Genomic DNA, 57197 nt, shown 5'->3' on the forward strand with positions numbered 1-57197 from the left:
GCTGCAGGGGATCCAGCGGTGAGCGGTAGCATTTAGCCAGGGCAATGCTCATCCGGAACCTGAAGACACTTAAGTGAGCTGCTGAAGACTCCGGATTGATTCGCCGGCGGTAGCTAGCAGCATCCAGGAGAGCGTAAGCTGCTGCTGGATTGGATCCATGTGTGGTCTTTGAAAAGGGATATGACTTTCTAAAAATAAAAAAGAGGGTTTGTAATTAGTGGATACTTCGATTAGTTCCGGATATTAGTTCCCATAGATTATCTATAGTGAAAATTTATAAAATCCCTTATTGGTAAAGGGTTCTCTATAGAATTCACTGGGAACTAATATGGGGAACTGATGCGGGGAACTAATACGGGAACTAATATTTTTTTATCAATTGATAGTATCTTTTAACTCTGCTGGATGATTTTCAAGATAATTTTGTACTTGTTCTTCATCCCATGCCAGTGTATATCCCATCCTTGGACTAGAAGGAGGAGACAAAAATCCCTCAGCAACTAACTCTTTCATATGCAGTAATATCGTTTCTTTCCGAATTTCAAATATAGAACTAAGATCAGTCGAACTTAATATCCCTGTTCTGCAAATATGATCTTTAATCCCTTCTCTTAATTTTTTTTCTTTGTATACTTCATCTTGCTGACCTGAAATCCATTGACGCATATTTTTGGTAGAATTATATTTTTCGATCAATCCTTGTTCCTGCATTCTAGTTAATATGTTTGCTGCACTCATATATCCTATCCTGAGTTTCTTTTGCAAAATCGCGACGTTAATTCCATTGTTCTCTCTAGCAATTGAAATAGCCTTTTCATATATTTCATCTGGATTATGCTGTCCTTCTGGATTATGCTGTCCTTCTGTATCGTCTGTTTTATCAATATTTTTAGATAGATCAATATTATTTGAGTTGTCCAAAAACTCCTCTTGAACTTTCGCTAATTCTACCAAATCCCCTAATATTTCATTATCTGATGTATCACCAAGATTAGGTTCCGTAAAAATAGATTCGTTACTAGTTACTGTCTTTCTCCAAAATTCCCCTAGTTGCTCAATGAACATAGTGGACTCATCATCGTTTGTACTAATCGCTGCGCTTTGGAATCTCTGTGGACTTCCGCCATTAACAACACATACTCCGTCTCCATTACCAAGTAGTGACGGTCCACCAGTATCCATAACCGTTCTATAATCAACACCGCTTTGTAAACGGAAGGCGACTCTTGAGGGTAAATTAGCTTTAATAATACCTGTCACAACATCAACGCTAGGTCTTTGCGTACCCATAATTATATGTATCCCAGCAGCACGCCCCATCTGTAACCCCCGTTGTATTGGTTCCTCAACTTCTGCACCTAAAAGAAGTACTAAATCTGCATATTCATCTATTCCAATGATAATATAAGGCAGCCTTTCTTTTTTTGGATATTTTTTATGGTAATGCGATATATTTCTAACACCTAGCTGCGAAAACAAATCATATCTACGTTCCATTTCTACAATGGTTTGTTGTATTGCCGTTGCAGCACGCCGCATATCTGTAATCACAGGCGTTAGGAGATGTGGAAAACCTGAATACACCGAAAATTCAACTTTCTTAGGATCGATAAGAATTAATCTTAATCTCTTGGGACTTAATATTGTCAATAAAGAAGACAATATGACATTAAAAAAAACGGATTTACCGGAACCTGTAGTACCAGCAACTAGTAAGTGTGGTAGTTTTGCCAAGTCTACAAGTAATGCCTCTCCTTTCATTTTCCTACCATAAACTACAGGTAGTTCAGCATTTTCAGAATAACGTATTAAATCTTGTGCAACATCGCGTAAATATACAAATGCTCTGTCTTCATCTCTATGAGGTATTATGAAAGCAGCCGCACTTTGATAATCAGATGTTGTGACCTCAAAACTTTGATGTTGTCCTAAATGATTAGCTATATCATCTTTCTTCTTCATTAGCTGGGAAAGTTGGATTTTAGGCGGTAAGCGAAACGAAATTATTTGCAGAGCCGGTCCTGACTCTATACTTAAAATTTCTATATTCCCCTCAAAATTGAAACCCACCAATTCAAGCGCATTAGAAATCTTCTCACTCGCATATTCTCTGGTAAAGACTTTAGAATTGATGGGACGAGGATTTCGAGGTAACATGTCAAATTGCGGTGGAAAAACCTCACTAAAAGGGATTTCCCTCAAATCAGAGACAGAGGCTGCTATTTGCCCCTCAGCAGCCTCAATAAATATAGTATCATTTGTAGATTTACTGTTAGCTTGATCGCTACCCTGTGAATACTTCTCTTTGCTTTTAAGTACATAATTAAGTATTTGTTTTCTTTTCCTCCAACCTATCCTTGCAACATACGGTAGACCGACAAATAGAATCCAACTCTTTAATGTATAAGATAGGACTTTTTCACTTAACTCATGTAGTGAGGGAGAAAAATCAAATATATAAATCAGACCACATGCCCCAGCTGTTAGCGCTGCTATACGTGTGAAAAACTGTGCGAACGATTCTTTTTGATTAACATCTTTATTGTCCATTTGATTAATCACCTGCTTTCATATGCTTAAAAAATCCTAACAATCCATTTGCAAGATCATTTGCATTTTCTTTTACAATAGGCCACCATTGGTCTGCCTGAACAACTACAAGATCATAAACATCACTAATGTTACGAACCAGCATTATTAGAAGAAATACACCTATTGCTTTCCACAATAAAGAAGGTACCTTAAATTTGTCTCCATATTTATAAAGTCCCCAAAAAACAATACCAATTATTAATACTAACGTCATACAATCATCCTCCTAATTCTGATAGCAAATTGTGAAATTTACGTACACCTATCCACCATCCTCTATGTTCAGCATAATATCCTCGGGGATTATCCATTGCAGACAGCCACTCAATAAAATCTCTTCCATTGGGTCTATCCTGGGACAATTTAATTATTGTTTGAGCTGCAATAGTTGCTGACTGTTCTGTAGTTAGAGTAGCTCCCTTTCCCTTGCACCAACAGCCAAACACATTCCAAGGATTTTTCACAATCTCTGAAGCATGATTATTACTCTCAGGGACGAATGATTGCTCCTGACCGGTAATTGCAAGGAGTAGATATGGATCGACATTCTTTAATTTGGCGGCACGATCAATCATGTTTAGAGTTTCTACGTACCCAAGTGCTGACTTACGCTTCTTTAGATAATCCAATAAAACGGGTATATTTAAAGGTTTATACGAATATTCACCTGGATCCAGCGATGTTCCAGGCGGTTGTACGTAATCAAGAGGGTTCACAGGTTTTCCCGACGATTCAATTTGAAAATGCAAATGTGGTCCCGTTGATCTCCCAACTATTCCCTTGCCTATTCTTGCTATTAGTTGTCCTTTGCTTACGACATCTCCAGTATTCACATACATCAATGCTTCCAAATGACCATATTTCGATACAAGATTATTACCATGATCGATATAAATCACTTGACCGTAGCCGCTAGCCGCACCAGCCAACGTTACAACCCCTGAAGCCATTGCATAAATTGGCTGTAACTCTGTTTTTTCTGCTCCATTAGCAATATCGATCCCTTTATGATACTCAATCCCTCCTAAATCACGGTTTCCAAACGATGAGGAGACACGCGAAATAGACGGCACAGGCCATATATAGGCTGTACCGTCCGTATCTAATTGATTCGGTGCATATAAAGCTGAGTCTGTTGTGGAAGAACTATAAGATAGAGAACCAGGAGTAGAGAATAAGAAAAACGGAAGCAAAACAAATCCGATCACTAGAATCACCAGAGCGATTAATATAATGAGCCCCCAAATATATGGTGCTAGAGATGAAGTAGTTAATAAGATAATCATTCGACGAGTTTTTTTGATCTTATTAATTGTTTCCTGAGTTTTAGCTATCGCATCTGACATAGGCTTATATTGCTTCTTTTAGACCGCGAGTTTTGTAAAGAACGTGCTCATCTTCCGGAACATGCATAAACAACTCGTCATATTTCTTGTGATACTCTAAGACATAGCAATTCGTATCTTCATTTTCTCTAATCCTATCCTGTACTTCTTCTGGTACATCAGAGTGCTGAGATAACATCCGTACAGCAGAATGTTCCATATAGAAATACACCTTAACATTAGTGTTTTCCCACATACCAACACCTTCAGCTGTATCAAGAATAATAGCTGGAGTATTAGCCCCTAGTATCATCATTCCATTCCACTTACGTATGGCTGTATACCAATCAAATACAGCTTGTTTTAATTCTCTATTTTTTAATTGCCTTTGTCCCTCATCAACTAGAACCGCGCTGAAATATGCCCCTTCGAATCGAAGTTTTTGGATATTAGAATTTACCACATCAAAAGCCATGGACATTTTTAATTGTGCTAACTTAGCTTTTTCATCCTTCTCGTTCCCTTCAGTTTCTCCACTTCCTACCTTATAGACTACTAAAGGAGCATTCTGAAATGTTAAAGGTTCTTCAGACTCGAATACTCCATCATAAATTCCAATAAAATAGATTTTGATTTTGTCATATAATGATTTAGCATCATCATTCGTTTTTGAATCTTCCTGTACATCTCTAAAAAACGCATGAATAGTTGGTCGCTCACCAGAATATGGTCCGTCCCAAGTTTCTGGTTTATTTTTCTCTATACCAGCATTTTGGAATACTCGCCTAACAGCCTCACCAGCCTCGAATAGTTCTGTTTTCGTTAAACCATCAGCTAGCATAGAACAAGTACGAATACCAGTATCAATTGCTCTTTGATATCTTGAACGATTATACCTTACGCATTCTTCATCGATTTCTGGTATAGAGGGCATAATTGCTAGTGGTTCAAAGTATCTGCCAACATCAGCAGTATGATCAATGTATACTCCCCCGACTTCTTCGCATAAATCCCTCCACTCGCCGTCAAGATCGAACACAAATACATGTACACCTTCTTCTAACAAAGAGACAACTAGTGCTTTCAAAAAATAACTTTTCCCCTGTCCCGTTTTCCCCAAAACCATCAAATTTTGAGCTCTAGGGTCATTAGGGTCACACAAGTTAATAAAACAAAAACCACCGTCCTCTGTGCGCCGACCAAAGTATAACCCTTGACCATCACTAAAAGATCCACTAGTAAATAGGTATGTTCTTGCTGCAACTGAATCAGTAATAACGCGCCCATAGTGATGCTTATTAAAGAATTCACCGGAGGGTGATTCTTTATCTGACACAGGACTGGTTTGAATTAAAGCTTCTAGTTGTTCACTAAAAAGATTATCAAGTCTTCCATCTAGGTCATCGATCCAATCTCTCATATTTGATTCAGCTGCGTCCAGTTGATAAGTTGTTTCCGCAGACATGGTAAGGAAAGTACTGACCTCAACCAGCTTACTTTTCCCCTGTTGTATCGATTCCTGCAGAGATACTAAGGCATCTCTTGCGTCTATCTCAGATTGACGACCTGGATCTGTAATGGTCATTTCTGAAACGCTTTTTTCAAGTCGTTTATATTTATTTTTCATTGCCCAATTCCATTTAACATCTGATTTGATGTAGCGAATTGTTTTACGAAGAGTTGCCCCTTCTTTGGTGACTAACTCATCTAATTGATCAAGGTACCCTGCTACTATCTCAAGAGGGTATGACTCAATCATTACGACTCTTACAAAATGACCAGTTTTTGAATCTTTACCTTCCATAGTTTTAACTAACTTAGTGTTTTTCTCATCACCAGAGTTCACTAGAGTATGTTTTTTTTCCTTTGACCACTTCTTAATCAAACGTCCACTATATGTTAATAGCTGTTTATCAACCTTGCTTTTTAGAGAAACCTTTTTAAGTGATAGCTTCTTTTCCTTCTGTTCTATCATTCTTCTACACTCCTTTCACTATGCACAAAAAAAGGACGCGCTTGCGGATCAATAGCAAGCGGTCGCCCTTGGAATAACATTTGATTTGCATTTTGAAAAAAAGGAATCTTCTTATCAATTTCTTTTTTGAAATGTTCTTTAACTAGTGCTGACATTTTTAAATCCATGTCCACATCCACTTGATTTAACCAAACCTCTCCCTTCCAATTGCTGACCTCCGTTTCCCAACGCATCCAATGGTGATAATCGGTGTCAATTATAGCTATAGTGTCATATTGGTTAGTTAAGTAACTCCGCCCTGGATAATTCCATGGTAGATCTATAACTACTGCTCCAACCCTTAACCTGGAATTTATTAAATTCTGAACTTCTTCAATCTCAGGAAATTCAAGTGGTGTAAAAATACTTAATCCTGAAACTTGGCGAGAACTCCAAGACTTCCACTTGGCGTACTCTCCATCAATTTGTAGTGGGTTTATTAGAGTTAAAGTACCAAAATGAGGCGAGAGATCAATTAGCGAAACAGTTCGCTCGTTGTCACTATTAGCAACAGCGATATTCGCAGCCACAAATGATTTTCCTGATGAGGTAGGAGATGTAAAGATATTCACTCCTACCAATTCTTTTGTGATTTTTCCGTTTTCTACAACAATTTCTTCTTCCTCAATCTCAATTGTGGACTCTACCTTAGAGCTCTTTTTTGGAAACATATAGATCAGTTTTTTTAATTTTGGAAAATGTAAATCTTTCAAATCCAATAATTTATGCTTAATGAAATCAAGATATTTGATTATTCTAATCATTATGGTCAAATTAGTTACCGGAACAACAATGTCTTCACTTTCTACAGAGTCCGCTTTAGATTCGTTATTTTCCCCCACAGCATTGTCCTCCATTGTTACTGCAGCCTCATTATTAACACTCAAAATTTCCGGATCCTCCCCATGTTCTGGCTGAAAAATAAAATCATCTTCATTTTTCCTGAGATCTATATCATTTGTTGGTATAACTGCATCTTCCCTTTGTCCTTCGATAGCCAATACAACGGATTCAATTAAGGATTTTTGAGAATTAGAAGGTTCATCGTTTGTTTCTTCCTCTTCTTCTTCCTCTTCCCATGTACCTTGTGAGGCTTTCCATTCTTCCCAAACCGTTCGATCCCAGTGACGACTTGTAAGCTCAGGAATTGAAAATCCAGATATTATTGTACACTCATGACCACTTTGTATAAGCCCGTTAAGTACCCTATCTTTCCTTTGACGCAATTCGGCAATCAATCTATGCCTTTTTAACTCTGCTTTAGACAAACCCTTAGGTTCATCCTCTCTTTGGCGAATCGTGAGGTCGAATTCACTGATAGACAAACGTATAGTGTATTCACTTCTTTTTGCAGAACCAGACTTCGCTAATTCTTCAAACAGCTGAAGCCTCTTTACTTTTCTCCGCTCAATACCTTCAGATACACTTCTTTTTTCCTTTTTCACATTCCATATCTCATGCCTGAAATCAGGAATTTGTTCTTCTGTAATATCACATTCAAACCCTTCCCTCACCAATGATCTTAGAAAAGTTTCAAATCCACCGATTCTTTGCTTTTTTTGAGAAAAGACAGCTGTTTCCCATGGCGGTGATTGGACGTTTAGCATAATGTGAATTGTTTTTCCACTTCTATAAAACCATCCATCTTCTGTAACCCCCAATAAAGAATCCATACTATCTCCAGATCCTTCTTTTGGGTGCTTGATATAATGTGTCAAACGTTTAAAACGATAGGACCATTTTAGGATCCTTGACATCAGAATGGTAACAAAAACTGTAATTAGCCATAGCAGCTTTATGATAAAGGATATGGGTAATAGGAATACCGTGGTACCCATTAAAAATGTAACCCCAATGACCCAACCTATGTCACTCACTGAAAGTCCCATAAATTGAATGTCTTCTCGTATATCAGCAAACATACTAGCGCGGAGCAATTCGTTTTCTCGCTCTTGATAAGATTTTTCGGTCACCTTTACACCCCCAATTTAACTTTTATGCTTGTTTATCATTTCAGCTTGGAAGTTCTCAAAACTCCCCATGTCCATTCCCGGTATGGGTGCTTGACCATAACTTACAGGTTCTCCGTCAACAATCACTTTGATGTTCCCTTCTCTGGTCCTCCAGTATGGTGTTCTTCCATCCCTAAATTCTTCTAATGCCGATTTGAATGCCGCCTCCAGATCTTTCTTTACGATTACATAGGTATCTTTTGAATTAATTTGCAAACCAGCAAGTAGATCTTTATTTTTGCTTTTTAATTTAATATGTTCTTCAAGTGCCGGCATAAAACGATTGCCTTTTGGTAAATCCAATCTAACTAGATCCACTGGTTTGGCTAGTAATTGCTTAAATACTTCTTCAGCTTCAGTTACATGTTCTTCCGGAATCCAAAGGGCACCATTATCCAAACGAATTTTAGAAACCCACGGCATTTTGTCTACTTGTTGATTCAGCTGCTTATATGCTTCTTTTGCAACATCTGCTGAAAGAGCAGCTTTTCGGTAAGTCGGTAACAGGTTTTTTACTTTTTTAAGCTCTGATTTTGATGCTTCTGAACCATCAACATGCGTTTTTAGAGTCTCGGTATCAATAAACAGACCATTTTTATAATATCCTCGCTGTACATCAGAGGTTGTAAATAACATTTCTCCATTGATTCTTTCCTTTATTTCCCCTGTATCCCCTTTAAGAGTAAGCTTACCTTCCCTTGCATTCCAATTAATTCGTTCACCATATTTGGGTTTGATTTCTTTAATCAATCTGGACATATCTGCTCTCTCACTGTTCTTTATATTTATAACTTCAGCGTGTTCAAACTTGTCTTTTTGCAGCGTTTTAGCAACTGTTTGATTACTTTCAATAATACGATCATCTTCAAGTTCCAAATGACCACTATCAACAGATACCATAGTCCCTGTTGAGACTAAAGCTTCCGGTTCAGTATATTTCACTCCTTGGATCGACTCTGATATTCCACCTGTTAATTTTGAAGCAACCCGATTTCTACGGGTACCTTTTTGTTGAGTCTGCATTCTTTTTCCCACTTCAGCCATACGACTGCTTTTTTGCTTCAAAGAAAGCGAACCTTTTTGTAAAGAATCCGCCCCTAATCGTTTACCGACACTGTTCATTGCTGCACTTGTTCTTTCCCCCATTTTCCCGAATTTTTCAATCGTGGCTCCCCCATTTAAAGTCATTGGTTGTTTAATAGCTCTGAAAAGTGGTCGTACCCAAAACACGAATATTAATATTACTGTGACCAAAATGCTTAAGATCATAAAGACTAAAGGCGACACTCCTATTTCGCTTGAAAATCCAGCCCCCTCACCATAATCTGTCTGAAGACGAACAAATATCCCATACTGGATAGCTGATATAAGCCCTACCAATAAGGTGCGAATATATATATTTATGAATCCAATCAGCGTTTCAATTTTTCCGGAATATGCAGTGTATGAAATCCAAATTGCAACGAAAATAGCCATCATCATTAATACTAGAACCTTCAAAACAGATATAAAGAAAAGAGGTACTACTACTATGGTGACAAACATCAGCAATGTGAATATTCCACCCTCTGTTGCAACAACAATCTCACCTAAGGTTTTACTGGCATATATAGCGTCCGTAATTCCATCAGCCCCAAGAATTAGGGACTTTAAGATTTGATCACCTTTTAATCCTTCATATAAAATATCAGTTGTACCTATAATTCCAGAAAGAAACTTTTGTGTAATCCAATTCATTAAAACATTCAAGAAGTTTAAAACCGTTAAACTCAATAAGCATGCTACGAAGCTTACTATAAAAGCTTGAAGCATCTTCTTAAGATCCTTTTTCCCATGTATAACATTCCAGGCTAAAACTAGTGATCCAGCCAATATTGCAGCCAAACCTATAATTGAAAATATTGACCAACCAGAATAGACAAGTGATATCTCAGCTACTCGCGGTGAGAATAAATAACTCTTAGCAAAAGCACCATATAAAGGACTCATCATCTCATCAACCCATGAAACAATTAGACCTTCTATAGCATCGTGAATTAACTTTCCAGACATTAAATCCTTGAACGTTTGGTTCATTTGTTGAAAGTCTTCCATTAAGGCAGATACCCATTCAGGCATATACCATGGATTATCCTCTTTAATAGGCTCACTTACCCCAGGTCCAGGTGTTACAGATGGATTAGGAGTAACAACAGGTGTAGCTACCGGTGCATTCGGTGGATAATTGGGAACAGGCGCAACAGCAGCCGCGAGAACAACATTAGACGAAACAAAGTTTAAAGTTAAAACTATCACAAGCATATAAAGTATTGATTTTATTTTCATTTAACATTCCACCCCATAATCTGCAGAAAGTTAGTTAATTTTTCGAATACAAGGAGCAAAGTGCCTGACATAAAGAGAAAAATAATGAATAATGAAATGATCATCCTTTTCCAAAATTTAACATCATTTATGCTAGCCTTTGCTTTCCGTACATTAATCAAGAATATAATAATTTTTATAATCCAATAGACAAACGCAGCGGTACATATTATTGTAGCTGCTCCACCTACCAACAATAGAAACCAGTCTAATGCTGTAACATCAGATTGTTTAATAGTGTATATTTTTTTCATCTGATCAATATAATCCTTATCCAATTCACCACCGCCTACGATTCAAGATAAATAAAAGGCAGATCCCCTCTCGGGAATCTGCCTTTTTTAAAGTTATTTAGCAGGAGTACTTATCTCGTTTGTACCTATATCCTGTTTGCTTGTCCAATCGTATACGTTTTCTAATACATTCAAGAAAGCGCCTGAGGTGAACAAGAACACTATTAGAAGTGTAATCGCAAGTTCTATCCAAAACTTCTTGTCACCCAAGCTTGCTTTAGCTCTTCTTACTTTAATTAAATACTTAACAACATCCACAATACACCATACTAGCAATGCAATTATAGCAAGAGTAAGGGGAATCATGATGATATAGAATAGAAAACCCAAACCATCTAATACTTTCCAGTTGAATTTCAACATACTTTTCATTTTTGTTACTGGGTTTTCATCGTCCGCATACGCTACAACTGGTAAAAGAAACACAGTTAAAAAGAGAAGTATTGAAAAAGCTTTACTTCTTTTCATAAAAAAAACCTCCCCATTATTCATTTTTAAATAAATATTCTTTGTACCTTATGATATATTGTTAGCTTGTCCATAGTGGCAGCACCCCGCATATCTCCAACCATCTGGAGTTTTTATTAGAGTTAGATAAAGATAATGTCCCTCAACAATGCCTTGAGGCTCACCAATTTGGATTAGATCCCCTGTTAATATAGATGGAGATACATTGGTGAAATGATTTACCATCTCCTCATCCACTAAATCATTTACATTTAAGTATTCTCTTAAATTACCTGTCCAATTTTTGTATGTTTTCAATTTTATCTCCTCCTTTATTGTAAAAAATTGAGTGTCTTAAAAAAGGTTACGTTAGGTAATGGCTGATTTGTAAGTATGAACACCCATACAATTAGACTAGAGCACCAGCAAATACGAGATATCCAGCGTTCAACTGTCCCGCCATTTGAAAAAAGATGTAGACCAATTTTAAGCTTTGGAATTATTAACGAGTGAATACCGTCACTGCCAAAACAATCTCCAACTAAATGCGCCCACCAACCGGTTAAAAAACCGATTGCCAAAATTTGAACGGTGTCAGATTGTTGGAATGAAAATGAAATAATACCTAGACTCATCACAATTGCATACTCTGGTGTATGAATTATCCCTCTATGTTTGACTACAGGTAACATCAGAAATCCCAATCCAGCAAAGGCAGTTATCCAATGCAAACCATACAAACTATACATAGCTAACAGAGTTATACCGACTCCACTTAAAACAATATTTCTCATATTGGCCAACATAAAAAATATCAAACTTCCCACAAGACATATCAGCGCATTTTTAGCAGCTGGTAGAACGCTTAAACGCCAGTCCCCTTCATATAATTGCAACGCCAAAAAGATTACCCCAACAACAAGCATTAATACTGAAACAAGTCTAAAGAACCGCCTTTTTTGTACAGAAAATTGAATATGTTGACTTGCGGTACTTGTTTTGTGATCTAGATCTGGTGCAAGTCCTCCTGTAATTGCAGCACCAACACTTAGTATAAGAAGAGGTCCAATATATTCGTGTGATGGGTTCCAGAGTTTGCTATGCAACGCTGTATAGAAGCTTAATGATCCTGCTATCGCAGCGAGAGCAACATGCCCTTTTTTATTCATATTTATCACCTCCCCCCATGTTTATTAGAGACGAAAAAAACGATCTCCCGATATTTGGAGATCGCTTTGACTATCAACTATTATCTTTGGATCATCCGGTCTCCCTAAATAGTATCCTTGTGCAAACCGCACGCCAATTTTCATTAGTTTCAATAATTGATTTTTTGTTTCAACTCCTTCTGCCACAAGCTCAATACCCAATTCAGAACACATATCAAGAATGTATTTAACAATAATTTCTATTCGGGGATTTGTATCCACTTGTTCGATTAATGTTAGATCCAATTTTAGCCATGTGGGCTTGAACCAATCTAAAATTAGTCGATTAATATTTGAAAAACCAACCCCGAAATCATCTATAGCAAATCTAAATCCACGATTAGCAAGATCCATTAATGAATCGCGTACCGGATTAGTGATTTCCGTTACCTCAGATACCTCAATAATTACTTTATTGGGATCTATGTCAGCTAATATAATCCCGCCATGTTCAAAAGTTTCAGAACGAATATTAATAAATAATTTCTGATCTGGCTTCAATAATGGAATTCCTTTATTGATAGACTCACAGATTGCCCATTTATCAAACTCCACTCTATTACCAGCATAATAATCAAATATTTCAGATGCTGTTTCTCCAGAAACACCACACACTGTAGATTCAAAACCTATATTTCGATCTATGATAATATCTCTAATTGGTTGAAAAAGAACCTTCTTTAACATATCCTCCCTCCTTAAATCACATATTAAAAAAAGCCGAACTTCTTCTTGTATTTTTTTCCGGATATAACCGATCCCAATATACCCTCTAACACCTGATCGCTATCTTGTTGTGTTTTATAAACATCAGAATGCGGTGGAATTGAGAACACCAGCCGATCTTTCAAACAATCAGCCGTCTCTTCTCGACTACTTTCACTTGCAAGAGGCAATACAATTTTCCATCGATCTTGGCGTGTGGTTGAATGCCTTTGACAAAACTGCAGCAGTTCAACCATTCGCCATTCGGCACCAGAGGCACAAAGAATTGGAACCTTTGCTTGATTAAATAGTTTGAATGTGGCATCTGAATTTAGGCTACCTAAATCCATAACAAAAAAACGAAAGTTTTCAGTAGCAGCCTCTGCTAATTCTGATGGTATCCCTGAGAAATAGGTTACATCATTAATTTCAAAACGCGATTTATTATTCACCTCACCCCGTTGAATATATTCTAAATACCTAAAACATGGTCTTGTTCCTCCTTCCCACAAAGCCACCTTTGTTTTAAAATTCTTCGCTAGAAAATTTGCTACAAGCAAAGCAGTATGTGTTGATCCAGCACCTTCATAGATTCCTCCCACAGCAATAACAATTGTCTCCTCACTGACATCATTCATTACAAATCGATTGTTAGGAATAGGAATTAACACTTCTTCTTTCGCAATGCCCATAATTGGCGAAACCTGAAGCTCAGATAATTTATCCTGCCAATCCAGCATAGTCCATACAGACGTTGCACCTTGAGAACTCCAATATCTCGTTTTCTGTGCGGAATCTTCTGTACAAACCACAATTATTGGACAAAAAGCATCTTCAGCTGAAATTAAAGAGACTGCTTCGCTTGCCATAGACTCTTCAACTAGTAAATAATCAGGGCTTAATACTACTGTCAGTTCCTTTAACTCGTCCAAAGATTCACATTTGCGAATTTTTAGACTCGGAGAGTTTAATCTAGTAGGGTTTAAACCATACAACAAAACATTCAATTTCAGAGCACCTCCTAAATAAAATAAATACAAAAAGGGTCACCTAATTTGCTAGGTGACCCCTCTATCCATCTCTAATAGCTTAACACAGTTTTTATATTTCAACGTACTCAAAAAGTATGATAGAAGTATGATCTACAAATTTTATCTCTAATTGTTGTTCAGTTAGCTCCCTGTGCCTTGAATGGCTGAGTATTAGTGGGTTTCATTGGTGTCACACTACTCCTTATTGCCTGATAGGGTTTCAGGGATTACTATATCCGTTAAGTAATGCTCAATGCCTCTTGCTGTAGCCTCGACTTGACCAGGTGTTGTTTCATAATTTTCAGTGATATACTCCACTAAAAAGCGATAAAGTTTACTGTTTGACATGTTTACTTCCTCCTTAATTACTGTAAATGTAATAGTTCAAACGAACCAATCGATGGCGCCTAGCTTCTTAAGCAACCAGGCTGTAAAAATTTCGTTTGATTTATGCTAGATTTTTCCTTTCACTTCCGGATTTATTATTCGTTTTGAAAAGATCTATTTCTAGACCTTTTCTATTTTTACTTAACTGCACTCCTTCTTTGAGTCCTAACTCATAACATATATCTATCACTTCCCTGGTATGACTCAAAAATATATCTTCTAAGTTAAGTATGATTTCTGAAGGAACTGATGTTAACGATTGTATACTATCCATAAATTCCTTATATCGATATTCACCTTCGTTCTCCAGGATGCCATCAAATATTTTCGCAGTTCTCATTTCTATGACTTGCTGTATTATTTCCACTATTGCATTTCCCCTTCACATGATCACTTGTACCTAGTTAATTTAGCATAGAAACTTTGTGTAATATGTCGAATAATGAACGCCTATTTTGCAAATCAATACTAGTATCGATTTATCTTGTAATCTAAGCTCGACTTGTGGTAAAATTCATGATTTTTCCAAACAAAAAAAAAGCCACAGCATTTAGTGAGGCTTTTTGATCAAGTGAGATACAATATCTTTTTTGTATTTTGCCATGTCAGTAGTTGACCCATCTAGGAAGTGCAAGATCAAAGCGAATTTATTTTCTTCTACATAATCCACAAAGTTCAGATTAACTAACTTACCAGTATCTAACATTAAGTAATCATTAAAGACAACTCTGCATGCCTCTAGAGTTAACATCTCGCTGAAATTTCCGAACTTTGTGTGAAACAGGGGAACATGATAGTTTTTTTTAGGTTCCCACACATCGATAAATTTAATGTGTTTTTTGTCGAAATATGTAACTTTCCCTGTTTCTTTCCCATTCTCAACTTTTGTGCCTATCAAGAATTCATCTTTGGCTTGCGATAATCTACTATTGTTTCTCGAACAATCTTTTATATTTTCCACAAGATTTCTCTTGTATTTCGCCATATTAGTAGTCGAACCGTCCACAAAATGGAGAGTGAGTGCGAATCTACTCTCAGTCACATCTATCACAGAATCCATATTAACCAACTTACCTGTATCTGCTTGCAGATATTTCGGAAAAGCTACTTTACATGCTTCCAATGTGGTTAATACCCCATACATTTCAGAGCCACTATGGAATCTAGGAACATGATAATTTTTTTTAGGCGACCATATATCAATATAATTCACACTCTTTCTCTCTACAAAAACTACGTTACCCGTTTCTTTTTCATTAGCAATCCCTATACCTAATATTAATTCATTATCCATTTTGACTCATTCTACTTTTTATCAGAAATCCCAATTAACAGTTTCTTTAGATCTTCAGGCATCGGTTGATTTCCCAAAAAAGTTTTTTCTTTAGGTCCATTTTTAATTGCACTTTTTTCCAACATCACAGATATCTTTTTCATCAACATTTCCCCCATAATTTTCTTGCACCTCCTTTCCACGGCAGGATTAATATTGCTTGTACGAAAAAAACCAATGAAACTGTAGATAATTGAATATAGAAAGCTATTATAACTAACGCTATAGATATTATTTTTGCTTTCCTCATCCATCCCTCAGGATGGATGTTCCCAGTAAATACATTAGGTGCATAAAATAAATATATTATTAATGAAATACTTAATAAGAACCCCGTACCAAACGTACTCAGCCTAACCATAGGCACAAAAATAAAAATAGCTACAGAGCTTATAATACAAGACAAATAGCTTTTCATGTGAAGTCCACCTGAGTACTTTCTTATACAAACAAATGAAATCATTGCTACTGTCGAAAAAAATAAAGTACCATTTATGTAACTCAAAAAGAGAGTCAATAAAATAATTATGTAATTATTCAATTTACGACCTATTTCATAAGCCATAATATCAATACTAACAGTCACAGATTCAAATTGTTTTATCTTAGAAGCTATTAAAAGTGCCAATCTTTCAATCATCCTTGCTGATCTCTTTTCTGTGAAAAGTAATAAGATATGCTATAGACTATCAGAAATGATGGAATAAGAAAAAAAGCATAGAAATTAAAAGTTATAACCAAAGCTAATGATACGCCTACTAGAGTTGATAAAGTGGTTAACAATAGAGCCTTGTTTTCCCCACTAAAATAATCCTCTTTAATGCTGAACTGATGTGGAGGTCTAATAATAAAAGAAAATCCCCATCCAAATAAATGAAATAAAAACGCCGCCAAATATGAAACGATAATAGATAGTATTTGAATTAACTGTATCTGGAGATCACGGGTTTGAAAGACTACATTATACTCTAAAGTTCCTGCGAAAATAAATCCATATAATATAAAGAGTTGAACTATAATATATGCATTTAGACTGGCACTGGTTATTAATGAACTATAAAACAGCTTTATTTTTAGACGATATCTAAAAAATAGAATGAAGAATATCACTTGTATAGGTAGATCTAATGTTGGTATACCTATGACTATTCTCATTAAATAGGAGAACAACGATACTCCTAAAGACATTAACGCTATGTCTTTTATGTATTCCCGAAATGGAAGTCTGTAAAGTTTAAGGGCTAAAATAATTACTGCAGATGCATCAAATACTCCTAATAATAAATAAATCATTGTGCTCAACTGATAAATCACTTCTCTCTATTTTTATGATTAACAAAACAATTATATAGGTCATTTGCACCATTTTGAACTATCATTTTTCACATATATCTCAGAAAAAAATTATAATTTGTAAGATTTACAAGTAACAGGTTCCGGATCCTTGCATTACCCTGGCTACAATCACTACCGCTTACCGCTGGATCCCCTGCAGCTGCAGCTCACGCTCTCCTGGATGCTGCTAGCCCAGGACCTTGTTAATTGCCGGCATCGATCCGGAGTCTTCAGCTGCTCACCTAACTGTCTGCAGGTTCCAGATCTGTGCATTGCCCTGGCTAAGTGCCACCGCTCACCGCTGGATCCTCTGCAGCTGCAGCTCACGCTCTCCTGGATGCTGCTAGCCCAGGACCTTGTTAATTGCCGGCATCGATCCGGAGTCTCCAGCTGCTCACCTAACTGTCTGCAGGTTCCAGATCTGTGCATTGCCCTGGCTAAGTGCCACCGCTCACCGCTGGATCCTCTGCAGCTGCAGCTCACGCTCTCCTGGATGCGGTCCAGCACCCAGGATCACACTGAGTTACCTGAAGTTACGCAGATTCACATGAAATCTGCTTAAATAGCCTGATAGATTTGCATAAATTATTTCCATCACAACAAAAAAACCGCAAGCATTAAGCAGCGGCATTATTGCTATATTTATTTTATTTCATTGAACTTTTTACCATCCCAAATATATTTTTTCTTGGGAACATTAATCTTAGGAGCAACCTGTCTCCTTGCTCTAATTAAAAAGAATATTTCAGTTACTCCCAACACAAACCCCACGCCAAAAACAATATTTAACCATGTATCCATTCTGATACACTCTCCCGATTCAATATTACACTCCTTTATTCATTCTATAGTTCGGTGTCGTACTGCGTATCACCATTTAACTTCGATACCTTTAGTTACCCAAATCTCAGATTCCAAGTCTTCCTTAACAGAACCCCTCGACGTTTCACCGTTATATGAATCTCTCATTACCTTAATCGCCTTGCGGTACGTATTGCATTCTTTATACAAAGGGCAATCTGATAATTTTATATATTTACCTGTTGCCCACTCATCATAAAGGCGTTTCAAAGCAATCTCATAAAAGGCGCTTAGACTATCAATTGCATGATCCATTCGTTTTCGCTCCTTTGGTATATGCATCATATTGTTCGGCCTCATCGGTTTGTGCAACATCCGTTTTAAAAACCATCATTCCATTTAAGGATAAGCCTAAAAAATCATTCGTTGTGTAAAACTGACCATCTTCAGCAATAAAGCCATTATGTACTTTACATATTTTCTTACCGAATTCTTCCCAGGCTTCCTTTGCTCCATGCTCATCGAAATCACTGCCCCATTCCCGTCTAGCCTTTGCAGATAGTTCTTCCCATTGCAAATATAAATGTTCAGCTCCATTTCCTATATCGCAAATTCTCTGCCACCCAGGATTAGCATGACACCATTCACTTGCAAGTTCTGCTGCTTTATAACCCATAGATATAATCCCCTTTGCGATAATAGATATCCTCACATATAATAAATTAATATTGATATTACAACCATTGCGGCAGAGAAGACACTCCCAAAAAAACCAAGTGCAGAATCAAATATATTATCTTCTACGGTTGACCAATACCTTTTGCCATTCAATGTTGCAATCACCGGCTGTAACACAAATATAAGAAAAAGGTTAATGCTTGCTAATACTCCAATTCCATTTGAAATCCACATTAACTCTCCCAAGATATCACCTTCTTTATTTCACAGTTTGCGTCAACTTCGTACAGCGTAATAAAATTCAGTTCATAAAACGCCGCTTAAAAGTTCGGATCATATCTTTTTCATCTATCGTAGCGTGATTTGTGCAATATAAATATTGTTCACCCTGTTTCCATTCTTCATAAATATTATCTTTATACTTTTCACGGTCTGTCCAAATCTCAAATGATAGTGTTTTATACTCTTTGTCACCTAACATTACAGATGATTCAACTCGCACAAGCAAATTATTTTCATACTCCATGATTATCGTTTTAAGTTCATCCATTTCCATGCACGCCCCTTTTTATTTAGTTTCTTCGCTATATGTGTCCACTAACTAGTAAACTCGGAATGCGCATTAACTATTAGTGGTTACATCATCAAATTTAGCGGCATCCTTTTTTAGCTCAGACATAGGTTTTCCCTCAACCTTTTCTGTGCATGGATCGCAAATATCCGTATAGAAGCTTTCGTAATGGTCGAACAGTTTCCCACATTTATCACATGTGATCATTTTCTTCATCTCCTTCGATATATACGTCTTACTCCCTCATACTTCCCACAAAATATTCATTGAAAATTACTAGAGATCCTTATTGAATTATTTCCAATCCAGTAAAGAAAGAAAATTACGAATCCGACAATTAAAAAAGTTTTTGTCCACCGTAAAACTGGTACATCAAAACCACTATCTTTTGAAGGATCAACTATATTACATAATATTTGTTTCATTGATGCAGTGAACACATTTCTATTCTAACGTTACTGAAATGGCATATTCCCACTTATCTTTCTTGATTATCTTGGCTTCAAATGAGTTTTGATGTAGTTCATTTAGTACCTTTTCCATTGAGTTTGAATTCATTAATAATTCTTCTAATAACCCTTCTACGCTACGCTCAAATCTTAAAATCTCTTGGAGGAAATCAAATATTTCAAAACCATCTTTCTTCTTGTCATAAATTCGTTTATTCAGGAACCATCTTTTCGTAAAAAATTCCATTGTTTCATCTTCCATCACGAAATCCCATATTCTTAACGGTTCAATTCCATTAACAAAGTGTTCACTTACACAAATTCTCGCTTCAAAAGTATCTTTTTTTTCTTGCATCGCTTTTTGAATACCTTTGAAGATCCATTGAATACGCTCTTCCATCAAATACCGCTCTTCAAATATTCTCTTCAGAATATTAATTTTGTGTAACTGTTCCTCTTCCATTACCGAAATCATTTGCCCTCTTGTCATAACCATATTCGCATCATCCTTTGCTATTATAATTAAGTCCAACCTATCGATTCCGCGGGGCTCTCTAGATCCTCAATGCCTGGCGTGGTTTTTATCATGTTCCGTCTTCATATTCCTTAACACGCCTATAGAAAGTAGTTCTTCCCATACCTACCATTTTCATAGCTGCAGTAGCTGTTATACTCCCTTCCTTCCATTGATTGTACACATCCAAAAATTTAGAATTGATTTCCTTCTTTGGTCTTCCGAAGGTTACGCCGGCTTCTCGCGCAACGTCGATACCCTCCGCTTGCCTTTGTCGATTTTTCTTACGCTCTTGTTCAGCCACGTAAGCAAGCATGCTTAGAAACTGATCTTCCAGTAGTTTCCCCAAATCTCCCATTTTCTTAAATTTTCGGCTATCGAACAAAATCTCATTGTCCAGGCAAACAATGTCCGCGCCGACCTCCCGCGTAATATATTTCCATTCGGAAATTATCCCGTCATAATCACGACCTAACCTATCTAACGCATCTAAGTACACCAAATCCCCCTCACGAATCATCAGGCGCATAGCTTGATAGCGTGGTCGCTCAAAATCCTTACCGCTTTGCTTTTCCACAAAAATAAACCGTTCCTCGATGCCCAACTGCCGAAACTTCACAAGTTGACGTTCCGGATTTTGATCTTTGGCTGATACCCGACCATATGCTATTTTCATTCCATAAAACTCCTTAGTTCGTTTCAAAATGTGTATGTATCTTTTGGAATATTCCTAAAGTTATTATACCACATTTTGGAACACAATAATAGACGTTTTTATAGTGTTCACAAAAGCATGCTTTTACGGTCATTGAGAATTTCCAAGAAAATAATCGCCAGCGTTGCATATCCGAAAATGAAGTTTCCCCCTGCTTGACTACAAAGTATCGACATCGAAATTCCCAGAACCGGAAATAGTTCCTCTACAGGATGCAAGAATAATTCTATGTCAGCTGCTAAATTCTTGATTGTCACCTGAAAAGTCCATTAGAAATGGAAAAAAGCAACTCTTGCCAACCAATAGCTGGCGAGAGTTGCTTTTTTTTTTCATTATCCTACCGAAAATGCAATCCAAACTACAGGGCACAATTAAGTCACACCGAATTATTCTAAGGGGCTTGAAAGTTTAGCAAATGCAGGTTTGTCAAATCTATCTCCTTGTATGAGCCATTTTCCGTTTTCATTAAATAAAGTTAAAGTCCCTTGTAACGGTACTCGATTACTTTCCTTATTCTCCTGATCCAATAAGATAAGGTCAGCTGTATAGATCAATTCAACCATATCTTTTTTCTGATTTGAAACCGTAAATTTTAGATTTTCTGATGTTACCGATGCCTGTTGTGCTTCTGCTACTTGTAATACCATAATTGTGTAGCGCGTATCCACGGCTTTTTCGGCAAAACCTTCTGTAAAGAATGATTTCATTTCTTCAGTTCGCTTTTGAATAGACTCTTCAGACAACAATTCATCAGAAGCTGTAACATTGTATTCTATATTCTTGTATATTTCGGCAACCTTAATGGCTTCATTTATGGCTTGTTCATCTGAAACAGAAGATGAGGGGTTCTGCGTAGCTGCTTGCGGTTCTCTTGTTGCTGCTTCTTCATCTGGAGCGACAGATGATGTGGGCGAGTTACCTGAAGCTGCGTTCGGGTCATTTGTGGGTGCTGCTTGACTGCATCCGGTCATTAGGACTACAGATAGCAGAGTCAAATAAAATAACCATTTCACTTTCTTCATTGTCTTAATTCCTCCTCCTTTTAGGATAACCTTACCATATATTACTTATTTCATCCAATTTAGTTCCGTAAATTTAAAGGTGGCTAAAATTTTTTAAAGTAACTGGTTGTATTTTTTTCTCATGAGATCTCTTTACTTAGTACAAGCACGATCAACTTCGGTTGACGTTCTTGAAACTAAATTGTATAGGAGAGATTACAATGGCTGAAAATCCATGTCCGGTCTACGGTAATGGTCACCACATGAAACCTTCGGGGTTGTCGCCCCGGGTAGTGGACCAAAATGGGAATAATGTTTCTGAACTTGCTGGCGGTTCTAAATACGAGTGCACGGGTTGTCATGAGTACATGATTGTAGCTGGGAAGCCTGATTACGGCCCTGGTTGGGCAGTTGATCATTATGTAACTCAGGGTGGCGTCATTTCCGCTCAAGGGCAAGCTGGGGTTTGGGTATTCACAATTAATAGAAGCTATCTTCGATATACTTCAGCTTCTACATTACCGGGGTACCTGTTCGTTTATTAAACTAATTTTAAAAAAAGCAACTTGTTCTTTCGAGAGCAAGTTGCTTTTTTTTTAGATTATATCGTCAATCGAATAGATGGTATAATAAAATGGGAACATTTGTTCTATTTAGGTTGTTTTTTTCTCCACTTACATCTCTTTATATAAAAAGGAGGGATTACACTTGTTAAGGAATGATTATCCAGAAAATAAAGAGGATAAAGATATGACCCTAGAAAAAAGATTTGTTGGCTATATATCGAGTCTGCTGCACTATAACTCAATTTCTTTTGATAAAAAGAATAGGAAACACAATGAGCGCTTTTCAATGGTCTTGGATGAATCCGATTACTTGAATCATCCCGCCGAAAACAGCGTTGAATATTCAGATAATTTCTTTGAAGAGTTAGAGCACCAGATTAGCGATCCTTCTCTGTATGCTGCGTTTATCAACCTCACTGAGCGAGAACGCGAAATACTAAACTTTTCCATCGTACAGAATATGAAGGATAAAGAAATTGCCAATAAGTTAGGCGTATCTCAGCAGAGTATTTCTAAAACGAAAAAGGTTGCCTTAAAAAAATTACGAGAATCGATAAATAGAAAGGAAGGGAAAACAGATGGATGATGTTCCGTCCTGGGGACAAATCATTGCGAATGTTGGATTTCCGATAGGAGTAACTTTTTATTTGCTTATTCGATTTGAGAAGAAAATAGATGTACTGAGTGAGACAATGGGCAAACTCATTGAAGCTATTAAAAACAGTTCAACAGGAGGTCGAAAATGAACCAAGTCCATTTATATGAATTGATCGCACAAGCACAAGAAAATGACAAGCAAGCTATGATGGAAATTATCTATAGATTTGAACCCAAAATAAAAAAATCATTGCATCAAACCAGTTTTCAGAACCGGGATGATCTAAAGCAGGAGTTGATAGTCAAATTTATTGAAGTGGTTCATACTTTCAGTTTAGACGATGGGAAATTAGAGGTGGTTTCCCAATGACATACGTTCTTATTTCTGCTGGGCTATTAGCTATTTCTGTTCTCTCAGGAGTGCTGATGAATTTTAAGAGTCAGTGGATTATTCATAATCATTTTAAAATTGTAGCGTTAAATATGAGTGTTCTGCTAACTTTTACGGTTATCGAACTCATTCCCTTAGCAGTTGAGTTTTCACATGTTGGGCTTATTTTTATTGTTCTGGGAATTTTAATTCCCCTTCTCTTTCATCATAATGGACATAAACATGAAGAGGAACAGAAGTCGAAGTTGTCTATCAAATTCATGATGATGGGTGCATGCATCCATAGCTTTGTAGATGGAATGATTATAGCTACTGGATTTCTGGTGGATGAACATACGGGGATTGTGATAATTTCATCTATGCTTCTACATAAACTCACAGAAATAATTATGTTCTCGCTAATATTGTGTACGCTGGTTCGTGATTCATTCAGGCTGATTATATATTTAGTCAGTTTGAGTTTTTGTACGATACTAGGGATGATGGTTACTGCTGGTTTTATTGGCAGGCTTGAAAATATTGAGACCATTTCAGGTATAGCCATTTCACTTTCTGCTGGCATTTTCATATTTATGGCGCTAACAGCACTATCCAAGGTTGTGGAGTGTTCCAATTTAAAATATGCAAACTTCTATCCTTTTGTCGGCTGTGCTCTCTATTTTGGTCTTCATATCTTTCTCCATTAAGCTGATAATGAAATCGATCCATGAATGTGAGTACCTATGCCGGCGAATTTACATTTGAGGAATAGCTATAGGGTGGATTTTTGTACAAAACGATCTGTAGAGGTTCCCACTGTGGCAGATGCGAAGCAGCTGGTAGATTCCTTGTTTGTCACCTGATAGTACCCAGTGCATTTGAACAAAAATGTATGTTATACTTAAATTAGTAAGAGCGTTGTTTAATTTTTTCACAATAAATGGTTCTGTGTATATTTTATTAGCTTATGGGAGCACACTGTCAACAAGATTGTTTATTATCTTGGGGGTAATGAAATGTGTTTCAATGAGGAGGAAAATGATATGAGTACTGTTCAAGAAAGACTTAGTATTGCTAATGAAAAAGTGGATTCTGTAATTGACGATCTCTGGGCCAAAGGTGAAAAGAACTTAAAGAGATTAGAATCCGAATTCAAAAAACGAGTAGAGGGGAGCAAAAAGGATTAGCTACTTGCTAAATGTAGCATTCCCAATCTATGTACCATAATCGCGGAGATTTATATACAGTCCTTTATCCTTTTGATGATATGGACATTGAGAAATTAAGACCAGCTATAATCTTAGAAACCAAGGATAATCATTCTCTTGTCATTAAAGTAACCTCGCATGAGGAACGGAAAAATGATGGTGGGGATGTAAGTATCATCCATTGGAAAGAGGCTGGTCTTAGTTCTCCTTCTGTCGCAAGATGTTCTGACTTTGTTCCACTGCATCATGATAAAATCAAAAAATTTCTTGGTACACTACGACCTGAAGATATGATCAACGTTCTTGAAAAAATCTATCGTGACAGATAAGAAATAATACATACGCATAAAAAAGAAGCTAGCTGAATTCAGCTAGCTTCTTTTTATGTTCCCTAATATTGCTTAATGCAGTCCATGGTTTTGTTTATTTTGCTTTATAGCCTTCTTTTAACCTTTCTGCTACTTTCTCACGAAATACTGAAAAAGCAGTATCTTTATTATCTCCTTGATACCACATGTCTGTTATGATCCTAGAGGTTTCACTAGACCAACCCACCGTCCATATACCCGATATTTCATTAATGACCAGATAACCAGATTCTGAACCCCTTGTCATTCTCCATTCAAAATCATTAGTACTCATTCCGTCCCCGCCTTTATCTCTGAATATTTAGGGTTATATTGATTCAATCGGTGTAGACCATACGGGATCCACTACAGCTGTAGCTCATGCTCTCCTGGATGCAGTCCATCGCCCAGGATCTTGTTACCGCCGGCGCATCAATCCGGAGTCTTCAGCTGCTTACCTAACTATCTGCAGGTTCCGGATCTGTGCATTGCCCTGGCTAAGTGCTGCAGCTCATGCTCTCCTGGATGCGGTCCATCGCCCAGGACCTTGTTACCGCCGGCGCATCGATCCGGAGTCTTCAGCTGCTTACCTAATTGTCTGCAGGTTCCGGATCTGTGCATTGTTCCTGGGTAAGTGCCACCGCTCACCGCTGGATCCTCTGCAGCTGCAGCTCACGCTCTCCTGGATGCGGTCCATCGCCCAGGACCTTGTTACCGCCGGCGCATCGATCCGGAGTCTCCAGCTGCTTACCTAATTGTCTGCAGGTTCCGGATCTGTGCATTGTTCCTGGGTAAGTGCCACCGCTCACCGCTGGATCCTCTGCAGCTGCAGCTCACGCTCTCCTGGATGCGGTCCATCGCCCAGGACCTTGTTACCGCCGGCGCATCAATCCGGAGTCTTCAGCTGCTTACCTAACTATCTGCAGGTTCCGGATCTGTGCATTGCCCTGGCTAAATGCTGCAGCTTATAGCTGGATCCCCTGCAGCTGCTACTCACGCTCTCCTGGATGCTGTTATCACCCAGCAGCAACCTCTACACCAGGATCTATATAGACTAATAAGCCCTTTAAGATTCAGGAACTACTTTATAATAAACTGCTTCAATACTCCCCTTAATTGGAAGGACGCTAACCCCAGTTCTTTTTAGGTCAGAAATAATTATTCTCGCCTTATCTTTGTTCTGGTACCCCTCTAATATTTCTTCAGGGGTAGTATATTGTTCAAAACGTTTTCCCGCATTGGTAATTCCGGTATAAACAGCTATCTTCATTTCAATCACTCCTTCTCTTCTTCAGCAGCTTACCTTAGTGTCTGCAGGTTCCGGATCTGTGCATCCCTTGGCTATTCGCTGCAGCTCATACTCCTGGATGCTGCTAGCGTCCAAGACCAGGTAGAGATTAGTTCTTATTTACGTAATATTTGCCGGCTCTACCTTGGAATATACCGTAACTAGATGGGGAAAGAGTCAATTTATAGTCATTACTATCGTTATCACCTATAGTAAAGGAACCATCGTTCCAGGATCTTACTTGATCCTCTTTTATCCCTAGATAATCGGCTAACGCCGTTCGTTTATCATCGTTGCAAAAATCCACTTGATCCATTATTGTTCATCCTCTCAGATATTTATAAGTAAAAAAAAACTGATTAATAGATCAAATTGATCCATTAATCAGCCTTTTCCAAATCACTAACCCCAAAAAAATCTAGGTCTATTTAGTTAAATTCCTGATGCAAGGGTGAAAGTAAACTGTGACCGGTATGTCCCTACTCGCAACCCCGTTTTTGCTCCAACTTGATAATTACTTCCACTTCCAGTTGAAACCACCTCAACTTTATCTGGAACTCTCAACATATAGGACATTGGAATTTGATATTGTCCCATTCCTTGGAACTCCTCTGCTTTTGCTAATACTACTGGTTCAGCATTGAACACATAAGTACCGTTTAAGCTCAAATTAGTATCTTGACCTGCCATTACTTTGGAATTAGAAACATCTACACTTAAAGAATTTGAAGGCATTTTAACTACCAAGTTATTCTCGCCCAAGCTATTGTCGATTACTGGATCAGAAATGAAATCTGTTACCTTTAATGAGTAATTCCAGCCGGCTCCTGTCCCCCGTGAATCTTCAATAATTGAATTTGTCACACTATTAAGAACCTGATATTGATTTGTAGTACTAATGGTTACTGTGTCCAGCAGTAATCCATTAAATTGAGAGGAAAATCCTCCTGAAAGAACATTAAATGTTACATCTTCAGAACCAATTGGATTCCCCCAACTTGGGTCCAGCGTTGGTGCTGGTGTCACTGTTGGCGTTGGTGTCACTGTTGGCGTTGGTGTCACTGTTGGTGCTGGTGTCGCTGTTGGCGTTGGTGTCGCTGTTGGTGCTGGTGTCGCTGTTGGCGTTGGTGTCGCTGTTGGCGTTGGTGTCGCTGTTGGCGTTGGTGTCGCTGTTGGCGTTGGTGTCGCTGTTGGCGTTGGTGTCACTGTTGGCGTTGGCGTTGGTGTTGGTGTTGGCGTTGGTGTAGCTACAGGAACAGAAGTTACGGTTTCGGTAGCTTCCCCCAATACAGCATCTGTAGTTTTATTCTTAATTGTCGCCTTTACTACGTGATTCCCTTCAGAAATTTTTACAGGTGCAGTGTAAAGTGACTCCACCCCATCAATAGATACGAAGACTTTTGTGGTACTTGTGGGAGTAGACCCTATATCTATAGTTACAATATCATCGCTAATTAATATCTTTGGATATCCTGTTGGGATAACTATAGGAGCATTTGTAAAAGTTGTCGTGAGTATTGTACTGTAGGTCGATCCATCGCCTGCTCTGGCTTTAAATGTTATAGAACCCGACTGTGTAATTACAATAGGTGCAGTATATGGAGTCCATGTCGTTCCATTATCCAGTGAATATTCCTTAACTGAACTTGTACCATAATCCACTGTTAGTGTGTTTCTATTATAACTATCTAGAGTTTGTGAAGTTATGGTAGGCTGTTCAGGTGTAGTGGGAACATATCCCTCTGGTGCTATATTTGTCAATCCAGGTATCTTCGAACCTACACCCGTTGTAGGGCTAAGACTGTATACATTACCTGCTTTAGTTATACCTAATAAAACAGAGTCGCCTGTTCCAGCTCTTGGCTCAATAAAACCAGCAAATGCCTCTCCAGCTACACCAGTTGTCTTGAATGTAGTACCCTTCCAGTAAACTAGGTCATTACCTGCCCCTCTAGAGGGCACTAGTGCATAAAAAGCTCCCATTCCCATTGTTTTAAAAGTAGCGCCTTGTAGACCAGCGTAACCAATATCTGCGACATCTGTTAGCTCATCATTAGGACCGTAAACTCTCTTAGGTGAAGGATATGCGCTACCTGAAAACCCCGCATAACCGCTATTATTCTCACCATACACAAAAGTAGTGCCGTCTTCTTTTAGGATAAGATTTAAGCTTGTGAAGTTCGTAGATGTTGTTTTCTTAACTCCCGTAGTCATAAGCTCTTTAGAAGAGAAGTTAATTCCTCCTGTGGTGTCTGGATACCACTTAGCCATACTAGATTGACCCCATCTATAGAGATTTGATCCCTCTAATGAGGTATACAACTCAAAATAACCTACTTGAAGCGAAACATGCGTTTTCAGTACCCCATTAGGATCTTCATTGAAGGGTACTAACGCTTTAGTAGTAGAATTCGCACCATCTACTCCACCATCAGGGCTATAAAAACTAGTGTATGTGTATGTCTGACCGTTTATAATAAAATATCTTCTTGACTTGTCGTAATGATTATATGAAAAATTATAACTACCATCTGTCTCTTTTTTGAGAGATCCATCCGAAGTTAGCATTACATTATTCACAAACTTTAAGTCAAATGATCCATTCGTAAAGGCAGGTATTCCAGTTTGGGGCATAGATACTCCAAGATTTGCATTCAAGCCCAGGACATTATAACCAACAAAGAATACTTGTGTGTCTTTTACGAAGAAAACACCCATATCAGAATATACCAATATCTTTTTAACTCCAGTGAGATCAGTACTATCTAATCCATTCTTAACAAAACCAGGTGTAGTTCTATCTGCAACACTTCCTGTACCTAACTGACCTTTTATCCCTTCGCCCCATGCGTGTACTTTTCCATCAGTTGTCAGGGCGAAATAACTGGGAGCTACAACACCACTCATATTAAGCTTGTAAGAAACTAAAGATGTATACGTTAAAGAACTAATTTTTGTATTTGTGCTACTGTTCCAAATGTAGCCGTCTCTATCCCTGTAATATCCAGGTACACGATCTAGAATATTAGCATCATAAGGATACTCCAATGTGTTATTGTGGAAATAAGCTTTTGACTCATCTGAAAACGTAACTCTAAAATACACATCATTATCCAGGGCATAGGTAGTAGTTACATCAACTACAGATTTGAAAGACGCCCCCTGTGCCTTAGGTGCCATTCCAGAAAAGGTTAATGCCGGAACTAATAACATCAGAACTAAGAAAAATATAAATCCACTCTTAGTCTTCTTATACGCAGTGTGAGTCCGTTGTTTCCTCATTGTTTTCCTCCAGTATTCGAATTTATATTCCTGCTGTTGCAGTGTAACTAAATGTTGAGGTATAGGTACCTTGTAGCAAACCTACCTGTTGACCGTTACTACCCATAATCAGCTTAGGAACATTCAAGGTGTAATTAACTAAAAATTGATGAGTTCCCGCCCCTTCAGAGGGAATCACAGCTACAATACGACTGTCTGCTGAGGAGAGCACCTGTTGATTTGCTAACTCTCCCTTGGCTCCTTGGAAATCAATTGGTGTCCCGACAATAGCACTTTTGTACAAGGTTGAGAACGATACAGCCGATGCAGGAATAACAAATTCAACTGCCTTTCCACCTACCATTTTTGTCAGTTTAAAATCGGAAGCTCTGAGTACAACACCCCAACCAGCTGCAGTACCACGCGCATCTAGTACATACAAATTACTGTTAGCAGCTGAACTCTGGTTCTGCTTCAAATCAAGCGTTACATCCGTAAAGGTTGGTTTCGTTTGAGTTATTTGAAGCCCCGCACCAGTTACCACAACTTCTGATTCACCTGTATCTGCGGCATAAGCAGACATTGGAACTGCTAAGGCTACCAGCATTAAAATACTTAATAATACTTTTTTCATGATTCTCCTCCTCGAAAATTTATCTTTGTTATAAATCAGCTTACACTGCGAACATCACCACCTCCTTTCAAGACAATAAAACAACAAAAAACGAACCCTAAAAAATATAGAGTCCGTTCTTAATAATTCCTTCTTAGTTTTCTAATTGCTTATCTACGGGTTTAATAGCCTCCGGATCAGACTCTTTCTCTTCTTCCTTTTCCTTTTTCCGTTTCCAAAGCAGTAACAACAACCAAAAAAACAAAAAGAAAAAGATAACAATAATTATGATTACTAAAATAACTACCCAAAGATGAAGCTCTAACCAATCCCAAAATGTTTGAGTTACTTCTATTTTTCCGTTTTGTATTAAAGCCTCTTTAGATACGTTGGATTGCTCAGGACTAATAGAAAACGAAAAAGTACGACTTATTGTTTTTCCGGAAAAAGTCGCTTCATAATACGCCTCGTATGTGTCTGGTAACAAAAGAGTCTCATTCACGATATAAACCATATCTGCTGTTGTCCCACCATAGATTGACTCTGCAGCGTAATCCTGTTTATAGATTATTTGACCTTTACTATCATTTATACGAATTTTACCTTTAGGTTTTTCAAGTATAGTTCCTGAATTACTGAGCTCTACCGTCAGCCTGGAATATCCCGAACTAACATAATCATGTTTAAAACTATCAATGCTCATATTATGCTTCGCCTGATCTGCTTTGTATTCCAGAACCATCTGCACGCCACTTCGGTTAACCACATCAATGGCTAATGATGCTTGCTGCCCTTGAATGTTAGGATTTTGTTCTGCTGCCTTGATCAGCTCTTCAGCAGCAATAACGCCGACATACTGACCTGGAGTAATATCCGCTGGTACAGTCAATTTATAAGTAAAACTGCGTTCTTCTTTAGGCTTCAGAGTGAATTCATTCACTCCTTGCGGCTCCATCCATTTTCCCACGAGCTTAAGTTCTTGATCCTTTTCCGAAAAGCTCCTCCCCCCATTCTGAGCTGGTAGAGCATCTGCTGGATACATTTTAATCTTTACAGGATTGTCTTTTGCATTTCGAATGAAAAAAGTATATTCCCGAGTGTCACCAGGCTTGATCTGGTCTTTATAGTAACCTCGACCTTCTTCCACTTCTTTAGTTGGTGAAAGTACGAATGAGCTTTCTGCGTTTGCCATCCCCACCAAAAATACACACCAGATCATCAAAACGGATGAAATGATTTTGAAATAACCGGTCCTTATTTTCTTCATTTTTTCTTTCCTCTCTAACTTCTTAAATTCCTGAAACCAATGTGCAAGTCATTGTTGATGAATAACTTCCGGTTAACATGCCTATTCTTCCCTCAGGTATTGACATCCCCTGGGCGTTCTTAATATCAAGTAAAGCCGGTACGCTGATATTTAGATTAATAGCAGCCTTAAATGTACCTCTACCAGATCCCTCTGAAGCCTGAAGAACAGTCTGCGAGTCCGAGAAAAATCCAGAACCTAAGAATATCCCCTCTGGATTCCCCTCACTAGCCTCTAAATCAGTAACCGTGAAAGCAACATAACTTGACGGGAAACTTGCGGTTACGTGACGATTATCCGAGTAAGATCTAGTCACAATAAAATCCTGCATTGATATATCGTATTGCCACCCACTTTCTGATGAATTCCCAATCTCCACGGTAAGAGTTTTCGAAAGTGTTACTCCAGACATATCAATACTGGGAGAATCTATTGAAGGAACAACCTTCAGTAATTGAGAAGAGTACACTTCAGTTATTACAGTATCTTTCTCAACTTTATAAACATCATCTAGGACACTCATCTCCACATTCATCTGTTCATCTGAACTCACATGATTTTCTTCTACATTATCGGCAAGCACCTCTGTTATTGAACCGATATTAAGAAATCCTCCAACAGTCAGAAAAAAGATAATAAATATGTATATCCAAGTTTTTTTCATTTCAACAACACCTTTCATCCAACATAATGTGTCAGATTTTCATTTCAATGAGACGTTTCACAGAGAGTGAAATGGGCATATCAAGATTTGTTTGAAAATATTGACTAGCCTCACGTAATGCCAATGAATAAGCTTCTTCAACATTCACATTGGAAGCACGGATATTTCTCACGGCAAGTTCAACGATTTTTGAATTAATAATACTATTCTCCATGTTCATTCTTCCTTTCAAAAATAGGTCTAGTTCTAAATCAATAAAGTAAAATAACGCTACAAAAAACCCCAAACGTCAAGAATGGAGCTAATGGGATTGACTTAACATTTACTCTATCTTTTAAGAGTCGGAAGATAAGATATAGCATCGCAGAGATGCTCATCCCCATTATCACAAAGAGTGTGTTTTCCAAACCAAGAACCAGTCCAATCAATGCAATTAGCTTAATATCGCCAGCACCAATCGCGTTTGAGTTAACAAAAAAAAGAATTGTGAATATTAAAGCTGGTATGAGCCCGAAATAAAACTGGATATCAAACATTCTGATTACGAAGATCAATATAAGCAAAGGATGAATGATTTTGTTTGGAATTCTTCTTGTCCTGATATCCGTATAGCTAAATATCATACAGATTAAAATTAGAGCAATAAGCAGCAGTATAATATTCACCTCCAAATCAAAATAACAATAGCCATATCCGAGGATATGGCTACTGTTAACAGAATTAATTACTCTTTAAATTTTGAACATCATCATACATTGAACCCCATATTTCAACCTTCTTTTCAAAACATACTTTCAATCCAGTCATACCTGATTCAGATGAGTATACTTTTATTGTGTAGGATCCATTAGGTGAGTTAACAGCAGTGAAAAATTTCCTATCATTATATACTTTCCCTGAATCCGATTTTACGCTTTGTATTGGCAGCTCCCAAGTTGCTGTATTGTTATTACCCGAGGTTTTTTCCATTTTAATAGTTTTAACCAAAGTACCTCTCGTATCATAAACCATCGCATACATTGCGTCCGGACCTTTAAAGCTTCCACCTATCGGTTCTGCAGTATTATTCAACCCCGTTGGTACTTTTGTTTCCCAATCATTGCTATAGTCAGTATTCACCTTAACCTCAAAACCGTATCCTGCCCGAGTAATCCTATTAGGATCTTTAGAAGATTTATTTGCATAAGGTATGATTTCCCATGATCCTCTACTTTCCCGATCAGATTCTTTAGGTTTCTTGAGGTCCGTTGCAATCCCTTGCTTTGTAGTAACTGTTGAGGTTACTTTCAACTCTTCTTGATACGAGACACTTCTGTTTTCCCAAATGGGATCACTATAGTCAGTGTAACTATATGAACTATAGTACTCTTTCCCATTAATATCTTTCCAGGTGTAATAACTAGTCTTAGTGTGATATCCCGTTATAAGACTATATGTTACTTTCCAATCCCCTTCTAGCTTAGGTGAACAATTTCCGTCACTCGATCCAGAACGCCCATTTATTGTGCATCCAGTAGATGCAATATTGTTTGAACGGTCCTTATCTTCAACCTCATTTAGTGGATCTACATGAACTGTGATATTGTGTACTCCCTCACCACCAGACCAAGTAAACCCGCCGACAGTAGCCGTTTGATTAGCCAATAGATCTTTTCTTAGCTCATGAATTTGGTTTCCATTATCATAGAAACGAATACGCACATTAGATTTACCATTATCACCGATATTTTTAACTTTAGCAGAAATTATAGATGAATCTCCAACTACTAACGTTGAAGGGGCTGCCGTCACTGATTGGGCAACCAAGTCAGTTAATGGTTCAGCCACTTCGATTAACCATTCACCACTAATTTCATTGTTAAGATATGCTGCAGCTGGTGACTCCAGCGCACGATTCTGATGATTTGGATTGTTGATCGTTGCTTTCGCTTTAATATAATATTTACCAGGCTTTTTCCCAACATCGATTTTACCTAGAAAAAAGGATAATGTTGTACCATTGGTTATAGTTTGAGGCAGCGCCGTCTGGTTACTGTACATAGTGAACTCACCAGTCACTGCACCACCGATTTTCATTTCTGCAGTATTAGGGATTCCAGCTACGTTAACTGAATCAGAAGTGATAAAATCTTCTCCATCATAACGAACTTTAGCCCATAACTGACCACCTTCTGTAAGCGTTAATTCAGTTGGTTTATAGTCCATAGGTGTATTGTCAGCCAGTGTCAAACTCTTAATAGCGGTTCTGCCATAACCATCCTCTACAATAATATCAACGTCTTTCCCTAGAACTTTAACAATCTTCTTAGCTTCGAAATTGAGAGTTTTACTTAAGGTATCTTCAGTAGTATTTATCAATTTCCCATCTGTTAAGGAGACAACGTTACTTAGATCCGGAAAAGCTCCTTTAGGCGCTGCAACTACACGAATATTACGTTCACTATAACCTGAAGCAGTAAAACTTATTGTCAAATTATTACCCTGGACAACGTTCAATTCAGGCCAAGGTGAAACACTGTAATAAGCGGTTCTCTCAGTTTCAGATGTTTTTTCAGTTTTCACAAATTTTATTCCCAATCGCTGTACTATTCCCGATGTACGAATGAGAGGGTAATAGTTTTCCAATTTATAAAAAAAGGGATGCCCTTCTTTAAAAATCGCATCATCAGCACTTAACATGAAATTATCACGATAATACTTTAGTTGTTTAGTACTTACAGTTAGATTATTGGAATTAATTGCATCAAATAATGTACCAAAGCTTGATGCACTTTTATACACCAAACCAAACCCATTCTCTTTATCAAAATCTTCCCCTGGACTATTCTTCACATTGAAAACATCATAATTATTAATAATGCTTGATTTATTATTTGGAAAATTAAAAACACTTTTCCAGCCCGTTAACTTCCACACGTTCCCGTTAACATCTTTATCAATGGCTGGAATATAACCATTAAGCGCAGTCCCTTCATAGTCATAGTTCCAGAGAGGCACATATTTTTTCACCATTGGATCAGCTGACGCAGCGCTAGACACTGCACCGAATATAACAAAGAAACATGAGATAATTAGCATTATTTTCCTTTTCAAACGTAACCCTCCTCTTTTCTCTTAGCAAAAAGACCCCTCATTTTTAAAGGGGTCTTTTTGCTAAGATTATGATTTTTATTCGACTCATAAAAGCAGATTACTTTAAAGATTGGGCTGCTTTAATTACTTCAGACAAAAGGCTCTCATTATCTCCATTTTTAACTACTGCATCTTTCTTATGTTCGGAAAAATCCCTTACAAGGTTTGAATCTTGAACATCAAAAATAACTGAAAAGTTTTCCCAAAATGCATTTGTAGGATCTACCATCGAGAAAGCAACAAATCCCTTTCCTTGTCCAACAGCAAAAGTATATTTATTCCCTGGTGTTAGCAAACTACCACCGCCAGGATTATAATATGTTCCCTTCACATCTTTCGGAAGCGTAAAAGTAACCACGCCGTTTGTAAGGCTTATATTATCCACAAACAAAACTTTTCCAAGGTCTTTGTTTTCTTGATTCCAACCGAAATCCTTATTAGGCTGCTGTGATCCATTATCAACTGGTTTCTTTGTATCAGTTGTAATACTCACAATTCTTTGTTTCTGATCCCATCCGACTTGAGCTCCTAAAGCCTCTGACACAAATCGCAGTGGAACAAAGACACGGGATTGTTGTAAACGTGCCGGAACATCAAGTTTTTTTATAACAGTATCCACCACTACAGAAGTACTGTTTACCTTCATTGTAATCTTTTTATCACCTTGTTGAACTGTAACTACTCTTTCTTTGCTATATCCCACATTTGCGCCCAATGCTTCAGACACAAATCGAATAGGAATCATCACCCTATCACCTTCTGTATAGGGTTTTGCATCTGGAAATGTGACGTTTTTATTATTCACCTTTACCGTGACTCCCTGAACTTGGGCAGCAGAAACACCAGCAATACCAACAATATTAAAGAGCATGAGGAGAGAAATTATCAACTTCATACTTTTATTCGTTTTCATTTTTATCACCCTTTCCCTTATTTTCATACGGTACTACTTCATAAAGATTTTTCAATAATTTATTAATTGAAGTTGTTGCTTCATTAAATATTTGTTGACTTTGCTGCACCTTTTCTTTCCATTCAGTACCACCAAAATCATTCACTTTCGCACCTAAAAGCTTTATTGCTGTTCGTATCGCTTCTGAGCTATCTACGTTGTTTATTTCACAGTAATTTTGTAGTATCTTAGCTGATTCATCATCCAGCCTCAATCCTGTTCGTTTGACCTTTGGATTCTCTGCTGGAGGTCGCCCTCTGTTCCTTTTTTTCACTTGGTTTAAAGGCGTTTCTTTCTCCCTCATCATATCACCTTATTTTATGTCATACCTAATTATAATTTTTGTCTGACATAAAGTAAAGATAATTTTCAGACTATTAAGATTTTATACCTACCGGAAGTAAGTACACCTTTCCACTCTCCTGGTATTCCATGATAGCAGCGGCTTGCTCAACGGTCACTTCAAGCACAACTACTACTGGAATGAGACTATTACCTGATGCTGCATCAGGTGCTGTTCCTTCTGAATTCAGGCGCTTTAAGACCTTAATATTAGTTAACTTTGGATCTACAACTTTTTTGCTAAGATTTGTAGCCTCATCCCTTACATAAGCGATAACATTGACATAGACACCAGGTTTAGCATCGTCCCCTGCAGATCGGACTAAATCAGTGGCTATCCCGATTTCAGTCATTCCCTCTTTAAGACCAATACTACTGCCAACTTCTGAATTCAAGGATGTCGTATTATAAGTTGTCCTAACCGGTTCGTTATTTCTAATACCATACTCCCCTGCATAAAGATCACCGAATTTGAGATCTTCAGCATCAAGAACCGCATCTGTTGGAATTTCACTCAGAACTATTTCGCGATATTGCAACTTGTCTTTTGTTATTTCGGTAAATGGTGCAATGTCCTGTTTGGCTACAACAACCCTTTGCGTTTCTACCTGTTGAGATATATTTCTATTTTGAACGGTGTTAACTCCGATTAATATTACAAGCCCAATAACAATAAATGAAAGAGCCCGTGTATATTTGTTCCAAAATCGTTTCAAAAGATTACGCCTCCTCGTTAATGTGTTCCTTTTTTCTCTGTTATATATAAATACTCTCATACGCTATTCTTCGACTTAATGAAAGAGGATAACTTATTTCTTTTATTGAGTATGAAATCCTTGTTTTGAACTCAACCTGAATCCAAGGGATTCCATCTGAATCATAAGAGATCTTTAAATCTAACTGACTTCCGCTCATGTATGCATTCTCCATCAATGGATCAAGGTTCATATAGCGAATAAATTCACGCTTCACTGCACTCCTCAACATATCTTCATCAAGTGTTACCGTACCTTGTTGAGCATCCGTTACAATTCCTGACTCAATTATCCCAGCATCAATTGAATGCTCGAAAGCCCGTCCTGACTTAGCGTATAGATAGCTAACTGAATATGTGTCAAAGGAGAAAATGAAAAAGAATGTCCCTATTAGAATAGCCCCCCATAATTTCATCCACATTTAGTTACCCTCCTTCTCTGATCAGCTTATGGGCAAGACCTGTAACCTTAACGTTAATGGGCAAGCTAAAGGTTAATCCTAAAATTTTGGCAGCATAAATATCTACTGTCCTAGATGCCTTTATCTCTAATACGTCCCCTCTCTGTACAGTCTGTGAAGTAGCTTGGAAAGTTACCTTCGAAGGATCCATACCAGCCCTTACCAATAAATCATTAAATTGTTGTCTAGTTTGTGCGTTAGCGCCATTTTGCACTTTCATTACTTGCAAAACTTCATTAGCAGCACTGTTAATAATGCCTTTGGCCTCTGTGTACTGCCATATTGACAATCCGAACATGACAAAAAAAGTAACTATTAGAGAATAAAAAAGGATAGAGACATGACTGTCCCCATCCTCTCTTTTTATCAAATTCTTCATTTCTCTTCTCATAAAATCAGCTAATTTCATTGACTTTGCTGGAAATTTTACCGAAAATCAACGGAATCAGTGTATCTTTAAACATTACAAAAACAACAACAATCAATATAATAGTTACTAATGTAACTACAACCCAATTCACGCCATCGCCTTTATCTCCATTGATAAGGGACATACTTTTAGAATAAAGTTTTGCACCTACATTTTTAAAATTATTTTTAGCTTTTCCGATGATACTAGACATATAATATCTCCTCCATATTTTAATTTTTTTAAAGTGCAGCTAGACCTGCAAAAAGTTTAAATGCCATCAAACCCATAAAAATCATGTCATGAAAGATTAGAATCCCATAGAATAAATTCATTTTTTCGGGATTTCCTTTGGTGAGCTCTATCAGTGAAAGTCTACGTAAATCCCTTAAATCATTTTTTATTGAGTTTAAATCATCTTCCCCTTCGTGGAATCCTTTCTCCAAAATAACATTGACTACAGATACAAAATCGTACATTACTGGAAGATCAATATCTTCTGCAAAGATCTTCAGTGCGTCTTTCATTAACATCCTGTCGCTATTAGCGATTAAACGCTTGAGCATTTGCCCAAGAAGTTCGCTACCTTGATTACTGGCTGCTTCGAATATACCTTTTAAGGGCTTACCGACCTCTAGCGCATTTATCATTTTGCTAATGAGATTTGGAAGATCCCTAATCAATAAATTCTGCCTTTTTTTGTGCTGTTTTGAAATATCATTAATATCGTTCCAAATTAAAAGCCCCACTGAAAGTGGGACTAGTGTATAAAGTATTGGCATATGCGTCACTACTGGTAACAACACCATTATTGGAACAAACAGTAATGATTTTAATATCGTTTTGGAAATGAAATATGGGTAGCTATCCTTTTTATTCAGAGTCATATATTTTGCCCTTGTAGCTTCTCCAAATATTTGATCTAACCATTTCCATTTTTCAATCCGGTCCGAAAAAAGAACAAGAAAAGAATTTTGTTCCATTCTCCGGATTTCTTTCTCGTCCATATTAAGAAAAACAGCCATTTTTGTTATTTTTTTTTGCCTATCAAATCCAGGCAAGATAATAGACAGCACTGGTAGAGACATGATTAGTATCACAATTGAAAACAAAAATGAAAGATTCGTTTTTTTTCACCTCCTTTAATTAATTTATAAATAATGTTCATTACAAGTTGTCTAAATTTAATCTTAAATACTTATCCCTGCCCAAATATGCGAAAAAAGTAGTCAACAATAAGGTTCCAACCAATATTTTGCCTGGTGTAGTCAATAAGGTTAATGACGAACCAATACTCTCCATATTTTTTTCAAGATAAGCGAATAAAAAAATTATTGCCCATCCTGCAGGAAAAATAACGAAAAACTTATTTCGTTTAGTCCTGTTCTCAACATCAATAGTTTGGAGCAAGGCGATGTCACTCTTAATATCATCATTTGACTCCTTAATACTTTTAATGGACTTCGTATGGAACCCATCAATATTCCCCATTATTATCTTTTCACATAGATCATCGAACTTCCGAAACTGAACTTTAGCACTCATTTGTTTTAGAGCAGTTCGTGGATCTACCCCAAGTAAAAGAGAATTATACAGATTTTCAAAAAGTGGTTTAGTGACACCAGACATTACTGGCAAAGACATTTCCAAAGACTTTTGAAGAGATTTGCAATCCCTCATCATGGATACTAAAAGTCTTACATTTGTGGGCAGATTAAAAAGCATAGCCTTTCTTCTAGAATATTTTAATTTTGAAAAGACTAATCGCGGCACAAAAAAACCGATAACTGTTCCGACTACTGCGAACATTAGGTTATCGGTTATAAACGCGATTGAAATTCCTACCACCATTGAAATTATCATAAGAATAATATAGTGCTTTAGCTGAAACTTTAAGCCTAGATCAGTGGCTTGATCCTTTACACTATCAAAACCAAAAGCATTTCGTAGCCGGTTACTCCTCACTTCACTTTTTTTCTTAGGTAATAAGCTGGATATACCATAAGTTATAACAATAACTGCAAATGCAATAAGTGCAAAACTCATATACCCTCCACCTCACACCAGCGATGATATTCTTTTTCATCAGGTTCTTCTGATTGAATTTTTTCCAAAAAGCTTGTTGATTTAATCTTATTTTTAAACTCTAAAACCTGAGTCATGGGGTTATACTTGAAAATTGTATTTAAAACAGGCTCCTCTGTTCCTTTGTAACTAATCAGTTCACTTATTTCCATCAAAACTCTCACACCAGTTTTCTTCGATCTTTTCTGAAATAATATAAGATCCAAGGAACCAGCCACTTGCGCTGCAGCTGCATTAGTATTCCCGTTAAGTTGCAATAACCGTACAGCTGCTTCTGCTGCGCTATTGGCATGAATGGTTGTCCAAATAACATGACCTGTATTCATGGCAATTAAAGCTTCAGAAGCCGCCTCTTCATCTCTTATTTCGCCAATAGCCAACACAGAAGGCTTTAACCGAAGAGTAGCCTTAACTAATTTTCCAATACCATAACTTTTGTCTTTATCTTCAATATTTTTAACTAACAAAGATGGTAAATTGGGATAATCTTTATATTGCAATTTGCTTGCATACATCAACTCCTCAGAGTCCTCAATTGAAATGATTCTAGTAATCTTTGGAACATATTGAGGGAACATAAGCAATTTAGCAGTTTTACCACTGTTTGTTCCACCAGCAACCAGAGTATTCGCCCCCATTTTTATGGCGAATTGAAGAAACTCGGTTCCTTCCAGGCTTATATTTCCATAGTTTATACATTCTTCGTCTGTGTATACGTTAGGAGGAAATTTTCTTATTGAAATAAGAGAGTGACCACCACTCACCCCTGAGTAATGTTTATTATCTGCAACAGCACAAATTCTAAAGCCTCGATAGTTAGCATCAATAATTGGTTCATTACTCGACAATGGCTTTCCTATCGGCATCAGCATTTTGTCAATGGTCTGTATTAAATGCTCCGTACCCTGAAATTTTATATGCTCCATATGGACATCTTTACCATTAATTTCTGCAATGACCTGATCAGGACCGTTGATTTCGATTGAACTAATGGTAGGATCATCTAAAATTTCCTGGATTACACCAAGCTCTGTAATTTCTTTTTGCACCATTTCAATAACATCAGTGATTGGCATCGTAAAAACAAAATCCGTGATACTTCTCACCATATCAGCAATCAAATATTTAATTTTTTGTCTTTTATCTTCGTTTGTCAGTGAACTCACATAATCATCTAAATGCCCCTCAGCGAGTTGTCCTCTTATTCTTTCAGTAATAGATGTTATGTTCTTCATTTCCAAGTCCGAAAGTTCTGTCTTTGCTTCTCTTAAATGATATTTAAGAGTTAAATGATCCATTGGATCAATCAGCCCAATATTTTCATTTCCTGTTTTGAGGCTATTTCGCGGACTCCATTGAATTACATTAGGCTCAATTTCCGAAATTTTTTTGGCTAGTTCGCTGTGTTTGGTATAAATTGCGATATTATTAGATTGCAAATGATTAGTGGCAGAAAATAAAATCAGCCTTTCTTTCTCTATACCAAACACTTCATTACTTTTTTTAGAAAAAGTATAATTATTCACGAATTCAATTTCACTCAAACTATAGAAAACAATGATATCTGCAACTTTCATTCCATACAAAGTTGCTGGATGAATCATTGTTCCTTGACTAACGAAAAAAATATAATCATACATACTGGAAAGTTTATTCTTTAAATAAAGCGGTAATTCGATCAATGAACTGTTGCTGTTAATTCTTCTAGTAACAGGATTTTCAGGGTTAGATCGTGGATTCATCAATATATAATCACTGCTATCATTCTTCGTGTAAATATATTCACTCATTTCAGCTGGTGCATTGCGGTCATAGTCCAAGAGTAACTGATCCATGGACTTTTCCTTATCAATCTTGACCGCTTCTTCTCCTAGCGCATAAGCTATGCGTGGAATACCAAGACATGGAAATTCAACAATGATACTTTTTTTATTTTTTGGAAGTTGTCCAATTGTCTTTTGCAAATATCCGATAGTATCACCACCACCAGGATTTGCAATCATCAGTGTTCTACTATCCGTTTTAATTTCCGACATATCTTTCATTTTTCCTTTCTATAATCCTATTTTATATAGCTTACTTCAGTAGCCTTATATCATATCCTGTAACCAAACGATATCTTCAAATCCTGTAAACCCTCCAGCATCTAAAATCTCTTTGAGAGCATTTTGACCACCTATCGGATTATACGGGCAATTTGGGCTATGACAAAAAGCCAGATACCCCAATTTAGGATGTTTAAATGCGTATCCGCGCGGCATAATATAACCGCCACTCACCTTAAATTTTTGTGTTCCCAACTTTACGATCTCCAAAGCATCATTAATTAATTTGGTAGCCTCTAGCAATTTTATTTCCTCCTTCTCTCGCCTTTAACATCATTAAAACAAAAGGAACAGCACTATTAACTGTGCTGTTCCTTTTGTTTTAATATCGTCCACATTTCTTTAACTCTTTCTATTGATTGAATTCCACCTTCCCAAAAAATAGATGAATCTAATTTGAATAACTCTTCTTCAAATTCTTTTTCAGCTACTTCGTAATCACTATCGATCATAACTACTCGCTCTGGATTTATATTTTCATCTGAAACAACGGCACATGCCTCTTCAAGATTCATTCTCTGACTCAGCAGTTTCAGTTTTAGTAGCGCAATCATATCTTCATCAGTCAATTTTCTTCGTTTCTCTTTACGCCCGAATTGATACCCAGCATTCTCTAAACTGTAAACCCAGCGCCTCGCAGAGCTTTCAGCAAGTTCTAAAACTTCTGCCGCCTCTTTAAAAGACCAGATTCCCATGTTACCCCCCTCTTTAAACAAAAAAAGCGCCTACTATCGGCACCTTCACGCTTAATATGATTTTCGAAAGAAGTATCACTTCTTAACTCAATGTCCCTCGTGTAACTGCCTGGTGTCAAAAATTATCATGTTATAAGAATATCACGTATTTCAGCCTGTAACGTACCTAAAAAGTATGATACAAGTATGATTTGAAATATTTAGCTGTAGCAGCATCCAGGAGAGCGTGAGTAGCAGCTGCAGGAGATCCAACGGTGAGCGGTGACAATTAGCCAGGAACAATGCTCAGATCCGGAACCTGCAGACACATAAGTGAGCTGCTGATCGATTCGCCGGCGATACTTGGTCCTGTGCGCTGGACCGCATCCAGGAGAGCGTGAGTAGCCGCTGCAGGAGATCCAGCGGTGAGCGGTGGCACTTAGCCAGGAACAATGCTCAGATCCGGAACCTGCAGACACATAAGTGAGCTGCTGATCGATGCGCCGGCGGTAGCTGGTCCTGTGCGCTGGATCGCATCCAGGAGAGCGTGAGTAGCAGCTGCAGGAGATCTAACGGTGAGCGGTGGCACTTAGCCAGGAACAATGCTCAGATCCGGAACCTGCAGACACATAAGTGAGCTGCTGATCGATGCGCCGGCGGTAGCTGGTCCTGTGCGCTGGACCGCATCCAGGAGAGCGTGAGTAGCCGCTGCAGGGGATCCAGTGGTGAGCGGTAGCAATTAGCCAGGAACAATGCTCAGATCCGGAACCTGCAGACACATAAGTGAGCTGCTGATCGATGCGCCGGCGATAGCTGGTCCTGTGCGCTGGACCGCATCCAGGAGAGCGTGAGTAGCCGCTGCAGGAGATCCAGCGGTGAGCGGTAGCATTTAGCCAGGGCAATGCTCAGATCCGGTTCCTACAGACACATAAGTGAGCTGCTGATCGATGCGCCGGCGATAGCTGGTCCTGTGCGCTGGACCGCATCCAGGAGAGCGTGAGTAGCCGCTGCAGGGGATCCAGTGGTGAGCGGTGGCAATTAGCCAGACCAATGCCCGAATTTGATTCCTGCAGACACTAAGTGAGCTGTTACTGCAGGGATCTACCGGTGAGTTCTAGTTACTCAATCTCTTGTAAAGCAATGAGCACTAAAATAAGCACTGTAAAAATTAACTTTGGCTCAATTAGTAGATTTCGTAATTATCTATTTAATAAACCTTGTTTTACCTTGTAAAGTTTATAAGCTTCTTCATAACATGTAGAAAAATATCCAGTTGGATTGTTTATTTTCAAATGCATAGATACACCACCAGAAACCAAATCAAGATTACAAGATTTCTCGAAGTAGAGTTCACACGCTTTAATAACTATTTCTGGTAAGAGAATATCTTTATGATGGCTGCTTAACATTAGAAAGATAGATTCTATATAACTATCATTCATTGGTATATTATCTGCTACGTAGCAATATTTAGGCACATTAGTACAGAGCACTTCGTATATTCTATTTAAATTATCATCAATGTTATTCAATGGAAGATTCATAGAGGCGGCGATAGCCGACCCATTCAATCTATCATTCAATATTGAATCTGAAGTAGTCTTTGAAGTAATCTCTGGTATTGCTGTTCCAGCAGGGAGGTTCGGAGTTCGATTCTGGAAGTTCGAGTATCCAGATTGACCGTTCGAAATTCCTGTATGGTGATTCGAATCTCCAATTTGGACCTCCGAACTTCCATTTTGGAACTTGCTATCTCCAAAATGGTCTTCCGAACTTCCATTTTGGAACTTCGGGTATGTCATTTGAAAGTTTGTTATATTTAGCGTTCGTTGTAATGATTCGTATCCCTCTAAGTGATAACCTTTTATACTTAGATCAGTCATAATTTGTATTAAATCTACTCTGTATTGAAATGTTTTATCCCAAGAATAATTAGGATTTCTTCTCTCGTAGATCCATCCACCGTCAATCAAATTTTTTATTTTTCTTCTTATGGTTTGAATACTTGCCTTAAGCATTAATTCCTCAGACAATTCTTCTGCTTTTTTATAAAACCAACCATGATCACGTTTTAGATTTGGCTGCAGTCCATTGGTAGACATACGCTCAGTTTCTTCTTGAATTAACTTATCTGCATCTTTGACTCTTTCAGACCAATAAATAAATTGATTTAGTATTAATGCTGACACGTAATCGCCGGTTAAAGCTACCAGTTCCTCTTTAATAACGACCCGTTTTAGTTTCATTGGATTTTGCATAATTACCTCCTGATTATGTAAAATGTGACAGAAAGAGCTTCCTCTTTAAATTGCTATGAGATCGATTGTATATGTGTTCTGGTAGTGGCAAAGGGATTGCAGTCGTTCCTATTATGAATTTTTCATATAGTGTGAAATTGTAAATAGCAACGATCTTAAGCCAGCGCATTCATACGTAGTCCTATAAATCTACTTCTAACGCACACCATGGAAAAAAGGATCCTTTTCATGGTTTAGATGAATTACCCCATTAATAGATGGATTTTAATTGTTTATGAATACAGAAAAAGCCCACGATCTGCCTGTACAAAGACAAATCGAGGGCTTGTAAACACTTGAAAAATAGATGACACTATGGTAAATTAATATATATCAATACCATAAATAAGGTATTAAGAAATACCCCAGGTCATTGTTAAAGCACTGATTCACCGATGTCCAGATCGGTTGATTCGGCACCTAGTATCAGAGCTCCAACTCTTCTACTAGAAGCTTTTTCAATGGCTATTTCTTTGTCAAAAGAACAATTTAAGTTATCCACATTTTAGCACATAAGGTTATAAAAAAGAAGAGAAAAGTTGTTCACAGCCTTGCTCCACACCTATATTTTGTCGGAATTTTGCTTATTTTTTCTAAACATGCACCATAAAAACGCAAGCCCTGATTCTACTAAAAATACCCAACCTAAAACTGGTGTTGTCAAAATTTCCATTCTACTCTCTCCCTTTGTATGTTATTCTGGAGAGGCGTGGTACCGGCAAAGTTTCACGCCTCTTACAAGTCGATTGCTCCTACGCATTCGGCTTTTTTGTTTTATTAATAAGATTGTGTACCTGATCTAATTGCTGTGACTTAGATACGACTACATAAGAATTTAACGCATAAAGATTACTTAGTTCATACATTTCAGATTGAAGTGCCTCAAATTGATCGTAAAGTGATTCAAGTGAAGCCTCGACCATGTAATCACCTCCTTTCTTATTTTATTATACCATCAAAACATCTTTTGTAAATGGTTTTAGGTATAAAAAATAAAAAAAAGCTTTGTATTTAATAAATCATACATACAAAGCTTTTTAAGGTTATATTTATGGCTCTGGATTGTACTGTCTGCTGGTACTTATGTACATGCTCCAACTACTAGAATTTAGCTGCTCATACTCAGTTGTTTATCATAGTGACCTAGAAATATCGACTTATTCTGTTTCAAAATTTTGATTACAATCACCACATAAAATGTTTAAGTCTTTTTTATATGATCTTACTGAAATCCCACATGATGGACAGGTCCATTTAATAGATTTTGAGCCTGACTCATAACCCATATTAGTACTGCTAGAACTGGCTATTTCATCCGTTCTCCCCCCCTCTGCTAAAGCTTTGAAATAACTATATCCATGTCGTGCGATTACGAATATTTCTTTTCTAATCGGCATTTCTCCTATTTTTCGTTTTGCCTCATCTCCAAGTCTCGCATAAGTCCATCCATGTTTAGGATCTGGTTTATCCTCCTTGTATTCAAATCCTAGCTCTAAAACCTTTTGTTTAAAGCGTTTATTATGATATGTACCTTTACGACTGGTATCCTGTATACCTGCGTGAAGGTGGTAGAGATGGACCATTTCATGCAAAACAGTATCCATCGTTTCATAAAAGTCCTGATCCATAAACTCAGCTGATAGATTTAATTCATACATTTGCAATGTCCCATCTTGTGTGCCCCAAACGGGTACTACTGAACACCATCCCATAGAAAGCCTTTGATGCCCGTTTGATTGTATAGTTATAGCTGGTGTAGGTAATATCCCATCAAAATAAGTTTTATTAAACAATTCAAATACGTGATGAAGCTCTTTCGTTATATCACTTAATGTTAAGGATTTTATATCAAACATAGGCTCCTCCTTTTTTTGAGGCATATGCCTCAAAAATATTATTTATAATAGCATATTGATCTATTACTATCAATTTTTTCTTCTGCAGGAACCGGACCTGAGCATTGCCCTGGCTAATTGCTACCGCTCACCGCTGGATCCCCTGTAGCGGCTACTCACGCTCTCCTGGATGCGGTCCAGCGCCCAGGACCAGCTACCGCCGGCGCATCGATCAGCAGCTCACTTATGTGTCTGCAGGTTCCGGATGAGCATTGCCCTGGCTAAGTGCCACCGCTCACCGTTAGATCTCCTGCAGCTGCTACTCACGCTCTCCTGGATGCGATCCAGCGCACAGGACCAGCTACCGCCGGCGCATCGATCAGCAGCTCACTTATGTGTCTGCAGGTTCCGGATCTGAGCATTGTTCCTGGCTAAGTGCCACCGCTCACCGTTAGATCTCCTGCAGCTGCTACTCACGCTCTCCTGGATGCGATCCAGCGCACAGGACCAGCTACCGCCGGCGCATCGATCAGCAGCTCACTTATGTGTCTGCAGGTTCCGGATCTGAGCATTGTTCCTGGCTAAGTGCCACCGCTCACCGTTAGATCTCCTGCAGCTGCTACTCACGCTCTCCTGGATGCGGTCCAGCGCCCAGGACCAGCTACCGCCGGCGCATCGATCAGCAGCTCACTTATGTGTCTGCAGGTTCCGGATCTGAGCATTGCCCTGCCTAATTGCTAACGCTTACAATAAGATCCCTTGCAGCTGCTACTCACGCTCTCCTGGATGCGGTCCAGCGCCCAGGACCAAATACCGCCGGCGCATCGATCAGCAGCTCACTTATGTATCTGCAGGTTCCGGATTTTTGTTTTCTTACGCTCTTCCAAAAAAAAAAAACCTAATTAAGTGGCTTTTGAGGCCAAATAATTAGGTTTCCACTTGTTTAAAGTCGTGAGGGATCTATAGTTGAGTAAAAGTTATCTTTCTCTGAGTTTACGTCCTTTTTTGCTTCAATGCTAGTCACAGCAGAACTTGTATCTTGGTTCTTTTCATCACTAATTTCTGGATCTACGCTTAACTCTGTAGAAGAATTTGAAATCGATAATTTATTTTTCAATTCATCCATAACAGCAATGATATTTTCAAAATCTTTGGAATATGGCTCTAAAAACATTGTTTTTTGAATGTCAATATCCGTAATATCTCTATATCCAAAGCGATCAATCATATGTCTAACCAACGTTGTGAGTGAAATTTGAATGTTTCCTTGTGCATTAACCCATTTATTTAGAGACTGGAAATCATTGAGTTTATTAATACGCCAGGACACAAGATCTCGTTTACTGACCTCTTTATTATCCTCGTTCACGACTTAACAACCTCCGAAGGAAAAAACACTCTATCATGAAGTATTGATAAACCTTCAAGATTCATATCTACCGCATACTCTGCAGGAATCCAAAGTACAAAGCAATGCACTTCCTCTGCGAAAGCGACTAGATCGGAATAAAGTTCCGATTCAAATGTTATACTACCGCCTCCAAGCACCATAAAGTACTCAATGTCCCCACCTATTACTATGTAACGTTCTTTAATAATCTCTAAAATATTCTGCGCCTCTACATACTTAGCATCATCCATAAATGCTATAGCAGAATCATGTAAATTATCATCAGTATTTAACAACAAATCATCAAATCGCTGTCTATTAATTTGTAGATGACCTCCGAGATTACTTGATAGCGCTTTAGCTGCCTCTTCTGCTGCATGACCCACCCCACGCTGTACACCGGTACAGTTATCTATAACAGGATTAGCACCATGAAGATGAATTAATTCCGTTGTTCCAGAACCTATGTCAGTTAATAAGCCTTTTTTCTGTGCAATTTCAACTTGAGTTAAGTTCGCAATATGTTCTCTGCCCTTTTTCCCTTTATACTCCTTTACTAATTTATCCAGTATTCCAGGGACTTTATTTTCCTTGGGGGTCGGTGCTTCCCTCAATGCATATATTGCAGGTACGCCCTCTTGAGTTATTTTAACGGAAATATAGTTAATTGTAACAGTTACTAAAGAGGTTCCAATATATACAATCACTACATGCGAAGACTTTCCGTCTCCGTTATTAGTAAATCTTTTTTCCATCATTGAAGCAGTTGCTGGTTTCCATTCAGAGGCAGGGATTGCTCCTGTCATTTTTGCTTCAATTGATAAGGTTACGGGCAATTTGGCATGTTCTTCGTAGTATTCAGTAATTGCTGCGGCTGCTGTCATTGAGAGATTCATAATTACTGGTATGTCATGCTTATGCTTTTCACCAATTCGTATATTCATATTTTCGGTTTTAGCAATATTTAGATTCGCACGTTTACCTACACTAAAAAATCCCGATCTCTTTAATGCAGGACTTGTAATATTCACGGTTAATTCATCAAATAGATTAGCCATATGTTTTTCAAGATTACCTTCTGCAATAGCTGGTTGTTCAGTAAGCCGTTTTATCGTAGATGGCTGTACCAGTTTTTTACCATTGTAATACATCTTGTTAGTAGAGTTTCCAAAATCATTTTTAATATTAGCAACCATTTCACAATCACCTCATTTTTAATTTTTAAATCCTTTCAATTCAAAATGAATTGTATTTGAATTTAATTTGAACACGAAAATGATTCTTCTTTACAAATATATACCAAATCTTAAAAGTAAGCAAGTATTTTAAATTCATTTTCAATTCAATTTGAGTTCAATATTGAGATGAATATAATTAAAATTAGCTATTCTGTTAAATATTCTTCATTTATAATTCAATATGAATTCATTTATTCGTATTACTTTTATAAGTTTTTACCACTAATAGACTACAAAAAATATAGTCGCACTTATTTTCATATTGCATAATTCCCCTCTCAAAAAAGGAACTTTATACCTACAAACAGAGTTAAACCACCCCTTATATTACTTTTAAAGATAACATTCGTCATAATTTATTATTATTTTTAGTAAGTTTTCCATTGCTATCATTGGTTTTATATGGCAATATAACTATTGAAGTTTCATCTAAGCCTATCTAAGTTCATCTATTAAGGTATTTATCAAGCCAGTTTTATCTTACAACATTAAATATGGAGGGAAATAATGGATCACACAAAACTAAAAGGCATCGGAGATTCAAGTTCTATCACAATCCCTAAAAACTATATTGATTACATCTCAGGTGACACAAAAGCAGTTAATGAATATCACTTGTCTCTGATTAACGAAGCGATTGGAAATCGAAAATTAATACACCTTGTTATGACTGGTATATCACTAGTCGAGAATTTAAAAAGAGGGACTGATTTAATCTCTGTAACACACTGTATTAATCAGGAAAATTACAAAGCTCGGGTAGCAGGATATTTAGAAATAAAAAAAAGTGACCAATTACAAATGAATGCTGGGACAATCGCCCACTTGCTAACATCAGTGTTAAATCGAAATTAATACTTAGGAGGTTTTTTTTATGATGAATTGCGGAAATTGTAGCCATTGGAACTGGTGTTCAAAAACAGATGGGAAAATCGAAGAAAGTGAGACAGTTTGCAGTTTCTCACCTTCTAGATTCACTGGAAAAATAATAGAAGATCAGTCGGAAGAAGAGATTGACAAAAATTTAATTTCATTTGACGGATTAATGGGAATTATTCGGAGAATCGAAGCTAAAGGTTAAACTATTTTTTCTTTGACATAAGTTTCATAAGTGATAACAAATGTTCTTGATCAGTTGGAGTCAACTGTCTAAATAAAGTCAGCATGTTAATCTCAGCTGCTGTAGGGGTCAAATCAGAAAAAAATATGTCCCAAAAATCAATACCCACGGCATCTGCCCAACGTTGCAAAGCTGATGTTGTTGGAGCACGCTTATTATTTTCCCAATCCGATAAAGTTCCAACTGATATTCCTGAACGCTCAAATATTTTTTGTTGTGTGAGATTTCTATTTTTACGAATTGCTCTTAATCGTTCACCTATGTATTGCAATAGAGATCCTCCTACAAAATAAGCTGAGAATACGAATTTTAGTTATTTGTAATACATATCTTCTCAAAAAAAGTAATAATGGAACACTGTTATATAGGTAACTTACTATTTTTAGTAATATTTATTATCACACTTACTTATTTAGATAAGTTTGAGATATGTATTTTTGATATCCATATTAAATCTGTCTATCACGGAAGGAGAAATTAATGCGAAGCGTGCAGATTACTAAAACTAACATCAGTTCGTTACCACTTGACTGGATTTATATACGCTATCAAAGACTTCAAAAAAGTTGTTTGAAATCAGAGGGAGAAACTCACTCTGATGAATTAGATCTAATTAGAGAGTACTTTGATTTGAATGGCTACGCTGCGATTTTTGGAATAACTAATAAATCAGATGCTGATCAAATGGAATTGGAAATTCCAACTGCCTCACGATCTCAATATGTCCCTATTATAGAAAATCGTTTACGTGAGCATTATCGATTAACACAAAGAAAACATAATCTTGAACAGCAGCTGACCGACATTTTAGGTGCCTTTTATGTTCTTGATTTACCTAAAATGACTGCTACATATGGAAATATCAGTGGCGTTTCAGCAAGGGGGGGAGTATCTTCTCCAATTGAAGATGCAGTAATGAGACCATTTTCTAGAGCTGAAAAAATCAAGGAAGAATTAATGAATGTTGAAGATCGTTTATATGATATGGCTCATGCTCTTAGTGAGTTAACTGAGCCACAGCTTTCTTTGGTAAGTGCGAAATATTTAGTTAGACGCGAACCAAAAGATGATCAATTAATGAGTGTTTTAGGGTTTGGAAGACAAAAATATTATGAGATTAAAAAAACATCACTAATTAGAATTGCACAAGAACTATCAGTTATATAGTAATTTCCAGTTAAATGGAGGTGGACAAATAATGTACTTTAACAAAGGAGCTTCTTACATAATCAATTATGGAACCTTCGAGAAACTTTCAAAATTCATACTAAGCGAGAATGGAAATAATCATTTTGTTGATGAAAACGGAGAATTTATTATATCCGACAATTTTTTACTTAAGAAAAAAATCATTGTATCTTCAGCGTTAAAACATTAATAGCCATTGGGGTTCATTACAGAACCCACTCAAAAACACTATATGAGATATCAGATAAGAGATTTAGTCGATACCTCATATAGTGTTTTTTTGCTGCGTAATAGAGTGTAGCTATTTGAACCATACACCCGATCTAAGAGAGTGTGAGCTGCTGTAGATTCCGGATCGATTCGCCGGCGGTAGCTAGTAGCATCCAGGAGAGCGTGAGCTGCAGGGGATCCAGCGTTAAGCTGCAGCATTTAGCCAGGGCAATGCTCAGATCCGGATCCTGTAGACACATAAGTGAGCTGCTGATCGATGCGCCGGCGATACCTGGTCCTGTGCGCTGGATCGCATCCAGGAGAGCATGAGTAGCAGCTGCAAGAGATCCAGCGGTGAGCGGTGGCACTTAGCCAGGGCAATGCTCAGATCCGGATCCTGTAGACACTTAAGTGAGCTGCTGATCGATGCGCCGGCGATACCTGGTCCTGTGCGCTGGATCGCATCCAGGAGAGCATGAGTAGCAGCTGCAAGAGATCCAGCGGTGAGCGGTGGCACTTAGCCAGGGCAATGCTCATCCGGAACCTGCAGACACTTAAGTGAGCTGCTGATCGATGCGCCGGCGGTAGCTGGTCCTGGGCGCTGGACCGCATCCAGGAGAGCGTGAGTAGCAGCTGCAAGGGATCTTATTGTAAGCGTTAGCAATTAGGCAGGGCAATGCTCAGATCCGGAACCTGCAGACACATAAGTGAGCTGCTGATCGATGCGCCGGCGGTAGCTGGTCCTGGGCGCTGGACCGCATCCAGGAGAGCGTGAGTAGCAGCTGCAGGAGATCCAGCGGTGAGCGGTAGCATTTAGCCAGCCAACGCTAAAATCCAGAATCTGCAGAAAGTTAGGTGAGCAGCTGAAGACTCCGGATCGATACAATGATTTTAATTTACTATGTAATTAAACACTTGATTTTTAATGTCTTGATGGTATAATTAAATCAAGAAACAATTAGAAAAGGGGATATAAAATGGAATGCATTATCGAAATCACAAGAATTACTCAACAAATTGATAAAACAAACTTACCACTCATACGTGTTTGCTCACCTATTGATGCAGTTGAGATCACAAACAAATACATAGTTGACGAAGATAGAGAGGTTCTTCTAATTATGGTTCTTGACACTAAAAACCAAATTATTGCTATCCATCGTTGTCATATGGGATCCTTAAGCGCATCAATCGCTCATCCAAGAGAAATATTCAAGGCTGCAATCTTAAATAATGCTGCAAGTATAATCATAGCTCACAACCACCCTAGCGGCATTGTAACCCCATCTGAAGAAGATATAAAGTTAACACAACGTGTAGCAGAGTGCGGTGAAATAATGGGCATTGAACTTTTAGACCATTTAATAGTAGGGTGGCAAGAAGGCTATTATTCTTTTAAATCCTCTGGTTTATTATAAAGCTGTAAAAGCTATCGGCTTTATAGCCGGTGGCTTTTACTCTAAAATATTATTCGGATAAATTAAAAAATGGAGGTTGAATACTAATGGAGAAATTCACTGATTATTCACATAAAAACCAATACAGATTAATAAAAGCACAACTACCCGCAGGAAAACGAAATGATTGCAATCTACTTCCGGTAGTTTACCTGATGGCAGGAAATGAAGAATTTAGAAACAAGGTAACTCACTTTATAAATTGGAATGAAGGAGAAATTGACTGGAGTAATCTGTTAAATTCAAATGACGATATTGAAGAACTAACAATTTTGATTAAACTATCTGCAGAACTATATAGTCATAAGCAAATGATTTCAATTTATGATTTAATAAATAAGCTAGATAAAAATAATTTTTCTATGGTATTAATGTTGCTGCAAAATATTAAAGAAGGATTCCATTTTAATACCTATGAAATAGATAATCTGGATTCTTATATATAGAAAGGTTGTTTATAATTGATTAAAAAATATGGACTCGCGTTAGATAGTGTTCAATTAGATGAATTTAGAAAGTTAGTCCCAGAAAAAATAAGACGAAAAAGCTTAGAATCATTCATATTGAATGACTATAAATTTTCTCCTTCAAATTCCAACTCCCTTGATGATGAAGATAATGAGATAGATAAAAAACGGGGAAGAGGCAGACCAGCAAAAAAAAACAGCGAGAATTCAATTGCCACGAATATGGCTCTAAGTATCGAAGCAATAACTATTATAGATGACTTAGTTACTAATCTTAAAAATAAAGGCGTTTCGGCAAACCGTTCATCTGTGATGAGAGATGTTATATCCAATTTCAACATTTTCTATAAAGACAAAAGGGACCTTTTCACTTCTCCATCAGAAAGAAAACCAAATACCTTTTATCTGGAAAAAGGTACTCATGAATTTTTAAAAAAATGGACTAAATCAAGAAATCTTAATTATGTAATCGAACAGTTTATTTTAAGCTCCGACTTCACACCATCCTCTATCACTGACGAGGATATAAGTTTTTTGAGAAAGACACCTGAACAAGTAGAACCAATACGAATTAGTATTAGTGAAACAGCCTATTCAGTAATTGATGATATTTTAAGTTCTCTTGATCCTGGGATAACAAGAACCTCAATAATGCGTTTAGTAGTTCAAAGAATAATCCAATTAGATCAAGGAGTAGCTTTACCTAAACTATTAGCTAAGAAGAAACTTGATGCCGCAATAATTAACTATGAAAATATTGTGGGTGTTGACAAAACCCAAGAACTAATTTCAGATTACTTAAACAAAAATTATGATACGGACTAATTCATAAAAGCTAATCATGAAGTCCACATGTAAAGTGTTCTAATGAGCCAGGGCAACACTCAGATCCGGTTCCTGCAGATATACAGGTTTGCAACTGAAGAAGATTCCGGATCGGTGCGCCGGTGGTGTTTGATCCTGGGCGCTTGCAGCATCCAGGAGAGTATGAGCTGCTGCTGTTATGGATTTACGCCCGATTTATGAAAATTCATACCAAAGCCTGGGATTTAAATCGGGCTTTTTTTTGCATCTCCTTACCTAACCTTTTAATTTTTTTATGCATAAATCCCCCACTAATATAACAACCAATAATCCGCACTACTCGGTATATTCTTAACCTTTTGTACCTCATCTGGATCTCGGTGGGATGGATTATCTCTTTCCCAACCTGATATAATGCATGCCCTTTCAGGCGGTGTATGTGGGTTCCACTCAATATAGTTTTCTTTCGCTAATTCTTCTAATCCGTTTCTGATATCGACGGGCATACGACCACTTAATCGCTCCAACTCAGGCAATGATGGCAGACATCCAAAATGTCGTGAGTAATGATTAATGATCAACAATAACTTGCGCGGAGTATCTTCTAACATGTTTAACACCTCTCTAAAATAAGAACATTTGTTTGTATTATATGTGAGCTCTAGATTGTATAGCAAGAGAAATAAACCGTACCTCGTCATAATCAATCAGGTAAATTCCGATTCCGCAACCAGGAGAGCGTGAGCTGCTGCTGCAGGGGATCCAGCGGTAAGCTGCAGCATTTAGCCAGGGCAATGCTCAGATCCGGTTCCTGTAGACAATTAGGTGAGCTGCTGAAGACTCCGGATCGATTCGCCGGCGGTAGCTGGTCCTGGGCGCTGGACCGCATCCAGGAGAGCGTGAGTAACAGCTGCAGGGGATCCAGCGGTGAGCGGTAGCATTTAGCCAGGGCAATGCTCATCCGGAACCTGCAGACACTTAAGTGAGCTGCTGAAGACTCCGGATTGATTCGCCGGCGGTAGCTGGTCCTGGGCGCTGGACCGCATCCAGGAGAGCGTGAGTAGCAGCTGCAGGGGATCCAGCGGTAAGCTGCAGCATTTAGCCAGGGTAATGCTCATCCGGAACCTGCAGACACATAAGTGAGCTGCTGATCGATTCGCCGGCGGTATTTGGTCCTGGGCGCTGGACCGCATCCAGGAGAGCGTGAGCTGCTGCTGCAGGGGATCCAGCGGTAAGCTGCAGCATTTAGCCAGGGTAATGCTCATCCGGAACCTGCAGACACATAAGTGAGCTGCTGATCGATTCGCCGGCGGTAGCTGGTCCTGGGCGCTGGACCGCAACCAGGAGAGCGTGAGCTGCTGCTGCAGGGGATCCAGCGGTGAGCGGTAGCATTTAGCCAGGGCAATGCTCATCCGGAACCTGTAGACAATTAGGTAAGCAGCTGAAGACTCCGGATCGATTCGCCGGCGGTATTTGGTCCTGGGCGCTGGACCGCATCCAGGAGAGCGTGAGTAGCAGCTGCAGGGGATCCAGCGGTGAGCGGTAGCATTTAGCCAGGGCAATGCTCATCCGGAACCTGTAGACAATTAGGTAAGCAGCTGAAGACTCCGGATTGATTCGCCGGCGGTATTTGGTCCTGGGCGCTGGACCGCATCCAGGAGAGCGTGAGTAACAGCTGCAGGGGATCCAGCGGTAAGCTGCAGCATTTAGCCAGGGTAATGCTCATCCGGAACCTGCAGACACATAAGTGAGCTGCTGATCGATTCGCCGGCGGTAGCTGGTCCTGGGCGCTGGACCGCAACCAGGAGAGCGTGAGCTGCTGCTGCAGGGGATCCAGCGGTGAGCGGTAGCATTTAGCCAGGGCAATGCTCATCCGGAACCTGTAGACAATTAGGTAAGCAGCTGAAGACTCCGGATTGATTCGCCGGCGGTATTTGGTCCTGGGCGCTGGACCGCATCCAGGAGAGCGTGAGTAACAGCTGCAGGGGATCCAGCGGTAAGCTGCAGCATTTAGCCAGGGTAATGCTCATCCGGAACCTGCAGACACATAAGTGAGCTGCTGATCGATTCGCCGGCGGTAGCTGGTCCTGGGCGCTGGACCGCAACCAGGAGAGCGTGAGCTGCTGCTGCAGGGGATCCAGCGGTGAGCGGTAGCATTTAGCCAGGGCAATGCTCATCCGGAACCTGTAGACAATTAGGTAAGCAGCTGAAGACTCCGGATTGATTCGCCGGCGGTATTTGGTCCTGGGCGCTGGACCGCATCCAGGAGAGCGTGAGTAACA

The 57197-nt window shown here is 38.2% G+C and carries 70 protein-coding genes; 13 read left to right on the forward strand and 57 right to left on the reverse strand.

Going from position 1 to position 57197, the window contains the following annotated elements:
- Nucleotides 1-375: 375 nt before the first annotated feature.
- From NSS82_RS32215 to NSS82_RS32340, 26 genes are all read right to left on the reverse strand, one after another.
- Nucleotides 376-2550 (reverse strand): FtsK/SpoIIIE domain-containing protein, encoded by a 2175-nt coding sequence (locus tag NSS82_RS32215; RefSeq protein WP_340953070.1) that lies wholly within the window; start codon nucleotides 2548-2550, stop codon nucleotides 376-378.
- A gap of 4 nt (nucleotides 2551-2554) precedes the next feature.
- On the reverse strand, nucleotides 2555-2806 hold the full coding sequence (locus tag NSS82_RS32220) for a hypothetical protein (RefSeq protein ID WP_076138883.1): 252 nt from the start codon (nucleotides 2804-2806) through the stop codon (nucleotides 2555-2557).
- 4 nt (nucleotides 2807-2810) lie between these two features.
- Nucleotides 2811-3938, reverse strand: a complete 1128-nt coding sequence (locus NSS82_RS32225) for a M23 family metallopeptidase (protein WP_340953069.1) — start codon at nucleotides 3936-3938, stop codon at nucleotides 2811-2813.
- Between the two features lie 4 nt (nucleotides 3939-3942).
- Nucleotides 3943-5892, reverse strand: coding sequence for a VirB4 family type IV secretion system protein (locus NSS82_RS32230; protein ID WP_340953067.1), 1950 nt, complete (start codon nucleotides 5890-5892; stop codon nucleotides 3943-3945).
- Nucleotides 5889-7904 (reverse strand): hypothetical protein, encoded by a 2016-nt coding sequence (locus NSS82_RS32235; protein WP_340953065.1) that lies wholly within the window; start codon nucleotides 7902-7904, stop codon nucleotides 5889-5891. The genes NSS82_RS32230 and NSS82_RS32235 overlap by 4 nt, the downstream gene beginning before the upstream one ends.
- A gap of 15 nt (nucleotides 7905-7919) precedes the next feature.
- Nucleotides 7920-10268, reverse strand: a complete 2349-nt coding sequence (locus tag NSS82_RS32240; protein WP_340953062.1) for a hypothetical protein — start codon at nucleotides 10266-10268, stop codon at nucleotides 7920-7922.
- Nucleotides 10265-10585, reverse strand: coding sequence for a hypothetical protein (locus NSS82_RS32245; RefSeq protein WP_340953059.1), 321 nt, complete (start codon nucleotides 10583-10585; stop codon nucleotides 10265-10267). The genes NSS82_RS32240 and NSS82_RS32245 overlap by 4 nt, the downstream gene beginning before the upstream one ends.
- A 69-nt stretch (nucleotides 10586-10654) precedes the next feature.
- Entirely contained in the window at nucleotides 10655-11068 is a 414-nt protein-coding gene (locus NSS82_RS32250) for a hypothetical protein (RefSeq protein WP_076273366.1), read from the reverse strand.
- Nucleotides 11069-11116: 48 nt separating this feature from the next.
- Complete coding sequence (locus NSS82_RS32255) at nucleotides 11117-11365, reverse strand: hypothetical protein (RefSeq protein WP_340953058.1); 249 nt, start codon at nucleotides 11363-11365, stop codon at nucleotides 11117-11119.
- 14 nt (nucleotides 11366-11379) lie between these two features.
- Nucleotides 11380-12216 (reverse strand): metal-dependent hydrolase, encoded by an 837-nt coding sequence (locus NSS82_RS32260; protein ID WP_340953057.1) that lies wholly within the window; start codon nucleotides 12214-12216, stop codon nucleotides 11380-11382.
- 24 nt (nucleotides 12217-12240) lie between these two features.
- On the reverse strand, nucleotides 12241-12942 hold the full coding sequence (locus tag NSS82_RS32265; protein ID WP_340953056.1) for an EAL domain-containing protein: 702 nt from the start codon (nucleotides 12940-12942) through the stop codon (nucleotides 12241-12243).
- 23 nt (nucleotides 12943-12965) lie between these two features.
- Nucleotides 12966-13967 (reverse strand): hypothetical protein, encoded by a 1002-nt coding sequence (locus NSS82_RS32270; protein WP_076273368.1) that lies wholly within the window; start codon nucleotides 13965-13967, stop codon nucleotides 12966-12968.
- 219 nt (nucleotides 13968-14186) lie between these two features.
- Entirely contained in the window at nucleotides 14187-14339 is a 153-nt protein-coding gene (locus NSS82_RS32275) for a hypothetical protein (protein ID WP_178944259.1), read from the reverse strand.
- 100 nt (nucleotides 14340-14439) lie between these two features.
- Entirely contained in the window at nucleotides 14440-14718 is a 279-nt protein-coding gene (locus NSS82_RS32280; protein WP_341109928.1) for a hypothetical protein, read from the reverse strand.
- A gap of 210 nt (nucleotides 14719-14928) precedes the next feature.
- Nucleotides 14929-15672 (reverse strand): hypothetical protein, encoded by a 744-nt coding sequence (locus NSS82_RS32285; RefSeq protein WP_340953049.1) that lies wholly within the window; start codon nucleotides 15670-15672, stop codon nucleotides 14929-14931.
- A gap of 11 nt (nucleotides 15673-15683) precedes the next feature.
- The gene (locus NSS82_RS32290) at nucleotides 15684-15830 is read right to left on the reverse strand and encodes a hypothetical protein (protein WP_178944260.1); all 147 of its coding nucleotides are present in this window, start codon (nucleotides 15828-15830) and stop codon (nucleotides 15684-15686) included.
- Nucleotides 15815-16351, reverse strand: coding sequence for an accessory gene regulator B family protein (locus NSS82_RS32295; protein ID WP_340953046.1), 537 nt, complete (start codon nucleotides 16349-16351; stop codon nucleotides 15815-15817). The genes NSS82_RS32290 and NSS82_RS32295 overlap by 16 nt, the downstream gene beginning before the upstream one ends.
- Entirely contained in the window at nucleotides 16348-17004 is a 657-nt protein-coding gene (locus tag NSS82_RS32300) for a hypothetical protein (protein WP_076138909.1), read from the reverse strand. Before NSS82_RS32300 ends, NSS82_RS32295 begins: the two co-directional genes overlap by 4 nt.
- A gap of 684 nt (nucleotides 17005-17688) precedes the next feature.
- Nucleotides 17689-17847 carry a hypothetical protein gene (locus tag NSS82_RS32305; RefSeq protein WP_340953044.1) on the reverse strand — a complete coding sequence of 53 codons (159 nt, stop codon included), beginning with the start codon at nucleotides 17845-17847 and terminating at the stop codon, nucleotides 17689-17691.
- A gap of 69 nt (nucleotides 17848-17916) precedes the next feature.
- Nucleotides 17917-18162: a hypothetical protein gene (locus NSS82_RS32310; RefSeq protein WP_340953042.1), complete on the reverse strand. Its 246-nt coding sequence runs from the start codon at nucleotides 18160-18162 to the stop codon at nucleotides 17917-17919.
- Nucleotides 18146-18523 carry a hypothetical protein gene (locus NSS82_RS32315; protein WP_076138897.1) on the reverse strand — a complete coding sequence of 126 codons (378 nt, stop codon included), beginning with the start codon at nucleotides 18521-18523 and terminating at the stop codon, nucleotides 18146-18148. The genes NSS82_RS32310 and NSS82_RS32315 overlap by 17 nt, the downstream gene beginning before the upstream one ends.
- 32 nt (nucleotides 18524-18555) lie before the next feature.
- Nucleotides 18556-18771, reverse strand: a complete 216-nt coding sequence (locus NSS82_RS32320; RefSeq protein ID WP_340953040.1) for a hypothetical protein — start codon at nucleotides 18769-18771, stop codon at nucleotides 18556-18558.
- A 55-nt stretch (nucleotides 18772-18826) separates the two neighbouring features.
- On the reverse strand, nucleotides 18827-19075 hold the full coding sequence (locus NSS82_RS32325; RefSeq protein ID WP_340953037.1) for a hypothetical protein: 249 nt from the start codon (nucleotides 19073-19075) through the stop codon (nucleotides 18827-18829).
- 465 nt (nucleotides 19076-19540) lie between these two features.
- Nucleotides 19541-20041, reverse strand: coding sequence for a hypothetical protein (locus NSS82_RS32330; RefSeq protein ID WP_340953035.1), 501 nt, complete (start codon nucleotides 20039-20041; stop codon nucleotides 19541-19543).
- Between the two features lie 88 nt (nucleotides 20042-20129).
- The gene (locus NSS82_RS32335) at nucleotides 20130-20735 is read right to left on the reverse strand and encodes a recombinase family protein (protein ID WP_340953033.1); all 606 of its coding nucleotides are present in this window, start codon (nucleotides 20733-20735) and stop codon (nucleotides 20130-20132) included.
- A 425-nt stretch (nucleotides 20736-21160) separates the two neighbouring features.
- A complete protein-coding gene (locus NSS82_RS32340; RefSeq protein ID WP_340953028.1) occupies nucleotides 21161-21796 on the reverse strand; it encodes a hypothetical protein in 636 nt (211 codons plus the stop codon).
- 200 nt (nucleotides 21797-21996) lie between these two features.
- Here NSS82_RS32340 and NSS82_RS32345 point away from each other — a divergent pair, with 200 nt between their 5' ends.
- The 7 genes from NSS82_RS32345 to NSS82_RS32375 all read left to right on the forward strand — a co-directional run bounded on the left by NSS82_RS32345 (nucleotide 21997) and on the right by NSS82_RS32375 (nucleotide 24845).
- Nucleotides 21997-22320: a hypothetical protein gene (locus NSS82_RS32345; RefSeq protein ID WP_036681493.1), complete on the forward strand. Its 324-nt coding sequence runs from the start codon at nucleotides 21997-21999 to the stop codon at nucleotides 22318-22320.
- 163 nt (nucleotides 22321-22483) lie between these two features.
- Entirely contained in the window at nucleotides 22484-22927 is a 444-nt protein-coding gene (locus NSS82_RS32350) for a sigma-70 family RNA polymerase sigma factor (RefSeq protein ID WP_340953026.1), read from the forward strand.
- Entirely contained in the window at nucleotides 22920-23087 is a 168-nt protein-coding gene (locus tag NSS82_RS32355; protein WP_076099531.1) for a YvrJ family protein, read from the forward strand. Before NSS82_RS32350 ends, NSS82_RS32355 begins: the two co-directional genes overlap by 8 nt.
- Nucleotides 23084-23308 carry a helix-turn-helix domain-containing protein gene (locus NSS82_RS32360; RefSeq protein WP_340953023.1) on the forward strand — a complete coding sequence of 75 codons (225 nt, stop codon included), beginning with the start codon at nucleotides 23084-23086 and terminating at the stop codon, nucleotides 23306-23308. Before NSS82_RS32355 ends, NSS82_RS32360 begins: the two co-directional genes overlap by 4 nt.
- Nucleotides 23305-24015: a ZIP family metal transporter gene (locus tag NSS82_RS32365; RefSeq protein WP_340953020.1), complete on the forward strand. Its 711-nt coding sequence runs from the start codon at nucleotides 23305-23307 to the stop codon at nucleotides 24013-24015. The genes NSS82_RS32360 and NSS82_RS32365 overlap by 4 nt, the downstream gene beginning before the upstream one ends.
- Before the next feature lie 336 nt (nucleotides 24016-24351).
- Entirely contained in the window at nucleotides 24352-24495 is a 144-nt protein-coding gene (locus NSS82_RS32370) for a hypothetical protein (RefSeq protein WP_178944263.1), read from the forward strand.
- A 29-nt stretch (nucleotides 24496-24524) separates the two neighbouring features.
- Nucleotides 24525-24845 (forward strand): type II toxin-antitoxin system PemK/MazF family toxin, encoded by a 321-nt coding sequence (locus tag NSS82_RS32375; RefSeq protein WP_076138906.1) that lies wholly within the window; start codon nucleotides 24525-24527, stop codon nucleotides 24843-24845.
- A 94-nt stretch (nucleotides 24846-24939) separates the two neighbouring features.
- On the opposite strand, the gene NSS82_RS32380 is transcribed toward NSS82_RS32375, so the two are convergent.
- The 28 genes from NSS82_RS32380 to NSS82_RS32510 form a co-directional block, all read right to left on the reverse strand.
- Entirely contained in the window at nucleotides 24940-25158 is a 219-nt protein-coding gene (locus NSS82_RS32380) for a hypothetical protein (protein WP_076138907.1), read from the reverse strand.
- A 349-nt stretch (nucleotides 25159-25507) separates the two neighbouring features.
- A complete protein-coding gene (locus NSS82_RS32385; protein ID WP_340953140.1) occupies nucleotides 25508-25645 on the reverse strand; it encodes a hypothetical protein in 138 nt (45 codons plus the stop codon).
- Nucleotides 25646-25929: 284 nt separating this feature from the next.
- The gene (locus NSS82_RS32390) at nucleotides 25930-26133 is read right to left on the reverse strand and encodes a hypothetical protein (protein WP_076273373.1); all 204 of its coding nucleotides are present in this window, start codon (nucleotides 26131-26133) and stop codon (nucleotides 25930-25932) included.
- A gap of 127 nt (nucleotides 26134-26260) precedes the next feature.
- Nucleotides 26261-26467 carry a hypothetical protein gene (locus NSS82_RS32395; protein WP_340953135.1) on the reverse strand — a complete coding sequence of 69 codons (207 nt, stop codon included), beginning with the start codon at nucleotides 26465-26467 and terminating at the stop codon, nucleotides 26261-26263.
- A 116-nt stretch (nucleotides 26468-26583) separates the two neighbouring features.
- Nucleotides 26584-29433 carry a hypothetical protein gene (locus NSS82_RS32400; RefSeq protein WP_341109929.1) on the reverse strand — a complete coding sequence of 950 codons (2850 nt, stop codon included), beginning with the start codon at nucleotides 29431-29433 and terminating at the stop codon, nucleotides 26584-26586.
- 22 nt (nucleotides 29434-29455) lie between these two features.
- Nucleotides 29456-30046, reverse strand: a complete 591-nt coding sequence (locus tag NSS82_RS32405) for a hypothetical protein (RefSeq protein WP_076138960.1) — start codon at nucleotides 30044-30046, stop codon at nucleotides 29456-29458.
- 133 nt (nucleotides 30047-30179) lie between these two features.
- Complete coding sequence (locus NSS82_RS32410; protein WP_076138959.1) at nucleotides 30180-31292, reverse strand: WxL protein peptidoglycan domain-containing protein; 1113 nt, start codon at nucleotides 31290-31292, stop codon at nucleotides 30180-30182.
- A gap of 22 nt (nucleotides 31293-31314) precedes the next feature.
- Nucleotides 31315-31995 carry a hypothetical protein gene (locus NSS82_RS32415; protein ID WP_340953129.1) on the reverse strand — a complete coding sequence of 227 codons (681 nt, stop codon included), beginning with the start codon at nucleotides 31993-31995 and terminating at the stop codon, nucleotides 31315-31317.
- 31 nt (nucleotides 31996-32026) lie between these two features.
- Nucleotides 32027-32209, reverse strand: a complete 183-nt coding sequence (locus tag NSS82_RS32420; protein ID WP_340953126.1) for a hypothetical protein — start codon at nucleotides 32207-32209, stop codon at nucleotides 32027-32029.
- Nucleotides 32210-32246: 37 nt separating this feature from the next.
- Nucleotides 32247-32660 carry a prepilin peptidase gene (locus tag NSS82_RS32770; protein WP_143761311.1) on the reverse strand — a complete coding sequence of 138 codons (414 nt, stop codon included), beginning with the start codon at nucleotides 32658-32660 and terminating at the stop codon, nucleotides 32247-32249.
- A gap of 55 nt (nucleotides 32661-32715) precedes the next feature.
- The gene (locus tag NSS82_RS32425) at nucleotides 32716-35088 is read right to left on the reverse strand and encodes a CARDB domain-containing protein (protein ID WP_076273378.1); all 2373 of its coding nucleotides are present in this window, start codon (nucleotides 35086-35088) and stop codon (nucleotides 32716-32718) included.
- Between the two features lie 97 nt (nucleotides 35089-35185).
- The gene (locus NSS82_RS32430; RefSeq protein WP_076273379.1) at nucleotides 35186-36040 is read right to left on the reverse strand and encodes a copper amine oxidase N-terminal domain-containing protein; all 855 of its coding nucleotides are present in this window, start codon (nucleotides 36038-36040) and stop codon (nucleotides 35186-35188) included.
- Nucleotides 36027-36353, reverse strand: a complete 327-nt coding sequence (locus NSS82_RS32435) for a hypothetical protein (protein ID WP_341109930.1) — start codon at nucleotides 36351-36353, stop codon at nucleotides 36027-36029. Before NSS82_RS32435 ends, NSS82_RS32430 begins: the two co-directional genes overlap by 14 nt.
- Nucleotides 36354-36456: 103 nt before the next feature.
- The gene (locus NSS82_RS32440) at nucleotides 36457-37137 is read right to left on the reverse strand and encodes an RcpC/CpaB family pilus assembly protein (RefSeq protein WP_076273381.1); all 681 of its coding nucleotides are present in this window, start codon (nucleotides 37135-37137) and stop codon (nucleotides 36457-36459) included.
- Between the two features lie 40 nt (nucleotides 37138-37177).
- Nucleotides 37178-37597 (reverse strand): hypothetical protein, encoded by a 420-nt coding sequence (locus NSS82_RS32445; protein WP_076273382.1) that lies wholly within the window; start codon nucleotides 37595-37597, stop codon nucleotides 37178-37180.
- Between the two features lie 4 nt (nucleotides 37598-37601).
- Nucleotides 37602-38045, reverse strand: coding sequence for a DUF4320 family protein (locus NSS82_RS32450; RefSeq protein WP_340953117.1), 444 nt, complete (start codon nucleotides 38043-38045; stop codon nucleotides 37602-37604).
- A complete protein-coding gene (locus NSS82_RS32455) occupies nucleotides 38032-38259 on the reverse strand; it encodes a hypothetical protein (protein ID WP_340953115.1) in 228 nt (75 codons plus the stop codon). Before NSS82_RS32455 ends, NSS82_RS32450 begins: the two co-directional genes overlap by 14 nt.
- A gap of 28 nt (nucleotides 38260-38287) precedes the next feature.
- A complete protein-coding gene (locus NSS82_RS32460; protein WP_341109931.1) occupies nucleotides 38288-39145 on the reverse strand; it encodes a type II secretion system F family protein in 858 nt (285 codons plus the stop codon).
- Between the two features lie 67 nt (nucleotides 39146-39212).
- The gene (locus tag NSS82_RS32465; protein WP_340953109.1) at nucleotides 39213-40091 is read right to left on the reverse strand and encodes a type II secretion system F family protein; all 879 of its coding nucleotides are present in this window, start codon (nucleotides 40089-40091) and stop codon (nucleotides 39213-39215) included.
- A complete protein-coding gene (locus NSS82_RS32470) occupies nucleotides 40088-42175 on the reverse strand; it encodes a CpaF family protein (protein ID WP_340953108.1) in 2088 nt (695 codons plus the stop codon). The genes NSS82_RS32465 and NSS82_RS32470 overlap by 4 nt, the downstream gene beginning before the upstream one ends.
- Before the next feature lie 45 nt (nucleotides 42176-42220).
- Nucleotides 42221-42478: a 3-isopropylmalate dehydratase gene (locus tag NSS82_RS32475; protein WP_340953105.1), complete on the reverse strand. Its 258-nt coding sequence runs from the start codon at nucleotides 42476-42478 to the stop codon at nucleotides 42221-42223.
- Nucleotides 42479-42534: 56 nt separating this feature from the next.
- Nucleotides 42535-42930, reverse strand: a complete 396-nt coding sequence (locus NSS82_RS32480; RefSeq protein ID WP_076138944.1) for a hypothetical protein — start codon at nucleotides 42928-42930, stop codon at nucleotides 42535-42537.
- Nucleotides 42931-43648: 718 nt separating this feature from the next.
- Nucleotides 43649-43798 (reverse strand): hypothetical protein, encoded by a 150-nt coding sequence (locus NSS82_RS32485; protein WP_340953101.1) that lies wholly within the window; start codon nucleotides 43796-43798, stop codon nucleotides 43649-43651.
- Nucleotides 43799-44108: 310 nt separating this feature from the next.
- Nucleotides 44109-45167: a hypothetical protein gene (locus NSS82_RS32490; RefSeq protein WP_076138943.1), complete on the reverse strand. Its 1059-nt coding sequence runs from the start codon at nucleotides 45165-45167 to the stop codon at nucleotides 44109-44111.
- 791 nt (nucleotides 45168-45958) lie between these two features.
- Nucleotides 45959-46129: an aspartyl-phosphate phosphatase Spo0E family protein gene (locus NSS82_RS32495; RefSeq protein ID WP_340953099.1), complete on the reverse strand. Its 171-nt coding sequence runs from the start codon at nucleotides 46127-46129 to the stop codon at nucleotides 45959-45961.
- Between the two features lie 234 nt (nucleotides 46130-46363).
- Nucleotides 46364-47062: a SprT-like domain-containing protein gene (locus NSS82_RS32500; protein ID WP_340953096.1), complete on the reverse strand. Its 699-nt coding sequence runs from the start codon at nucleotides 47060-47062 to the stop codon at nucleotides 46364-46366.
- A gap of 922 nt (nucleotides 47063-47984) precedes the next feature.
- Nucleotides 47985-48410: a hypothetical protein gene (locus NSS82_RS32505; RefSeq protein ID WP_340953090.1), complete on the reverse strand. Its 426-nt coding sequence runs from the start codon at nucleotides 48408-48410 to the stop codon at nucleotides 47985-47987.
- Entirely contained in the window at nucleotides 48407-49627 is a 1221-nt protein-coding gene (locus NSS82_RS32510) for a ParM/StbA family protein (protein WP_340953088.1), read from the reverse strand. The genes NSS82_RS32505 and NSS82_RS32510 overlap by 4 nt, the downstream gene beginning before the upstream one ends.
- A gap of 549 nt (nucleotides 49628-50176) precedes the next feature.
- Here NSS82_RS32510 and NSS82_RS32515 point away from each other — a divergent pair.
- Both NSS82_RS32515 and NSS82_RS32520 read left to right on the forward strand, forming a co-directional pair.
- Nucleotides 50177-50524 (forward strand): hypothetical protein, encoded by a 348-nt coding sequence (locus tag NSS82_RS32515; RefSeq protein WP_340953085.1) that lies wholly within the window; start codon nucleotides 50177-50179, stop codon nucleotides 50522-50524.
- Nucleotides 50525-50543: 19 nt separating this feature from the next.
- Nucleotides 50544-50750: a hypothetical protein gene (locus tag NSS82_RS32520; protein ID WP_340953084.1), complete on the forward strand. Its 207-nt coding sequence runs from the start codon at nucleotides 50544-50546 to the stop codon at nucleotides 50748-50750.
- Between the two features lies 1 nt (nucleotide 50751).
- Here NSS82_RS32520 and NSS82_RS32525 read toward each other — a convergent pair whose 3' ends face one another.
- Nucleotides 50752-51060, reverse strand: a complete 309-nt coding sequence (locus tag NSS82_RS32525; protein WP_076139094.1) for a helix-turn-helix domain-containing protein — start codon at nucleotides 51058-51060, stop codon at nucleotides 50752-50754.
- Between the two features lie 209 nt (nucleotides 51061-51269).
- On the opposite strand from NSS82_RS32525, the gene NSS82_RS32530 reads away from it, so the two are divergent.
- Nucleotides 51270-51956, forward strand: coding sequence for a hypothetical protein (locus tag NSS82_RS32530; RefSeq protein WP_340953082.1), 687 nt, complete (start codon nucleotides 51270-51272; stop codon nucleotides 51954-51956).
- 344 nt (nucleotides 51957-52300) lie between these two features.
- On the opposite strand, the gene NSS82_RS32535 is transcribed toward NSS82_RS32530, so the two are convergent.
- On the reverse strand, nucleotides 52301-52555 hold the full coding sequence (locus NSS82_RS32535) for a hypothetical protein (protein WP_340953080.1): 255 nt from the start codon (nucleotides 52553-52555) through the stop codon (nucleotides 52301-52303).
- Between the two features lie 609 nt (nucleotides 52556-53164).
- On the opposite strand from NSS82_RS32535, the gene NSS82_RS32540 reads away from it, so the two are divergent.
- The 3 genes from NSS82_RS32540 (at nucleotide 53165) to NSS82_RS32550 (ending at nucleotide 54936) form a co-directional block, all read left to right on the forward strand.
- Complete coding sequence (locus NSS82_RS32540) at nucleotides 53165-53605, forward strand: JAB domain-containing protein (RefSeq protein WP_340953077.1); 441 nt, start codon at nucleotides 53165-53167, stop codon at nucleotides 53603-53605.
- An 86-nt stretch (nucleotides 53606-53691) separates the two neighbouring features.
- Entirely contained in the window at nucleotides 53692-54090 is a 399-nt protein-coding gene (locus NSS82_RS32545) for a hypothetical protein (protein WP_340953073.1), read from the forward strand.
- A gap of 15 nt (nucleotides 54091-54105) precedes the next feature.
- Nucleotides 54106-54936 carry a hypothetical protein gene (locus tag NSS82_RS32550; RefSeq protein WP_340953072.1) on the forward strand — a complete coding sequence of 277 codons (831 nt, stop codon included), beginning with the start codon at nucleotides 54106-54108 and terminating at the stop codon, nucleotides 54934-54936.
- A 290-nt stretch (nucleotides 54937-55226) separates the two neighbouring features.
- Here the strand turns inward: NSS82_RS32550 and NSS82_RS32555 are convergent, their stop codons facing one another.
- The gene (locus NSS82_RS32555) at nucleotides 55227-55526 is read right to left on the reverse strand and encodes a hypothetical protein (RefSeq protein WP_076139110.1); all 300 of its coding nucleotides are present in this window, start codon (nucleotides 55524-55526) and stop codon (nucleotides 55227-55229) included.
- Nucleotides 55527-57197: the final 1671 nt, after the last annotated feature.

This window comes from Paenibacillus sp. FSL H7-0735, from assembly GCF_038008505.1.
GTDB classification, from domain to species: Bacteria; Bacillota; Bacilli; order Paenibacillales; family Paenibacillaceae; genus Paenibacillus_AQ; species Paenibacillus_AQ odorifer.

Excerpts from the sequence above, each read along its gene's own strand:
- NSS82_RS32330 (WP_340953035.1), bottom strand. The coding sequence starts at position 20,041 with ATGGTTATGACAAGAGGGCAAATGATTTCGGTAATGGAAGAGGAACAG.
- NSS82_RS32370 (WP_178944263.1), top strand. The coding sequence starts at position 24,352 with ATGAGTACTGTTCAAGAAAGACTTAGTATTGCTAATGAAAAAGTGGAT.
- NSS82_RS32310 (WP_340953042.1), bottom strand. The coding sequence starts at position 18,162 with ATGGATCATGCAATTGATAGTCTAAGCGCCTTTTATGAGATTGCTTTG.
- NSS82_RS32220 (WP_076138883.1), bottom strand. The coding sequence starts at position 2,806 with ATGACGTTAGTATTAATAATTGGTATTGTTTTTTGGGGACTTTATAAA.
- NSS82_RS32280 (WP_341109928.1), bottom strand. The coding sequence starts at position 14,718 with ATGAGAACTGCGAAAATATTTGATGGCATCCTGGAGAACGAAGGTGAA.
- NSS82_RS32230 (WP_340953067.1), bottom strand. The coding sequence starts at position 5,892 with ATGATAGAACAGAAGGAAAAGAAGCTATCACTTAAAAAGGTTTCTCTA.
- NSS82_RS32215 (WP_340953070.1), bottom strand. The coding sequence starts at position 2,550 with ATGGACAATAAAGATGTTAATCAAAAAGAATCGTTCGCACAGTTTTTC.
- NSS82_RS32325 (WP_340953037.1), bottom strand. The coding sequence starts at position 19,075 with ATGGATGAACTTAAAACGATAATCATGGAGTATGAAAATAATTTGCTT.
- NSS82_RS32385 (WP_340953140.1), bottom strand. The coding sequence starts at position 25,645 with ATGCACAGATCCGGAACCTGCAGACAATTAGGTAAGCAGCTGGAGACT.
- NSS82_RS32520 (WP_340953084.1), top strand. The coding sequence starts at position 50,544 with ATGATGAATTGCGGAAATTGTAGCCATTGGAACTGGTGTTCAAAAACA.
- NSS82_RS32500 (WP_340953096.1), bottom strand. The coding sequence starts at position 47,062 with ATGTTTGATATAAAATCCTTAACATTAAGTGATATAACGAAAGAGCTT.
- NSS82_RS32490 (WP_076138943.1), bottom strand. The coding sequence starts at position 45,167 with ATGCAAAATCCAATGAAACTAAAACGGGTCGTTATTAAAGAGGAACTG.
- NSS82_RS32480 (WP_076138944.1), bottom strand. The coding sequence starts at position 42,930 with ATGGGAATCTGGTCTTTTAAAGAGGCGGCAGAAGTTTTAGAACTTGCT.
- NSS82_RS32315 (WP_076138897.1), bottom strand. The coding sequence starts at position 18,523 with ATGGGTTATAAAGCAGCAGAACTTGCAAGTGAATGGTGTCATGCTAAT.
- NSS82_RS32225 (WP_340953069.1), bottom strand. The coding sequence starts at position 3,938 with ATGTCAGATGCGATAGCTAAAACTCAGGAAACAATTAATAAGATCAAA.
- NSS82_RS32240 (WP_340953062.1), bottom strand. The coding sequence starts at position 10,268 with ATGAAAATAAAATCAATACTTTATATGCTTGTGATAGTTTTAACTTTA.
- NSS82_RS32485 (WP_340953101.1), bottom strand. The coding sequence starts at position 43,798 with ATGCTACCGCTCACCGCTGGATCTCCTGCAGCGGCTACTCACGCTCTC.
- NSS82_RS32390 (WP_076273373.1), bottom strand. The coding sequence starts at position 26,133 with ATGAAGATAGCTGTTTATACCGGAATTACCAATGCGGGAAAACGTTTT.
- NSS82_RS32450 (WP_340953117.1), bottom strand. The coding sequence starts at position 38,045 with ATGAAATTAGCTGATTTTATGAGAAGAGAAATGAAGAATTTGATAAAA.
- NSS82_RS32420 (WP_340953126.1), bottom strand. The coding sequence starts at position 32,209 with ATGGAGAATAGTATTATTAATTCAAAAATCGTTGAACTTGCCGTGAGA.
- NSS82_RS32265 (WP_340953056.1), bottom strand. The coding sequence starts at position 12,942 with ATGTTAAAGAAGGTTCTTTTTCAACCAATTAGAGATATTATCATAGAT.
- NSS82_RS32300 (WP_076138909.1), bottom strand. The coding sequence starts at position 17,004 with ATGATTTATTTATTATTAGGAGTATTTGATGCATCTGCAGTAATTATT.
- NSS82_RS32295 (WP_340953046.1), bottom strand. The coding sequence starts at position 16,351 with ATGATTGAAAGATTGGCACTTTTAATAGCTTCTAAGATAAAACAATTT.
- NSS82_RS32345 (WP_036681493.1), top strand. The coding sequence starts at position 21,997 with ATGGCTGAAAATCCATGTCCGGTCTACGGTAATGGTCACCACATGAAA.
- NSS82_RS32375 (WP_076138906.1), top strand. The coding sequence starts at position 24,525 with ATGTACCATAATCGCGGAGATTTATATACAGTCCTTTATCCTTTTGAT.
- NSS82_RS32355 (WP_076099531.1), top strand. The coding sequence starts at position 22,920 with ATGGATGATGTTCCGTCCTGGGGACAAATCATTGCGAATGTTGGATTT.
- NSS82_RS32495 (WP_340953099.1), bottom strand. The coding sequence starts at position 46,129 with ATGGTCGAGGCTTCACTTGAATCACTTTACGATCAATTTGAGGCACTT.
- NSS82_RS32340 (WP_340953028.1), bottom strand. The coding sequence starts at position 21,796 with ATGAAGAAAGTGAAATGGTTATTTTATTTGACTCTGCTATCTGTAGTC.
- NSS82_RS32380 (WP_076138907.1), bottom strand. The coding sequence starts at position 25,158 with ATGAGTACTAATGATTTTGAATGGAGAATGACAAGGGGTTCAGAATCT.
- NSS82_RS32455 (WP_340953115.1), bottom strand. The coding sequence starts at position 38,259 with ATGTCTAGTATCATCGGAAAAGCTAAAAATAATTTTAAAAATGTAGGT.
- NSS82_RS32410 (WP_076138959.1), bottom strand. The coding sequence starts at position 31,292 with ATGAAGAAAATAAGGACCGGTTATTTCAAAATCATTTCATCCGTTTTG.
- NSS82_RS32290 (WP_178944260.1), bottom strand. The coding sequence starts at position 15,830 with ATGGGGGAAATGTTGATGAAAAAGATATCTGTGATGTTGGAAAAAAGT.
- NSS82_RS32400 (WP_341109929.1), bottom strand. The coding sequence starts at position 29,433 with ATGAGGAAACAACGGACTCACACTGCGTATAAGAAGACTAAGAGTGGA.
- NSS82_RS32465 (WP_340953109.1), bottom strand. The coding sequence starts at position 40,091 with ATGAGTTTTGCACTTATTGCATTTGCAGTTATTGTTATAACTTATGGT.
- NSS82_RS32305 (WP_340953044.1), bottom strand. The coding sequence starts at position 17,847 with ATGGATACATGGTTAAATATTGTTTTTGGCGTGGGGTTTGTGTTGGGA.
- NSS82_RS32540 (WP_340953077.1), top strand. The coding sequence starts at position 53,165 with ATGGAATGCATTATCGAAATCACAAGAATTACTCAACAAATTGATAAA.
- NSS82_RS32430 (WP_076273379.1), bottom strand. The coding sequence starts at position 36,040 with ATGAAAACGAATAAAAGTATGAAGTTGATAATTTCTCTCCTCATGCTC.
- NSS82_RS32335 (WP_340953033.1), bottom strand. The coding sequence starts at position 20,735 with ATGAAAATAGCATATGGTCGGGTATCAGCCAAAGATCAAAATCCGGAA.
- NSS82_RS32515 (WP_340953085.1), top strand. The coding sequence starts at position 50,177 with ATGGATCACACAAAACTAAAAGGCATCGGAGATTCAAGTTCTATCACA.
- NSS82_RS32405 (WP_076138960.1), bottom strand. The coding sequence starts at position 30,046 with ATGAAAAAAGTATTATTAAGTATTTTAATGCTGGTAGCCTTAGCAGTT.
- NSS82_RS32260 (WP_340953057.1), bottom strand. The coding sequence starts at position 12,216 with ATGAATAAAAAAGGGCATGTTGCTCTCGCTGCGATAGCAGGATCATTA.
- NSS82_RS32285 (WP_340953049.1), bottom strand. The coding sequence starts at position 15,672 with ATGGATAATGAATTAATATTAGGTATAGGGATTGCTAATGAAAAAGAA.
- NSS82_RS32470 (WP_340953108.1), bottom strand. The coding sequence starts at position 42,175 with ATGAAAGATATGTCGGAAATTAAAACGGATAGTAGAACACTGATGATT.
- NSS82_RS32395 (WP_340953135.1), bottom strand. The coding sequence starts at position 26,467 with ATGGATCAAGTGGATTTTTGCAACGATGATAAACGAACGGCGTTAGCC.
- NSS82_RS32415 (WP_340953129.1), bottom strand. The coding sequence starts at position 31,995 with ATGAAAAAAACTTGGATATACATATTTATTATCTTTTTTCTGACTGTT.
- NSS82_RS32250 (WP_076273366.1), bottom strand. The coding sequence starts at position 11,068 with ATGAAAAGAAGTAAAGCTTTTTCAATACTTCTCTTTTTAACTGTGTTT.
- NSS82_RS32365 (WP_340953020.1), top strand. The coding sequence starts at position 23,305 with ATGACATACGTTCTTATTTCTGCTGGGCTATTAGCTATTTCTGTTCTC.
- NSS82_RS32445 (WP_076273382.1), bottom strand. The coding sequence starts at position 37,597 with ATGTGGATGAAATTATGGGGGGCTATTCTAATAGGGACATTCTTTTTC.
- NSS82_RS32555 (WP_076139110.1), bottom strand. The coding sequence starts at position 55,526 with ATGTTAGAAGATACTCCGCGCAAGTTATTGTTGATCATTAATCATTAC.
- NSS82_RS32510 (WP_340953088.1), bottom strand. The coding sequence starts at position 49,627 with ATGGTTGCTAATATTAAAAATGATTTTGGAAACTCTACTAACAAGATG.
- NSS82_RS32275 (WP_178944259.1), bottom strand. The coding sequence starts at position 14,339 with ATGTCAAACAGTAAACTTTATCGCTTTTTAGTGGAGTATATCACTGAA.
- NSS82_RS32545 (WP_340953073.1), top strand. The coding sequence starts at position 53,692 with ATGGAGAAATTCACTGATTATTCACATAAAAACCAATACAGATTAATA.
- NSS82_RS32530 (WP_340953082.1), top strand. The coding sequence starts at position 51,270 with ATGCGAAGCGTGCAGATTACTAAAACTAACATCAGTTCGTTACCACTT.
- NSS82_RS32360 (WP_340953023.1), top strand. The coding sequence starts at position 23,084 with ATGAACCAAGTCCATTTATATGAATTGATCGCACAAGCACAAGAAAAT.